Origin of the sequence: Trichormus sp. NMC-1 (assembly GCF_001858025.1) — a bacterium.
GTDB lineage: Bacteria > Cyanobacteriota > Cyanobacteriia > Cyanobacteriales > Nostocaceae > Anabaena.
Map to the genome: position 1 here is coordinate 1,175,423 of NZ_LZQD01000001.1, position 57,671 is coordinate 1,233,093.

The following is a 57,671-nucleotide window of genomic DNA, read 5'->3' on the forward strand; positions in this document are numbered from 1 at the left end:
GCCAAGATTATTCAGGATTTAGATCTGGGTGAAAACGGCGCTCCTAATTGTAGTCGGGTTGCCTATGGACTGGCTTTGTTGCCTCTGCATCACCAGGTTTTAGAAATGCCCAGACAACAGTACACTGATTATTTCCTGTTTACTGAATTGCTGAAGCTTTTACCTGATAGCTCGCACGGTGTTCGCGGTAGCGTGCCGGAGGCATCAACTATACGTTCCCTATCTTTTGGTGAAGTTCTGCAATTATTTGAAAGTCGTGGCATCAATACCCGCACTTGTCAACAGCGACTACTGGCTTTCTTGGAAGGTGAATTACCTCCAGGATTAATACCTACTGTTCTGTCGAAAAGGCTACCTAATTCAGATACTACGGGAATGCCTTTAGATTCTATTTGGTTGACCAAAAGCTCCCAGGAAAATCTAGATTATCAAGCGATCGCAGCTGCACCACTTTTTGAAAAACAAGGAAATCTTACTTATCGACCGAATTATCAACAACTTTTGTCTCTGCGTCGCTATCTCGATGCTATCAAAGCTAGTAGTCTGCAATCACTAGAAGAACCATATACAGTTAATTTTGCCTTCACTGCAAATCCTCCCCATTAATTTTCCCAAAAACATCTTCCAAAAGAAATATATAAAAGGAGTGCTCATGTGATTTAAAGAAACATAACTGCACCGTATTAATAACGCCTACTTTTGAGTACAAACACCTTATACCCAAAAGTAGGCGTATATTTTTAACATTTGGTTTTAGAGTATTTACCGGGTAAATTAGTAATTATACTGAGCAGAAAACTCAGACACAGAAACACTTCTAACCCCATAACACGTTTTATATTCTCTCTTCCCTGCCATAACTTTTATTATATAAAAAACATCAAAACTTTAAAATACCTTGGCTTAATGAAAAGATTGTATAAAGTTCTATAGTTTTGCTTTTTATGGTGTGAACAATTACTTATGATCATTATAAATTTAATTGAAATCTGCTTTCGCCCGCAAAAGATGCAAAAGATCAACATAAATTGTGTCCCTGTCTACTCTTAGAAATAAAACCAAAAGTTATACTGTGGCTAATTTAAGTATCCTCAACCATCTGACTGTTATTGATGTATCATCACAGTCACTTCACCCATCAACTACTAGTACTACAAAAAGATTAATTGATATTCTCGGAGCCATTGTTGGTTTAATAATTACATCCCTAGTCGCACTTCCCATAGCAATTGCTACCTTATGTAGTGATCCAGGTCCAATATTGTATTCCCAAATCCGCTGTGGACTTAACGGACAGACCTTTCAGATCTGGAAGTTCCGTTCTATGGTGGTTAATGCAGATAAACTCAAATCTCTAGTCAAAAATCAAGCCCAAGGCCATATCTTTAAATCTACAGATGATCCTCGTATTACTCCTTTGGGTAAGTTTCTGCGACGCAGTAGCTTAGATGAACTCCCTCAATTTTGGAATGTCTTAATGGGAGATATGAGCATAGTAGGCACTCGTCCACCCACTCCTGATGAAGTCATTCACTATGAACCACATCACTGGGATAGATTGCGAGTTAAACCCGGCATTACTGGAGAGTGGCAGACTCATGGTCGTTCCCAAATTAAGGACTTTGAATCTATTGTCAGTATGGATTTAGATTATCAAAGTAAGTGGTCTATCACTTATGACTTGATGCTAATGTTTAAAACTATCTGGGTAGTTTTAAATAGAAATGGTGCTTATTAGAAACTAATTAGTGAAGTAAGTCAGCACAATCAAATTAAACTGTTGATCTGCAAACGATATTAACCGTTAATTAACCCTTTACGCCGCTACCACTATCAGTAGGTACGATATACCGCTGTAAAAATAAAAATAATAGCAACACTGGAGCAATAGAAATTATTGACCCAGCAGCTACTAATCGCCAATCTAGAGAAAACGTACCCGCTAGTTTAGCCACTCCCAAGGGTAAAGTATATAAACTCTCATCTTGGATGACAATTAAAGGCCACAAAAAGTCACTCCAAGCACCAATAAATACAAAAATAGCTAGGGTTATGAGTGCTGGGCGAATAGCTGGCAACATTATATGCCACCACAATCCTAATTCTGAACTACCATCTAAGCGGGCAGCTTCTTCTATTTCTTTAGGCACACTCATAAAAGCCTGTCGCAATAAAAAAATCCCGAAGGCTGATGCTAAACTGGGAAAAATTATTCCTAAATAACTATTTCTCAACCCTAACTGAACTGTCAAGATATAAAGGGGAATCATGACGATTTGGAAGGGAATCATGATTGTCGAGACTATGGCAATAAAGATTCCGTCTCGCCCCACAAATGATAATCTGGCTAAGGGATAAGCGGCTAAAGCACAAAATAGTAGATTCAATCCCACAGTTAGTACAGCCACTAAGGTACTGTTATATAGGTACTGACCAAAGGGTAAGGATTCCCACACACGAGAGAAGTTGTCTAATGTGGGTTGACTGGGTAATAATTGCGGCGGTGATTGTAGGATGTTTTCTGTGGGCGATTTTAAAGCTGTGCTAATTAGCCATAGCAGAGGGAAAAGGGTAACAATTGCGATCGCTCCTAGTATTCCATAAATTAATAACGTTTGCAGGCGTGATTCTTTTAAGTTCAGCATTTTAATTTTTAATTTTTAATTTTTAATTGTTCAACTCCTCATCAACCCATTTTCCGTCACCACTGCTTGTAAAGGCTGATCCCAACTATCTACGGGGAGTTGAGGTAAATAGGCAAAATCAAAAACTATCCCCATAGTTGGTTTTTTAGCCCAATCAGGAGAACTCAAACATCGGTCATAATATCCCCCACCATAACCCAAGCGATATCCTTGAACATCACAACCCACACAGGGAACAAGAATTAAATCTACTTCTTCAATATCAATTATTCGTGCTTCTGGGTGTGGTTCACGAATACCATAAGCACCTGTATTAATAACGTCTTCAGGTTGCCAAAAATGCCAAACTAGGGATTTACCAACACAACGGGGAAAACTCCAACGTTTTTCTGAGTTAGTAAACAGTAAACTCAAGTCAGGTTCTTGACGAAAGCTAAAAAAAGCGAGAATGGTAGTAGATTGAGTAAATAATAGAGAGTTTTGTAAATTAGAGGAAATGCGATCGCTCTTTTCTCTCCACTCAACAACAGACATGGCTTGTCGCGTTTTGATCAGAGTACGTCGTAGCTTGGCTTTATTTAGTTGAGTATCAATGTTGTTCATGAAACCAAAATCAGGGGGTAGGGGCTATGCCCTACCTGATAACTAACTAAGCGGCGTTTTGTCGGTACCACTCAATTGTATTTTTTAACCCTTCCTCAAAGCCTACCTGAGCCGTGAAACCAAAGGCTTGCTTTGCCCGTTCAGTATCTAAACAGCGTCGGGGTTGACCATTTGGCTGGTCAGTTTCCCAAACAATCTCACCTTCAAATTCCATCAATTTCACAATCAGATTAATCAAATCACGGATGGATATTTCATAACCTGTTCCCAAATTAACCGGTTCAGATTCGTTATAGGATGTCGTACCCATAACAATACCCCTTGCAGCATCTACTGAGTAGAGAAACTCGCGGGTAGGAGAACCATCACCCCAAACTGGAAGTTGCTTTTCTCCCTTAATTTGGGCTTCATGTACCTTACGAATTAACGCCGGAATCACGTGGGAACTCTTGGGGTCAAAGTTATCTTCAGGGCCGTATAGATTCACTGGTAACAGGTAAATACCATTAAAGCCATACTGCTGGCGGTAAGATTGCAATTGCACTAACAGCGCTTTCTTGGCAACTCCATAAGGAGCATTGGTTTCTTCTGGATAGCCATTCCAGATGTCATCTTCTTTGAATGGGACTGGAGTAAATTTGGGATAGGCACAGATAGTGCCTACACAGACAAATTTTTCGATTCCAGCTTGATAGGCAGCGTGAATCAAGTGCGTACCCATGATCAAGTTATCGTAAAATAACTCGCCGGGTTTTTCGCGGTTAAGACCGATACCACCAACATGAGCCGCTAAGTGAATCACAATATCTTGCTGCTCGACTGCACGTTGGCTATTTTCCCAAACCCTGAGATCGCAGTCGCGCGATCGCGGTACAGTAATTTTCTCACGGTCAGCCCCAGCCTGACACAGCTGATCTATCACCTGACGACCTAGAAATCCTGCTCCACCTGTTACCAGAATCCGTTTATTTTTTAGTTCTAAAGCTGTCATAGTTTTATCCTTGGCAGTTTGAATCAAAAGTGGAGAGTGCCTAGTTCCTGACGAATAGTAGCAATATCATGGGGCTGTTGTGAACCATTTCCATTGGGAGATGTGTAACCCAAAGCTTGTAAATCACCTTCTACCATCAAGGATACAAGTTCTGGAAAAGTTACTGAAGTTTTCCAGCCTAACTTTTGCTGCGCTTTCGTGGGGTCACCAATTAACAAATCTACTTCCGAGGGACGCAAATAACGCTCGTCAAACTCTACATAATCTTCCCATTTAAGATTCACATAACCAAATGCCAATTCCAAAAACTCTCGTACTGAGTGAGTTTCTCCAGTAGCAATCACGTAATCATCTGGCTGGTCTTGCTGCAACATCAACCACATTGCTTGTACGTAATCTTTGGCATAACCCCAATCTCGCTTGGCATCTAAATTGCCCATATAAATGCTTTTCTGTTTACCAGCAAAGATGCGGGCGACTGCTCTGGTGATTTTGCGAGTAACAAAGGTTTCACCCCGACGTGGTGATTCATGATTAAACAGAATGCCGTTGCAAGCAAACAAGTTGTAAGATTCACGATAGTTCACTGTTTGCCAGTGAGCATAAACTTTAGCACAAGCATAGGGACTGCGAGGATAAAACGGTGTTGTCTCGCTTTGTGGTACAGCTTGGACTAAACCATACATTTCCGAGGACCCTGCTTGGTAAAAACGCACTTGAATTCCGGTGCGCTGCTGGTAGTCCCGAATGGCTTCTAACAAACGTAGAGTTCCCATTCCTACTGCATCTACTGTATATTCTGGTGAATCAAAGCTGACTCTCACATGAGATTGCGCGCCCAAGTTATAAATTTCTGTAGGTTTGACTTCTTCTAAAATTCGGCGCAAGGTAGTACCGTCTGTCAAGTCACCATAGTGAAGCAGCAACTTTACGTCTTCTTTATGAGGATCTTCGTAAATATGATCAATACGGTCTGTGTTAAAGGTAGAAGTCCGGCGAATAATACCGTGAACTTCATAACCTTTTTCTAGCAAAAACTCACTCAGATAAGAACCATCTTGACCAGTGATACCAGTAATCAACGCTCGCTTTTGTTGCATCATGCCTAATTATTCCTTTTTGTTGTAAATGTTATTGGAGATTGGAAAGTTACAGTTCATCTGAGATAAGTTAGCAGCTAATGGCCAAAATTGTCTAATAATAAACTTAAAAGTTTGAGTTACTATTACAATATAAATGTAGATTATTATACATAATGTACAGTATTTTAACAAGCCAGATAATTCAGATAATTTTTATGTAAATCAGAATCGTTAGTATAATTCTATAATTCTGCAAATCTTTGTCGAAAGTTCATTAATTCTTGGTTTTTGTGAAGTCTGTGTAAATAATGGAACTCTTCTCCACAGCAAGCTGTACTACTTACAGCAAAGGTTAGCAGTTACAGTCAGGGGCTTAAAACTTTTGTCTGACAAGAATTCCACAATTTAAGATTGCCCTAATTACTCTGGCAGATGCTATATCAGTTCACTCGATTAAAGCTACATAAGAATATCCTCGTATCCGCATTTTCCTGTCTATCCAGCACAACAGCTTATCTGTAGAGCAACTCACGCCCCCAGATAAGCTATGAGTCTTTTTTTAGTATGCTCCGTTATTTTTAGGCACGATGACAACATCAATGGTTTTTAAGATGATCCATAAATCTAGCCAAAAGGTCCTAAATTTGGCATAGTGCAGATCTATTTGGACTCTCCGGGGATAAGGAATATCATTACGTCCAGACACTTGCCATAATCCAGTAATTCCCGGACGGATGGTGAGAATCTGATCGATGTGACAGCCATATTTTGGTAATTCTTCCGCGACTAAGGGACGGGGACCAACAACACTCATATCCCCTGTTAAAACGTTCCAAAACTGGGGAAATTCGTCCAAGCTGGTAATTCGCAAGAAGTGACCAATTTTGGTAATGCGGGGGTCTTTTTTGAGCTTAAAAGTATTGGAAAATTCTTGACGCAACTCTGGGGACGTTTCCATCATTTGGACGAGAATTTCGTCTGCATTGCTGACCATAGTGCGAAATTTAATACAATTAAAGCGGCGATAGTTTTTACCAACTCTTTCTTGGACATAAAAAATTGGACCTTCTGAACTGACAGCAATCAGTAAGGTCAAAATTATGTAAAGCGGGAAAAACAAGATCAAGACCGACAGCGAAAATAAAATATCAAACAGTCGTTTGGCAAACTCTCCGTTTAAACCCTGAAAAGACAAACCTCTAGGTTGTACCTTTGGCGGTTTATTTTTTTGACCACGTTTTGTTAAAGTATGCGTCGAAGCATTGGCATCTTTACGTGGGTATCGCTTGCCGGAGAGGAGTGAGCTCTGGGCAGTCATCATACTCCTTAATAATCCACACCACACATAGTCCCGATCTTAAAGCTAAAAGGCATTGATTCTGGGGAAAAATTCCCAAAAGCCTGCAAAAGAAATCCAAAAATCCAGACCATCCCTCTCAAGAAAGTCTTTTTTCTTGACATTGATTCAAAAAAGCTAGATAGCGCTCTGCGAAGACTTGTCTAGAAAAACGAGTAGAGTGTAATCGTATATACTCGTAATTGAAAAAATCCTCATAGACTTCAAACTTTTCTACTGCCTCCACTAAAGCTGCTACTGTTTGTTCTCTGAAGAAAATACCTGTTCCTGTATCTACACAGGTACGAATATCCCGTACAGTTTCTAAAGCACCTCCCGCACCATAAGCAATCACTGGAGTTCCACAAGCTTGCGCCTCCACTAAGGCAATGCCAAAATCTTCACAAGCTGCATACACAAATGCTTTAGCACGAGCCATATATTTTTTTACCATATCATCGGGTTGCCATCCCAGTATTTGGATATGAGGATTTGCTATCTCACGCAGCTTTTTCATTTCAGGACCTGTACCAATTACCACCAATGGTCGTTTTAGCTGATTAAAAGCTTGAACAATCAAGGATACTTGTTTATAACTTACTAATCGGGAAACGATGAGATAAAAGTCCTCTTTGTCAGCTAAAAAAGGACAGTCTTCGATATTTACTGGTGGGTAAATGACTTCTGCTTCTCGCCGATAGCAACGCCAAATGCGCCTAGCTGTATGCTGTGAGTTGGCAATGAAGTAATCAACACGGTTTGCACTCAATACATCCCATTGACGCAAACTATGCAATAGATATCTTGTCATCCACCCAATCCAGCCTTTTCCTAGTTTGCTTTGGTCTAGATAATCAAAAGTCAAGTCCCAAGCATAGCGCATTGGACTATGACAATAACAGATGTGCAATTGATCAGGAGTAGTCAGGATGCCTTTGGCAACGGCATGGGATGAAGACAGAATTACGTCATATGGCCGCAAATCTAATTGTTCGATTGCCAATGGTAACAAAGGCAAATATTTTTGTACACCTTTGTGGGCTAATGGGAAGTGTTGGAGAAACGTTGTCCCAATCTGATGCTTGTATAGATAACTTTCAGGATTACTGGATTCAAAATCTATAAGGGCATATAAATCAGCATCAATGTGATTTAAAATTTCCCGGACGACGAGTTCTGAACCACCTGTGGCTTTAGGTGTCAGCCATTCATGAATGAGAGCATATTTCAAGGACACAGTTAATGTAGGGGGCAAGGGGGCAAAAGTGAAGTTATTGAATTTTGAATTTTGAGTTGATGAGTAAGTTGGGCTGTTCTTGGTTAAGCAGAAGATGCAATTTTAGGAAAAGATGTTCCGAGATGATGCGCCAACCTGATAACCTCAAAGACGAGGGTGATTTTCAAAATAACTGACATAGGAATTGGGGGTTTATGCGAATCCTGATTATTGGTGGTACTCGGTTTATTGGTGTGTATCTGACTCAGCTACTGCTGGAAGTTGGACATGAGGTGGTGTTGTTTAATCGTGGTAATTCTCCGGCACCAACGGGAGTAGGACAGATTATAGGCGATCGCACTGACTCTAGCCAGTTAAAAGCTAAGTTATCATCAGAAAATTTTGATGTTATTTTTGACAATAATGGTCGGGAACTGGTAGATACTCAGCCACTTGCAGAAATTTTTCAAGGACGGGTGCAGCATTTTGTCTATATGAGTTCTGCTGGAGTATATCTTAAATCTGACCAAATGCCCCATATAGAGGGTGATGCTGTCGATCCTAAAAGTCGTCACAAGGGTAAGCAGGAAACGGAAGCTTACTTGCAACAATCAGGAATTCCTTTTACTTCTATTCGTCCCACTTATATTTACGGACCGAAGAACTATAACGAGTTGGAAGGCTGGTTTTTTGATAGAATTGTGCGCGATCGCCCGATTCCTATTCCCGGTAATGGAATGCACATCACTCAGCTAGGCCATGTTAAGGATTTAGCCCAAGCTATGACTCAGGTCATCGGTAACGAAAAAGCCATCCAGCAGATTTATAATATCTCTGGCGATCGCTTTGTGACTTTTGATGGTTTAGCTCGTGCTTGTGCTGTGGCTGCTGGTAAATCACCGGATAATGTGAAAATCGTCCATTATGACCCGAAAAAGTTTGATTTCGGTAAACGCAAAGCTTTTCCCATGCGAGTACAACACTTTTTTGCCTCGGTAAATAAAGCGCAAATAGAATTAAATTGGCAACCTGAATATGATTTAATTTCTGGGTTGCAAGATTCTTTGGAAAATGATTATTTTCTCTCTGGACGAGATAAATCAGAAATAGATTTTTCTGTAGATGAGGAAATTTTAACTAATTCGTAATTCGTAAACAGGCGACAGGGAACAGGTGACAGGTGACAGGTAATTCTTAATTTTCTCCGCGTCCCCGCGTCTCCGCGTCTCCGTGTCCCCGTGTCCCCGCGTCATCTGGTTGATTATTTGAAGGTATCAGATAAATTACGCCTGATGTGACAGTAAAAACAACTGATACCCAGAAGGCAATTAAAGCCGGAGTTTGCCAAACTGGTGATAAAGGTGCAATAAGTAGGGATATGGCAACTATTTGACTAACTGTTTTCAGTTTCCCCCAAATATTCGCACCAGTGATGGTGGTTTGATTGACTCGCCAACCGGCGATCGCTATTTCCCGTGCTAAAATTACAAACACACCCCAAGCTGGGATTTTTCCTAATTCTACTAATACCAATAATGGTGCTAATACCAGCAATTTATCCACTAAAGGATCAAGAAGTTTGCCTAATTCGCTAATTTGGTTAAGTTTTCTGGCTAAATAACCATCTAACCAATCAGTTAAAGCTGCAATTAAAAATATTGTTAAACATATCCACTTTGCTTCATTAGTGGGATTATATAAACCGTAAAATAGAAATGGTATTCCCAAAAGACGAGAGAAAGTAATCCAGTTAGGTAAAGTCATAAATAATTCAAAATTCAAAATAGATCTTCTTCCGTCAGGGATAGAAAATTCCCCACTGAAGGCATCTACACTTTACCATGATCCACCGAATGCCCCGTCCTCAACGCAGTAGGGAGGGGATAAAAGGTTGGTTAAAATGTCTACGGCTATAAACCAGGGATATTTGACCAAAATATCAACGGCGAGCAAGCCCCTGGCTTTAGACATGGGGGTTAGCCGTTGGCGATTTTAATCGCCGCCCCCATTCTTCTACATAGTTGTATTTTATTATTAGTAACAGGACTTACTCAACTGGCATATTACTACGGTGCGTCTGATGCCGAAAATATGTTGATTGTTACCGAATTTTGGAGTCTGACGCACCCTACAAGAGACATTTAGTGTGACACTTGCGTAAGCCCTAAGTAGTTAACAAAACACTATTAGGAAAGTTAACCGTGCTATATCACTTAGATTTTCACGTCGAATACCCAGAGGATATGACTCAGCGAGAACTGTTTGCAATTTGGAGTGAAGAAGCAGATGCTGCACTACAAGCAAAAAGCGCGGGAATAGTTGTAGATTTGTGGAAATGTGTGGGAACTCGTCGGGTAATTGTGATTGTGGATGTTCCAACTCCTGACACCCTTGATCAAATTCTGTTAGATTTACCGATTATGAAAAAAAATGGTCATAAGGTGCAGGTGGAGGTAACTCCTCTAAGAAGGTATGAAGACTTTGCAGCGGATATCAAAGCTAGGTTAGAGGTTGTTTAAAAAGTATTGTTATTCAATACCTTCGCCAATTTGCAAAATATAGGGCTGAAAGCCAATAAAATCGTGACGATATCAATAGGGTTTCAAGATTTTGGCGCAGGTATTGTTATTAACATCCAATATATTGGAGACCTAACCCTCAGTTCTCTTCCATACAAGGAAAAGAAGGAATCATAAGCCCTCCTGCTGGTACGAGACATTCAGGGAGAGGTTGTTGAGGGTTAGGGGGTTAGGTCTCCTATGTCTTTAATTCAATCGAAAACTACTATTTAAATAAAATTATTCCTTTGGATATACATTCATAAAATCACAAGCAAAACTATCGACAGAGATAGCGCAAATTTTATTTTGCTACACCTATAATTAAAACCTTGTGAATACTTTTGAGGAATTTGACTCAATACTAGAAAATAATACACAGCAAGGTAAATAATATGGATATTAATGGGATATTGCCACAAAAAATAGTAGCAAATACAACTAGCAAACAGTTAATTCACCGCGATGTTAAACAGAATCCAGTACAAAAAGAGGGCTTAAATTTCACTGATTTAGCAATATCGTTAAGTCCTCTGAGCTTTGTCTTGGTTTGGGCTATTTTTCTAGTTATTTTGCAAAAAACTCGTTCTCATTTAGATAATAAGATAGTTTTTACTATCAATGGTTTACAGAAAGTTCCTTGTAAAAACTGTAAATTTTTTGCCAATAATCATTATCTTAAGTGTGCTGTGCAGCCCGATCTTGTTCTCACAGAAGAGGCAATAAATTGTTCTGAATACTGCCCCAAAAAAGGCAAATTTCCCATCAATCAATTTTTTAATTAAGTCCTACCAATTCTGACGCGGAGATGGGGGGACGCAGAGACGCGGGGAGGGGAAGACGCGGAGAGTTTGTTTGATCAGCAATTAAGTAGAGTAAAACCCTCTTTCTCCCTGCACCCTGCACCCTGCCCCCTGCCTATTTATTCCCTATTCCCTATTCCCTATTCCCTGTTCCCTGTTCCCTGTTTACGAATTACGTATCCCTAGCGGGACCGTAGGCACTATTACGAATTAGTTACTTTGGTGATTGATTATATTTTGCTATCAACTCTTTCACTTGAGCCATGACCAGTGGGTGTTGATCTGTTTGCAAGTGGGGGAGAATTTCTTGAATTACTCGCTGAGAAACTACACTCAGGTAGGAAATCGCTGCTTCCCTCACAAAACCTGTGGGATGGCGCAAATTTACCAGAATTTCCGTAGTTGTAAGTCGAATATAAGCAGCTTGAGCAAAATGAAAACAGCAAGCCAAACACCAATCAGATAGCAAATTTCCTTGATTAATTAGCTTACACAGGCGCTCATTGACGGAAATATTTTCATATTTCCAAAATCCTCCATCGACAAGATACTTGAGTTTTTCTTGTTCTGGTCGTCGATCTAAAATGTTTAGCAATAAAGACTTGCAAGGCAAATTCACAGTGTGGTCTAATATCTCTAAACCTCGTGCTAAATTCACCAAGGACTGAGATTGAAGATTGAAAGCTGCGGCTTGCATCTTTTCTGCGGGGTAAAGCAGTTTCAACAGCAGTAATAACCGATCTTTAACATCCAACTCTAATTCTAGAAGTGAGCGTTGCAGCAACTGACCAATAGTCAAAATCTTCTCATTCTTTTGATAATATTCAAGAGAATCGAGATTTTGGAAGTCTAGGTAAGCAGCATATATCTCACCTAATAATCGTAATTCTTGCTCAATTAAAGCTTCAACCCGACTTTCATAAAACCGATCCACAACACTGCTATTTTCAGCTTGTTGCTGAATTTTCAGTAAACTGCGGAGGATATAGTCTCTAGTAGTACCCCAGGATATTTCCAAATATAGCCATAAAGTTTCTATGGCTTCTGGTGTGGCGATTTGAGCAATTGTCCGCCAAGCGTACATTCGCACAACTTCTGGTTTGTAAATATTTGTAGCTAGTTTCAACAGCATGGGAACGGCTTCATTTTCCAGACTCACCAAGCACTGCATAGCTGTAGTTCGAGTAGATTTGTAATAAAGTGCTGCCAGCAGTGATGAATAGTACTCCTCTAAATGGGTAGCAGCAATCATTTCTAAGACGGCACAGCGTACCCGCAATGAGTTATCTTGCAATAAATTGGGGATGTGAATCCGCAATGCTTGTAAATGGATTGCTTCTCTAAGCGCTCTGACTCCATTTACCCGTTCTCGTTCTTGTTCATGAGTCAGCATCAGCCGCATAGTTTTAGAAGCTGCTAACTTTTGCATAGGAGTTCCTTGACGCAAGAGTAAAGCTGCGGCGGTGGCGCGGATAAGTGCGTGGTGTTTTGGTTGCAGGTACTCTTCTAATAGACTTAAATCAGGATTGACTCCAGCCAGCCAAACGTAACGCATAGCCAGAGCGAACACTTCAGGATCAACTGTTCCTAGGGGTTGGTCTAACAAGAAACGAATTTCAGGGATATAGAGAGGATTTGCACCTGCGAGCAGCATCACTTCTAAGCTTTGAACTTGTAAATCTGGGGGTAACTTAACTAGCAATGGTGCTAAAACTTCTCCTGCTCCGGGAAGATCAATTTGGGCTAAAAGTTCCAGACAAGAGTGTTTATCGGCTGTAGTGCCTGTTTCTACTAAAGCTTTGACTATTCCCTGCTTGAAGGCACGCAAGCCCACGGTGGCAGCACTTAATCCGCCTCGTTCTGCACTTAAGACTAATACGTCAACATAGCGCGATCGCAATTCCCACACTACTTTTAAACAGGTGGCAGCTACAATCACGGTTTCGCCGATTAATACCCACTTTTGTAGTGGTTCAGGAACATATTTTTTGGAGATAAATATAGTGGCGAAAATTACTACTCCTGTCAAACCTGATGCGATCGCTTCGGCTGTCCCACTGGATAAGGCCTGCATTCGGCTACGAATCCGCTCTGGAATCGGTTGATACAGCGCGGGACCGCTACTAATCACAAAGGTATAACGCAGCAGTTCATCGCAAAATTTGAGACTGATTAAACCCCAGAAAAATCCCGGCTCTTCAATGGCCGGAAATAAGTTGAGAAGGGAAATCACCGCTGGTAATAAAAAACCGACAGTAATTGGTAAGAGTGCAGCTGTGAAAAACACACCGACTTTTTCAATCAGTCGGCTGGAAATAAACCACTGGGTAACTAATTCACACAGTCCCACAATGCCACCAAACACACCCAAGAAGCCGGCAAGTTCTTGTTGACTTAAATTGGAATTCAGTTCCCGCAAATACTGAAAATCTATTAATAGACCAATGACTTGCAACAGGGCAAAAAAGGCGAATAACTGCCAAACATAGCGTTTTAGGGGAGTTTCTAGGCGGCGGTGTCGGGAGGCTTGTTCTTCGGTGATGTGCCGTTGTGGGGTATGGGGAAATGCGGTTGGATATTTATAAGTTAAATAAAATAAGATTCCTGAGCCGAAAAGAACGACTATACAAGCAATGAGAATGACTGTATTCAGGTTGGCGAATTTAAGTAACCAAGGTAAACTAAAGCCACTAATCACGTCGGCTACTAATATGCCACTACTAACTAATGGGTAAGTGCGCTTAATCTCACGAATGTTGAAGAGTTGATTAGCAACAATTGAGGTGTTGAGGTCATTGACTACGTAACAGGCATCTACCCACAACCTCAGCAGAAAAATGATAATTACTGCCACGTAGGGAATATGTATACCCCAATGTAATACTACTAATAACAATAAGGGCATGACCATGCCTGGTGCGATCGCTACAATCACCGCACGCAACGGAAAAACTTTTTGTAACCAAGAGTATAAAACAACTAGTCCAGCACCTGTGACTGCACTGGCAATATAAATCCAAGGTAGTTGTCCCGCACCATATTCATCTAAAAACATGGCTACAGTGCTATCCTCAGCCCACCGCAATCCTACAGATACAATTGTGTAGAAGGCAAACATCATCCAAGTGCGTTCCACTTCTTCTGGTCGAAGATTCACCCACTTAAGCAATCGTGCCACAACGCCTTTATTGGTAGCTAACCTGTGATTTTTTAATTCCATGCAGTTTTAATTTCTGGGGTAATCACAACGCAATGGCTAAGTAATTAGAATAACAGTATCTGAATAGCAAAAGTCCTGAACAACTGAGTATTATCTTTCCCACTCAGGTGTCAGGACTATCATTTTTAGATAAATTTACCAGAATTTAGACAACAATTTAAAACTGATGAGCGCTTGGGGTCGGAAAACAATATCCCTGATTTCCACACAGAGTCTATTATTACCTCATATACCCAGCCCTCACCACTATTTTGGTCAGAGGATTATTTTTTGGGAGAAATCAGCATCATCATATTTCGCCCTTCTTTCTTTGGCGCTTGCTGTACTTCACCGAATGGATCTAAGTCAGTCGCCATTCGCTTAAGCAACTCCTCTGCTAGATCACTGTGTTGGATTTCTCGACCCCGGAACATCACAGTGGCTTTGACTTTATCACCGTCTTTGAGAAAGCGTTCTGCTTGCTTGACGCGCACATTATAGTCATGTTCTTCTATTTTGTAGCGCATCTTCACTTCCTTCACATCAGCCGTGTGCTGCTTCTTCCGGGCTTCCCGCGCCTTTTTCTCCTGCTCAAATTTATATTTGCCGTAGTCCATGATTCGACATACCGGCGGATCAGCTTTGTCACTGAGTAGCACCAGATCTAGTTCTTTGTCTTCTGCTAGTTGTAGCGCTTCCTGTGGAGTTATAATTCCCAGTTGTGCGCCATCAGTGTCAATGACCCGAATTTTCGGGAAGCGAATCCGTTCGTTAATTTGGGGCAGATCGCGAGTTCTTTTTTTCTCAATCACAGGCATTATGATTTTTGGGAGCTTTTTAGTTAAGGATTGGGCTTGGTCTTGGTTTACTTAGTTTTGGTTGTTATGCCCAGACAGGCAAAATACACAAATGACTCACAACTGAAAAATGAGTCTATATTCTCTAGGATAGCGAATCCATACAATAGTTGGATTGTCTGTTATATTTGTCATTCTACTCACTTTGATATAATTTCCCTACAATAGTTAATTTAAATTACATAAACTCGGATAATATTAAGTATCATTACACTTTTGAGCAATACCTTGACATTTTTACCAATTAACACATATTTCTTATTTCTGGGCTAAATATATAAACAGGTTATCAAACTCATCGTAACATATAATATTACATTAGACTCAAACAGTATTATATTTTGCATAACCACCGCTGCTAAGATTGAAATTAGTAGTGTTTCCAAGCTCATGAGTTGGAGGAATCTGTGACTACTACGTTATCTTGGCAGCAGCGGGTTGGTAATCAAAGAGACTGGGTTTGGCGAGGTTGGCAAATCCGCTACACGTATATCCGTCCTTGTGAAAATCATCAAAATGAAACACCTTTAATTTTGCTACATGGGTTTGGTGCTTCTATTGGTCATTGGCGACAAAATTTAGAGGTTTTGGGCGAACATCATACAGTTTACGCGTTAGATATGCTAGGTTTTGGCGCTTCGGAAAAAGCCCCAGCTAACTACAGCGTTGAACTTTGGGTAGAACAGGTTTACGACTTTTGGAAAGCATTTATCCGTCAACCAGTAATATTGGTAGGCAATTCTACTGGTTCACTGATTTCTATGGTTGCTGCTGCTGCTCATCCTGATATGGTGCAGGGTGTAGTCATGATGAGTTTGCCAGATCCGACTTTGGAACAAGAACTCCTTCCCGCTTTTTTGCACCCAGTGGTCAGAGGAATAAAAAGTATTATTGCTTCTGGTGTGATTCTGAAACCTATTTTTAATCTGGTACGACGGCCAGGTGTACTGCGACGCTGGGCTAGTATTGCTTATGCTAACCCAGAAGCTATTACCGACGAACTCATAGAAATTCTAGCTGGACCTCCTCAAGATAGAGGTTCTACCCTTGCTTTTATCGCTCTTTTCAAAGCTTCAATTGGTGTAAATTTTAGTCCTAGTGTCAAGAAAATATTACCAAACTTAACAATTCCTATGCTATTGATTTGGGGAAAAAAAGATCGATTTGTTCCCCCAGTTTTGGCTAGTGAATTTGCTCGATATAACGATAAATTAGAACTGCTGCATTTAGAAGATGTTGGTCACTGTCCCCATGATGAAGCACCGGAACAGGTTAACGAGGTGATTTTGAATTGGATTGAGAAAAATAGGTAACAAGTGAGATGGAAATTTTCGTAATTACGAATTAAGTAGCCATCATGAACCGCCTACACCAGGACACATGAGAAACTTCTTATTCCCCTCCACGAAACAGCGGGGAGGGGTTAGGGGTGGGGTCTTATTTTCAAGTCAGCTTGGCACAATTAAATATAAAACCTCTCTCCAAACCTCTCCCCTACCAGAGGAGAGGCTTTGACTCCCCCTTCCCTGGTAGGGAAGGGGGTTGGGGGGTTAGGTTTATATTATATTTTTTAACGCCCACTTACGAATTACGAATTACGAATTACGAATTATACTAGCCAATCGTAACTTGATCGGTATTTACACCCGTAGCACCATTTACAGAACGAGCTACAGAAATCATCTTGTTGAGAATATCCTGACTAGGAACTTTACCTTTTAGTACCACAGTGCTGCTCGTTTGAGCAACCCAGAGAGTATCAACGTCATCAAGTTGGGTATCTTGGTCAAACGCCAATGCTACTCGTTTGGCTAAACCGCTTTGGTCATATTCTCCATTTAATCCTAGACGTTCTGGAGGAATGCTTTGGGTAGCAGTAGCCGCACTTTGTGGTATTGGTTGAGGAGTCGGATTTACTTGTGCATTTTCCGTTTTTTCCATACCAAAAAGTCTTTTTAACCAACTCATAACAATTTTTCTCTTACTTCAAGATTTATGCATCCCAAGTATAAACTCTTCAAGAAAAAGTAACATCTACCGCTGAAAGGATATTTACTAACTAATATTTTTACTGTTTTTGCTCCATCTGTTTTTTCAGCCAGAGGCAATGGCTGAAAAACTAGTTACTTTGTACTATATTTTGAACTCCAAAATCGGGGTTAATACTCTATTGTTTTCAAAATGAGAATTGCTGCCCTACAATCCTGATTCAGACAAGATGCCACAAGTGTATTAAAATAAAAGATTAGACCGAAAATTCAGTGTGGTAGTAAGTCTAGCGCAGCCATGAGTTCAGGTCTGCGTTAATCTTAAGCTCCCCTAGCCTCTGTTGGCAAAAATGAAACATACTCTTTCTGTTCTTGTAGAAGATGAAGCGGGGGTTCTGTCCCGTATTTCCAGTTTATTTGCTCGTCGTGGCTTTAATATTGAAAGCCTTGCTGTTGGTCCGGCTGAACAGGGAGGTGTTTCTCGAATTACAATGGTTGTACCTGGTGACGATCGCGTGATTGAGCAACTCACCAAGCAATTATACAAGTTAGTTAATGTCCTCAAAGTACAGGATATTACCGAAACTCCTTGTGTAGAACGGGAATTGATGCTTTTGAAAGTGAATGCTACTAGCAGCAATCGTTCAGAAGTAATTGAAATATCTCAGATTTTCCGGGCTAGGGTTGTAGATGTGGCGGAAGATTCTCTGACGTTGGAAGTTGTGGGAGATCCTGGTAAAATGGTGGCGATTGTGCAAGTGCTGCAAAAATTTGGTCTCAGGGAAATCGCCCGTACTGGTAAAATTTCGTTACCTCGTGAATCTGGTGTTAATACTGAATTGCTTAAATCTTTGGAAGCAAAGGTTTAGTTTCAGATAGTATAAGAACCCCACCCCCAACCCCCTCCCCGCTGTTTCGTGGAGGGGGCTATTATGTATACTAAAAACGGCTAGAAACTTTACTTTTTATGGATGAAAAGACTCAGTTATAAGCCTCTCCCGTATTAAAAGTTTCTCCTCTTCCCTCCCTTGTAGGGGAGGGTTAGGGAGGGGTGCGGGGAGAGGTTTGGAGAGGGGTTCCATATTTGGTTAAACTATGAACCGTTCGCAGCATAACTCATAGGATTAGAAAATGCCATAAATGAAAAAATTACTTTAAATAAATCAGCAAATTTAATCCGGGAATTGTGCGGGAGAGAGTCCACAAAACTAGGGTGATGTAAAGTAAACCTAAACTCCATTGATACCAAGCAAGTGTAGCGATAATTCCGGGTAAATGTTCATCTCTTAAACGAATGTCGTTAAATCCTAATCGCACTAAATTATTCAGACTAAAGTCGTAGTAGTTTAGCCAATTCCATCGCTGATTCCATAATAAAGGCATATATCTTTCACGGAATGTAGGATTTCTTGGAATGACTGGTAAACGTCCAATTAATAATCTTAATTGTCGTAAAGTTCCATCTTCTGTGAAGTAGGAAATATTCATTAAATCGTGATAACGTCCTTGTTGATAAAGTCGCCATAATAAGATAACAGGAACGGGGACTATAATAATTAATAGACAACCTAAAGTCAGCCAAGGCTGTGCAGTATTGTGAAATATTCCTAATAAGCTTAAAGATGCTAAAGAGCTAAAGCTTGTCAATATAGAAATTGTTTCGTAAGATGTGGGAATGATGGGGATAGGACGCAGACGACGGTAACGGTCTATTAACCAAAATAATAACCCAAAGTAGGATATAGCTAATCCCCCCACGCCAAATACTAACCAAAGGTTCGTCCCATAACCACTCAATAACAGCAGTACACTCAACAATAACCAGTTCACAGCTTGAATTAACCATCCTCCGAGAGAGATAGGTTCACTTGCAACCAAGCGATCGCTTAATTTATCATAAGTTTCTAAATCAATATCTGCTAAAGTTAGCAATTCCCTACTATTAAGAATCTTTTTTATTAATCGCCGTTCTTTGATGGCTTCTGCTTGGGTAGGAGAAAAACCGAGATTAATTAAACTGAGAACGGAAGCATTATTAATATTTGTGGCTACTAAACGTTGGCTTAATTCTATTAATTTTAGTCGTTGCTTTGTATATTCTAGTTGATTTGCATCAGGAATTTGCTGCTGCTGACGAAAATTTTGTCCCAAATTTCGTAAAACATTTTGATTACCTTGTAATGTTGGTACACAAAACTTTTTGCCAATTTCCCCAGGATTACCCAATATTTTCGCTTGATTAGAATTAAAAGTCAAGCCAGGTACATTTAAAAATGCGGTTGCTGCAAATCTAGTATCACTAAAATCTGCTTGATTAAGAATACTTGCACCTTGCAAATCTACCGATTCATTAAATTCTGTTTCTCGAAAAATTACAGCTTGTTTAAAATTTGCTTCTTGCAATAAAAAAACTTGCGAAAAATTGGATTTTGTAAATTGGACTTGATTTGCAAAAGTTACATCAGAAAAATCCGCTATTCCTTGCCAAGAACTACTATTAAATTTAGCTAATTGCTGAAAATTGGCTTCATTGAAATTAGCATTTTTAGCAAAAATACTACCTTGGAAATTAGTAACTTCTTTAAAATTAACTTTTTTAAAACTAGCTTTATCAAAAAAAATGCTGCCTTGAAAATTACTAACTTGATGAAAAATAGCAGAATTGAAGCTAACCGGACGGCTAAATCTGGTTTCATTCCAGTTAGTCTCTTTGAGAAAATTTGCACCTTGAGTATCTATAGACTGAAGAAAAAAAGTATTATAAAATTGCACTTCTCCATTAAATCGAGTTGCCACAAAAGTCAAAGCCCCACGAAAGACAGTAATCTCACTGGAAGTATTTGACTGACGATCTAAAAGTGACTTGCAATCTTTAGAGTCAGGAAAAGCGATTGCTAAAGATTGCAAACATACCAAACGCAAGCGTTCTAATTGTTCTTGTTCAGTAGGAGTAAAAATTGGCGCTATAGCTTGAACATAAAGAGGAGTCCTTAAACCCAAATCTGTACCAATAAAATCACCCTGAACTAAAGAATAACTCAAATCTAAACCCAAAGGTTTTGCACCAGTTTTTTGTAATTCTTTTCGTAAAATTTGGTAAAATCCGGCGCGAAAAGTAGTATTTTCTGGACGCAAATCAATCACCATTTGCCGCAAATCAACTGTTAAATTACCTTCCCGTAAAATAGGACTTTTAACTCTTTCTTGTAACAATTCCAGAGTTAAAGGTATACGTTCTGGTTGTGCTGCGAAAGCTGGGAGAGGGAGAAAGAGTAAAACGCAGAGTAACACAAAGGAAAGCGCAGAGTAACACAGAGAAACTTTGCGAAACTCTGCGTTTAACCTCTGCGTACCTCTGCGTTTAAAAAACAAATTATGCAATTTTTTAGTTATCGTGAATTAGTAAAACAATTTTACCTGTAATAGAGCCTTTTTCTAGTAACTGGTGAGCATTTGCAGCCGCTTTGAGAGGAAATGTATTGCTAACTTGGATTTTTAACTTATTTTCATCTATCCAATTAGCGCATTGTTGGAGAATTTCGCCATGATGTTGAAGTGCTTCGATATTTCCTAACAGCATTGGTGTTAACATTAATTCTAAGCCAATGCGAAGATTTCTGTTTCTCGCAACTTTCCAAACTGTATTAGCGTTGGGTTCGAGAATGGTGACGATATCGCCATAAGTCCGCACTGCGGGGAAGGTTTTATCAAAAATTTCACCACCAATAGTATCAAAAGCTAAGTCTACACCTTCGCCGTTTGTCCAATCTAAAGTAGCTTGAAGAAAATCAGTTTCTTTGTAAAAAATTACTTTGTCAGCACCAAGTTGAGTTACGAAATTTGCTTTTTCTTGAGAACTAACAGTAGTCGCGACATCTGCACCTTTTAGTTTAGCTAATTGAATGGCAACATGACCAACACCACCAGCACCGGCGTGAATTAAAACTTTGTCTCCTGGTTCGAGTTTTCCCCTTTCGTATAATGCTTCCCAAGCTGTGATTAAGACTAAGGGTGCTGCTGCTGCTTCCGCAAAAGAAATTGATTTTGGTTTAGAGGCAACAAATCTTTCATCAACAGTGGTATATTCTGCGTAATTGCCCTGGTGTGCGCCTAAACCGCCATAGCAAAAATATACTTCATCTCCAGGTTGAAATTTTTGGACACTAGCACCGATAGCTTCGACGATACCTGCACCATCACATCCTAATATAGCTGGCATTTGTTCGGGATAAAAAGTGCCTCGTTTCCGCAATTTGGTATCTAAGGGATTAATACCAGCTGCTACTAAGCGGACTAAAAGTTCTGTATTTCCTGGTGTGGGTTTGGGGACTTCTTGTAGTTGGAGAACTTCGGGGTTCCCCGCTGCTGTCATTAAGACTGCTTGCATGATTATTTTCTCCTAGATACACGGTTATTTGCAACTTTAGCGTAATTTAGGTTTTGTTTCGCACAGCCATGCGTATTTACATCAGGTAAAATAAAATACTGCAAAAAGAAAAAAACCGCGAGGCCATATGGCTTCACGGCTTTCAGTGTGGTGTGAGGAGTTTAACTACATATGATCATAGACTACATATCCTGTGAAAGTGCGCTCGTATCAGTTTTGGTAACAGGATTTTTTTCAGGATGAATTTACTTTATCTAAGTAGATGTTAAATTTTAGCCTTAACTGTATTGGGTTTTCAGTCACATCTTGCGTAATATCAATTCACTTAATTAAAAAGTAAAAACCGTGGAAATATGAACCAATCCACGGCTTATAAATGTGGTGTGAGGAGACTTAACTTTTATAATCATAAGTCATATTCTCATTGGTAACTCAATCACCACAAATTTCGTTACATAATGGTTGTTTGATGACAAAAAAATATTTTTTCTTTTTTGAACGGGCAATAATTTTTTACCAGCGAAAGTTGCGGCTTCTACCAATGGCTTAAAACCATAATTCATCTCAGGTGCGCCGCCAGTCAAATCGACAATTTTGAATTCGGGAAATTTGTAAATTAATGCCATTAATTGTTGACAAATTTCTAGATAAAGTTCTTATTTTCTTATGGGAATAGCTTCCACATGGCAATGATTACAAGGAAGATTACAACGCTTACCAAGATTAATTTATAAAACGTTTATCCTCTTTTTTATTAAAAGCGAACTTAGTTTATTTTGAAAAGGTGTAATTGCTGTTTGCACCATAATTTATACCTGAATTATTGCATTGCTACAGGAATTTTCAGTCCTGGTAATTGCATGAATGTGCTTTGAACACAACACAGTCCTACTTCTGGTATTTGGGCAACTTCGCTGTAAAATTGGGCGGCGGTTTCTAAATAAGTCATTGCTGTTTTTGAGAGTAAACTTTATATATATTAATTGATGTATTAATATATACAGCACTTCCCGATGTTATGAGGTACAAGAACCCCACCCCCCTAAGATCAAGCGATGAGGGGGCTAAGATATACCTCATAAGAGCGGAAACCGCTGTAACTGCATACTGGATGAGTTTTTACTGAAAATCGATTAATTCAATTGTCCAAGATATAACCGACATCACGCACGGTTTGCACGATACGTCTTTCGTTATTGGCTTCGAGTTTCAGACATAAGTAGCGAATGTAAACTTCAATAATATTGGCATCGCCGATAAAGCCATAAGCCCAAACTTCTTCTAAAATGCGATCGCACGTAATTATCTGTCGCGGATGGATGAGTAAATATTCCAGTAAATCAAATTCCTGAGTAGTTAACTCAACTAAACGCTGGCCTCGGTAGACTTCCCCTGTGCGCCGATTTAAAATTAAGTCATCAAATTCTAAGATGTCGGCGGTTCCCTCTTGCTGATTGCATCGCAGCTGCGTGCGAACTCTAGCTAATAATTCCTCTATACTGAATGGTTTTATTACGTAATCATTAGCACCCGCATCTAAACCAGGAATGCGATTCTTACGGAGCGCTACGCTATCGCCCACTTCCTCTTGAGGAGTTAACAAAATTATCGGCACTTTATCGTCCGTAATTCGCAAGCGACGACAAATTTCTAACCCCGATGCACCAGGTAGCATCCAATCTAAAATAACTAAATCTGGATGGAACTTCTGTGCTGCCATCAGTGCCGTAAATCCATCGTAAGCGATGCTGACTTGATAGCCTTCGTAATTCAGTTCTAATTCTATAAACCTAGCCAATTTGACTTCATCTTCAACCAGTAAGATGTGCGTCATGATAGATAATATTAATGATTTTAGCAGGGGATAATATTAGGAACACCAAATAAGAACTATTAATAGATGTGTTAGCTAGACACTTAATAGACCTACGTTAGCTTAGTATAAAGCTGAATAGGTAACAAGAGTAAGTTTGTAATTAGCCATAATCAACCTAAGTATGCCCGTGTAAATATTTACGCACTACAGTCCTAACCTAACCTACCCTACGATTTTTGGGTAATTTATTTTTTGGTGTTCCCTAGGGCTGACGCACAGACACAGAGAGTTTTTTGATCAGCAATTAGCCAGATTTGATATTATTCATTTAGTCTCAGATTGTAGCTGAACACCTAAAGGTGCAAGATTTGAGTAAAAGTATCTAGCAAAATCGGCGATATTACATATAATCAAAAAATCAATAGTTTTAAAATCTCTATCAACAGCAGGAAGGCTGCATATTTTGGAGCCAATACTCAAATATGCTTGCAAAATCTTCGGAATTTCTACATTATATGAATCTTCAACCTGTTCAGGCATTTTTATAGAAAATTCTAAATTAGGATGAACCAAAATATTTGGATGCATCCAGTCATGATTCTGAAAATAATTATAAGCACAAGCAGCTTGTTTATGGCATTGTGTTAACAACGATGCACAGCCAAAAAAATACTGATTTTTACTCCAGAGAAGATAGTTAGCTAGTCCTTCCCAAAGCAATAAAAGTGTATGACTATTTCGATATTCTTTAGCTATACAAGCACGTCCAATTTCTACAGAAGCCTGAAGCACAAAATTAGGAATTCCATGAAGATTAAATATGTCAGCAGCATCAAAACCTAAGCCCTTACCAGCCATTGTATAGGTTTGCATTCGATAAGTGCCAATAGTTTTACCAGTTTTCTTAGCAATAAGAATCAAATGATGGCAAACCTCATCGAATTTATCTCGATCCATTTGGGCAGTATTAGAACTAGATAATCCCAATCCTAGTTCTAGATTAAAAACCTCAAAACGCAACCGAAAAATAGATGCTAATTCTTCTTCAGTCACCGCAAGTCGTAGGATATATTTTTCATTTTGCAAAACTGGAAAATCAGGAATATGTAGCGGATAATTGATGTTCTGGTAATACATTTCCATCTGTTTTCCTACTTATATCTGTGAAATATCCTAATAAAATTGAGCTATTAAGTAGGTTAACAGAAAAATTTAAAGGTATGTGAAGAAAAGTAAAATCGCCCAAAGCTCTCTTCCTGTTCCCTGTTCCCTGTTCCCTGTTCCCTTGCCCCAACGACAATTTTTAACGCCCACCTACTTACACAATAAATATTCTTTTCAAAAAGCCCTCGAATATATTCGAGGGCTAAAATAAATTTGCGGTTTCTAACAAACTGCTGTAAGTAAAATTTTTGGGAAAATACATCGCAATCAATTGCGGTGATTATTGCTGTAGCGAACCCTTGTACCTGCCCAAAGTAACTTTTCTCGCAGCGTTTGATAATATGAATTGTTTTCCCGCAAAACAATAAACTTAGCCCGACAATCAGCCATCCGCACATCAACCCGGTGTCCAGGCCAAATCGAAGTAGATAACACCCCATCCATCCACAATTTAGTACTTAAATCGTAATCTCCCAACGGCCAGATACTGACCACCGAACCCGGTGGTAAAATTAGAGGACGACTAGAAAGACTCATCGGACAAATAGGTGTAATAGTAATTGCCTCCATCCCATCATGCATAATTGGTCCACTAGCAGAAACGGTGTAACCAGTGGAACCAGTGGGGGTAGAGACAATTAACCCATCTCCTACATATTGATCAACCACCTCACCATCTATTTCCATTTCTAGAATAGAGGTAATCATGCGATCAGCAGAAGCAGGTTTGACACAAAACTCATTTAAAGCCAGGTAATGTTCACTCACCGGTTCTAAATTCGTTCGATGACCCTCATACACCGCTGCTTGCAACATCATCCGCCGCTGAATAGCATAGCGATCTTCAAACAGCCGATCCCAAACTTGTTCTGGTTCTTGAAACTCATCCACCGATTCAGTTAAAAACCCCAAATGACCACCCACATTCACACCCAGAATAGGGATGCCAGCTGGGGCTAAATGTCTGGCACTGGTGAGAACCGTACCATCACCACCAAGTACCAAAGCTAGATCAATTGGTTGACTTGCAGACGCTAAGAACACTGGATAAGGGTTATCTTTTGGTCCGCTTGGCCCTACCAACACTTGGCACTGACGATCTTCTAGTTGTTTAGCACAGAGTTCTGCCCAGCGTTTACTCTGGGCATCTCGCGCTTTATAAGCAATGATTACCTGCTTGAGTTGCACGCATTATTACCACTTCAGGAGATTGAACTGCTCCATATCGACGGTATCACGATTGCGATAAATAGCCAGCACAATCGCTAAACCAACCGCCGCTTCAGCAGCTGCCACGGTAATCACAAAAACAGTGAAAACCTGACCCTTAATTAATGTTGAGTCGAGAAAGTTGGAAAATGCCATTAAATTCAGATTAACAGCATTCAGCAACAACTCAATTGACATTAGCACTCGCACCGCGTTGCGGCTGGTAATTAAACCATAAATGCCAATACAAAACAAAGCCGCTGCTAGTAATAAAAAGTACTGAAGTTGCATGATTAGTGATTGGTGATTGGTGATTGGTGATTGGTGATTGGTGATTGGTGATTGGTGATTGGTGATTGGTGATTGGTGATTGGTGATTGGTGATTGGTGATTGGTGATTGGTGATTGGTGATTGGTGATTGGTGATTGGTGATTGGTGATTGGTGATTGGTGATTGGTGATTGGTGATTGGTGATTGGTGATTGGTGATTGGTGATTGGTGATTGGTGATTGGTGATTGGTGATTGGTGATTGGTGATTGGTGATTGGTGATTGGTGATTGGTGATTGGTGATTGGTGATTGGTGATTGGTGATTGGTGATTGGTGATTGGTGATTGGTGATTGGTGATTGGTGATTGGTGATTGGTGATTGGGTAATAATTATTTTCAAATTATCTCCCCATCACCCCATCACCCCATCCCCCCATCACCCAGTCCCTATTCCTCAGTACCAGCACTGCTACTGGTTGATACTAGTTCCCTGGGGCGTTCTGGCAAAGTTAAGATAGATTGTTGTAGTTGAGAAGAGCCTAATTCGTCTGGTAAATATTCCCGACGTGCCAAAATAATTGCCCCTACCATTGCCATTAGCAACAAAATAGAAGCCAATTCAAAAGGCAGCAAAAAGTCGGTGAAGAAATGTTCACCAATCAAAACGATGGAACTTTCTCCAGCCACAGGAGAAGTGGTATAAGCCCAGGGAGTTGCCAATACCATCGTACTCAACAAGGCAAATAGTCCTATACTCACCACACCTGTCAATATTTTCCGCAAGCCCGCACTCGGCAAGGGTGAAAAATCCTGTCGTTTGTTCACCAACATAATGGCAAACAAAATCAACACGTTAATTGCACCAACATAAATCAGAATTTGTGCTGCTGCTACAAAATCACCATTTAGCAACAGATACAGTCCTGACATACTGATGAATACACCCCCCAGCAAAAAGGCAGAATAGACAATGTTAGAAAACAGCACTACACCTAGTGCTGCCCCAATCATCATCACAGCCAGTATGCCAAATGAAACAACCTGTACTCCTTCCGCTAGATTCACTGTTTTTGTCCTTAGTCATTGGTCATTGGTCATTGATCATCGGTCATCGGTCTTATTTTGAAAATAGACAAATGACTAATCACATTTATTTTTCTGTTTCTACAAGGTCTTCTGGACGGGAACCAGCACGCGGCGCATCTGCGGGTACACCGTGGGGTTCGAGAACGCCTTTGGGTAAGTAAACCAGTTCGCGCAATGGTGTCACCATTGGATCGTCTGTTACTTTGTAAGGTAGTCGTCCTAATGCTACGCTGTCAAAGTTTAATTCGTGGCGATCATAAGTAGAAAGTTCATATTCTTCTGTCATGGATAAACAGTTAGTTGGGCAGTATTCCACACAGTTACCGCAGAAGATACAAACTCCAAAGTCGATGCTGTAGTGATTGAGCTTTTTCTTCTTGCTGGCTTTGTCAAATTCCCAATCAACTACAGGTAGGTTGATGGGACAAACACGAACACACACTTCGCAGGCAATACACTTGTCAAATTCGTAGTGAATCCTACCGCGAAACCGTTCACCAGGAATCAATTTTTCGTAGGGATACTGTACGGTAATGGGACGACGCTGCATGTGGTCAAAGGTAACAGATAGCCCCTGACCAATGTAACGAGCAGATTGTACTGCTTCTTTGGCGTAATCACCAACTTGTTTCAGGAACTTTAGCATTTTTTGTGTCTCCACTCTTTTCAATTTTGGATCTTGAATTTTGGATTTTAGATTTCAGATTCAATCCCTTCGGGTAATGCCTCCGGCTCCCGTAAGGGATACAGAAGTCACTCATGGGGGAAACCACGCCACTTGCTTCAAGCCGGGAAACCCGTCCAACGCAGTGGCTCCCCAAGACCGCGCTGCTTCACCAAAATCTAAAATCTAAAATTGCTTTAACCGCCAAAGGCAACGGGAAAAGCTAATTTCAGTGCGGCGGTTAATAGAAGATTAACCAAACCGACTGGTAACAGGAACTTCCAGCCTAAATCTAACAATTGGTCAATTCTTACCCGTGGAACTGTCCAGCGGATGAGGATGGCAAGAAACACGAGCAAATAGGCTTTGAGTACGGTCATAGTGATACCTAAAGAGGCAGTCACTACCTGGAGTACAGGGTCTGTTTCACTGACTCCCAGCACACTACCTATGAGGCTGACGGGAATAGGAAAATGCCAACCGCCTAGATACAAAATTGCGACAAGGAGGGAAGAAAGTATCAAGTTAATGTAAGAACCTAGATAAAATAGACCGAACTTCATCCCGGAATATTCAGTCTGATATCCTGCTACTAGTTCTTCTTCCGCTTCGGGTAAGTCAAAGGGTAGGCGTTCGCATTCAGCCAGGGCTGCTATCCAAAAAATGATGAAACCAAGTGGTTGTCGCCAAATATTCCAGCCGAAAATGCCAAAATTAGATTGCTGATTCACGATGTCAACAGTGCTGAGGCTGTTAGACATCATCGCGATCGCTAGTACACTCAGCGCTAAGGGAATTTCATAACTAATTGACTGTGCTGCTGCCCGCAAACCCCCTAAGAGGGCGTATTTATTATTAGATGCGTAGCCAGCCATCAATAATCCAATGGGCTGAATGCTAGATAAAGCAATCCACAAGAAAACCCCCATTCCCACGTTGGTAATGACGATATTTTCCCCAAAGGGAACAATTAGAAATGACAAAAATACCGGAATTACCACAATCACAGGTCCGAGGGTAAACAGCCAGCGGTCTGCTTGGGCTGGGACTATATCTTCTTTAAAGATTAGCTTCAGACCATCCGCTACAGGCACTAGTAACCCAAAAGGCCCTTGATATTCTGGTCCAATCCGTTGTTGTGCAGCAGCAGAAATTTTTCGCTCTAGCCAGGTGGCAACCAGTACTCCCACTGTTGCACCAATCAGCATCAATATCATTGGTAATGGCATCCAAATCGCTTTGGCTGCCCCTGGTGGTATTCCTAAATCCTTGACGGATTGTATAAAAGTTCCTTGGAGGTCAATTCCTGTATTCATGTTTACTACTCTTTACGTCAACTGAAGTCTGTTCGCGTTAGTGTTGCGAAGCAAAGTCTGAAATCAGATTTTTCAATCTTCATACTCTATTCTTCAGCCTTCATCTTTTATCCTTCGAGATGATGTCTGATTGTAGATTTGTTGCCAATTCCCATGTTTAGTATATCCTTGGATGGTTTGAGGCTCCTGAACCAAGATGACAACTTCTACTTATGATTGGGATTGAGATTGGCTAATACTCGGAACTGGGGACTGGGGACGCGGAGATGGGGAGACGCGGGGACGGGGAGACGGGGAGAAATAATCATCTACTGCACCCTGCTAGAAAGCCCCCCTGCACCCTGCCTATTTATTCCCTGTCACCATATGCCTAATGGCAGGCTACCACCAATGCCCAATGCTACAGACAAAACAAATTGGCCGCTTCCAGATGGGCAACGGTTTTTGATTCTGTCTAAATTGTGTGATCTCAAGTCTGGCTAATTGCCTATCAAAAAAACTCTCCACGTCGCTGTGTCACCGTGAGGTTCCTTAATGATAAGTATTTAACCGCACATGATATGCTCTTCCAGTACTATCGGCTGTGATGACAATGCCAATTTCAGATTCTCGATTACAGATGACAGTTATTAATCTGTCCATCTATTGGCATGAATCCAACATCTAAAATCTAAAATTGGTTACTTAGTTAACGTTGGTCGATGGGAAGGTAAGAAACTTCGTGGCGACCGTTGTAAACTTGGGTAGGACGGAAAATCCGGTTTTCTGCGAGTTGTTCTTTCCAATGGGCTAACCAACCAGCCACACGAGCGATCGCAAAAATTGGTGTAAACAAGTCTGTGGGAATTCCCATTTTTCTATACACTAAGCCGGAATAAAAGTCAACATTAGGATAAATCCCTTTGCCACTTAGTTTTTCGGCAACTACCCGTTCCATTTCTTGGGCAATTTCATAATACTTGTCGTAGCCAAACTTCTCGAACAGCTGCTCCGCCAAGTTTTGTAAAATTGTGGCTCTTGGGTCTTTTACCTTGTATACACGATGCCCAAAACCCATAATCTTCGCTTTGCGTTCTAGAAGACCATCTACATAAGGGCGGACATTCTTCACAGAACCAATTTCTTCCAACATCTGAATTACTTCTTCATTCGCGCCACCATGCAGCGGTCCGCCCAGGGTTCCTACTGCACTAGCAACTACGGCATAGGGGTCAGTTAATGTAGAAGCTGTTACCCTAGCACTAAAGGTCGAAGCATTCATTGTATGCTCGACATGAAGTATCAAGCAGATGTCAAAAATTTTCGCTGCTAAAGGATCTGGTTCCTTCTCATTCAGCATATACAAGAAGTTGCCGGAATAGTCCAGATCATCCCGTGGCTTGACAGGGTCATTACCTTGCCGCATCAACTGGAATGCCGCTACCATCGTGGGGATAGTCGCCATTAAGCGGACTACAGCATCTCGAATATAGACTGGATTATGTAAGTCACGACGTGAATAAAATAAACCTAATGCAGCGGCTGAGGCTTGCAGCGCATCCATTGGGTGTCCGCTTTCGGGAAAGCATTTCATCATGTCCCGAATGCGATATTTTAAGCGTCTGTGGTAGCGAATTTCATGCTCAAACGCTTCCAATTCTTGCTTGTTTGGCAATTCACCCCAAATTAAGAGATAAGCAGTTTCTAGGAACGTGCTTTTTTCTGCTAATTCTTCAATCCGAATACCACGATATTCTAGTATTCCCTTTTGCCCATCTACATAACTGATACTCGATTGGGCTGCGGGAATGCCTTCTAAACCAGGCCTGAATTCGCACACCGTCATGGCAACACCATTTGCTTTGTGAAATATCTGATTGTGCAAGGCACACGCTCCGCGAACACGCTAACTTACCAGAGATTGTTTTCACCATAACAGTTGTCGGAACTACGAACCATTCTATGAGAAAGGTCGAAAAACTGTTATGGCAGGTACTTGGGTGGTATCAAGCAGAACATTTGACTACAACCCAGAGGAGATCCCGTTTCTGGTAGTTTTATCCCAATCATACCTGCTTTTTTGAGGACGAGACTGCCTTTGGCTTCTCCCCAAAGCAGAATTTCTGCCCAATTGCTCAAAGAAGGTTCATGTCCCACTAGCACCAACTGGGTTTTATCATCATAATTCCTGGGTTCTAGCCAGTCTGTTAGCCAATTGTTGATGTTACCTTCTGGGGTGAGATGGTCAGATATTTCTAGCTGAGAACTGAGTCCAGCCTCAATGAGTATTTCTGCTGTTTGGTGAGCGCGGACTAGGGGACTGGTGAGGATTAAATCAAAGTGTAAATCTAGTTTTACTAATTGCTGGGCTACTTTTTTGGTTTTTTGTCGTCCTTCTTTGGTGAGTTGGCGTTCTTCATCTTTTAGCCCCGGTTGATGTTCTTCAGCAATACCATGACGGAATAAATATAAGTTCATAATAAGTTCACAGCTATTTTATCGAAGATGACGCGGAGATGGGGTGATGGGGTGATGGGGTGATGGGGAGATGGGGAGATGGGGTGATGGGGGAGATGGGGTGATGGGGTGATGAGGAGAATAACCTTCTAACTTTTGCCTATTCCCTATTCCCTATTCCCTATTCCCTATTCCCTATTCCCTATTCCCTATTCCCTATTCCCTATTCCCTATTCCCTATTCCCTATTCCCTATTCCCTATTCCCTATTCCCTATTCCCTATTCCCTATTCCCTATTCCCTATTCCCTATTCCCTATTCCCTATTCCCTATTCCCTATTCCCTATTCCCTATCACCAATTACCAAGAATGGCTGTATTAATAGTCCAAGCATCTACTAATAACAGCAGGAGGGTAAAACCAAATAAAATTAGATACATCCAAGGTTGTGCTAGAGGACGGACATCTGTAGTATCAATGCCTGTTTTCGTTTGGACAATATTCACCAAACGGGTAAATCCAGCCACGCGCATGGGTAGTAAATAAGCTTTTCCGTCTTGGCTGAGGAAATAATAAACTATACCTCCTTGACCAGTAGTGCGGGGTTTTAACTGTTTAATATCTAACCAAGGTAAAGACCAACCTTTGCGAAAGAAGCGCGGAACCCAAATGGGGTAAGTCACTTGAATTCCCTGGTCATCTACTATCACTCTTTCAGTTAATACCGCATAAAGTCCTACAAAACCGATCATAATTCCTAACCATAATAATTCTGGTGGTGTAGGTGCATCTGTTGCTTGGGCTAAAAAAGGTAAAGGGACTGTGAGTGCTAGATATAGACTCAATAGGGTGATTCTAATCAAGGGAGACAGACGGAAAACAGAAGTTGAGGTTGTGGTCACGGCTAAATCACAGTTCTAGTCAAAAGCTTTTCTTCTTTTTATTTTAACTTTGACTTCTTTTTCTTGTTACCTGTCACCTGTTTAAGGTAAATATTTTTGTACCACAGTCCAGCCAGTTAAAGATACCCAAATAAATCCGGTAAATAAGACGATATTTAACCCAATGTGTAAAGGTCTAGCCCAAGGTTTTCCAGGACTAATTTGAGTTGCACTAAAAGCCGATCCTAAGACTAATGCTACCACTATTAATCCAGCAATTAAGTGTGATGAGTGTCCCAATGAACCAAAGTGTCCCAAAGTGCCAACAATACCAACCGCTAGAAGTAACAGGACTAAGCTAACCATAGTAATGCCGATTATATAGTGGAGCGATAGCACTTCACCACGATTCCACGGCAGTACAACCCCGAAAGGTGATTCTCGGGTAGTTCTCATCCTAAACATCCAAATACCAGTAATGGCTAAAAATAAATATGCCAGCAGCGACAAACCCATAGACCATGCGGCTATTTTCCACAACCAGAGAAAAGAAGGTAGATGCATAAAAGAGTTCAGTTAAGGAAAGTTATAAAAGGCTGTAAAAGAGCATTTGTAAAAATAATTTTTGCTGTTCATAATCTATCACAGAGAACAACTGTGAAAGTCCTTACTATATTAAGTTGACCAATTTCATCTTCATTTCATCTAAGGTTGGCATCTTTGGAGATGAACAGTATTTGGCTATTAATGATGGTTACTTACTCCCCAGAACTAACCCTAAGCACCAGCTTACTAAAATCACCACTATTTCAAACGGTGACAGAAGCATTAGGTAAAGTTCCCATTGTGCGGTTAAATAGAATTCATCCCAGTTGTCAACATCATCATCTCTATTTAAAATTAGAATCTTGTAATCCCGGTGGAAGTATTAAAGAAAAAAATGCCGCTTATCTGGTAAATGAAGCCGAAAAACAAGGTTTATTACAAGCTGGTGGTACAATTGTTGAATCTAGTTCTGGTAACTTTGGCATTGGGTTAGCAATTGTCGGTGCAATCAAAGGTTACAGGGTGATGATTGTAATTGATGCGAAAACTCCTGTAACAATGCGAAGAATGCTCACTGCTTATGGTGCAGAATTGGTAGAAGTGCCTCTCAGTGCGGCTGATGCTCAAGGTTCAATGCAGGTAGCAAGAATGACAAAAGCTCAGGAATTAGCCATAAATATTCCTGGTTCTTGGTATCCTTGTCAACATAAAAATCCTAGTAATACTGATGCCCATGAACTGTGGACGGCGCGGGAAATAGAAGCTGCTTTTGGTGGTGCGCCGGATGCTATAGTTATTGGCGTGAGTACAGCCGGTCAATTGGGTGGTATTAGTCGCTACTTTAAAAAGTATTATCCCCAAACCAGAATTATTGGTGTAGACGTGGCAGGATCAGCTATTTTTGGTACACCCAGACACCCCTATAAGATGACTGGACTGGGTTTATCTTTCGTTCCCCCCAATTTTGACCCGCAAGTGTTAGACGCGGCTTATAGCGTGGATGATGGTTTGGCGTTTTCTGTTTGTCATGCTTTGGCTAAACAGGAAGGTATGCTTTTAGGTGCTTCCACTGGTGCAATTGTGGCCGCAGCTTTAGCAGATGTCCAAAGATTTACTCAGCCTCAAACTATGTTACTACTTAATCCTGACCGGGGCGATCGCTATTTAGAAACAGTTTACAATGCTGATTGGTTAACTGCACAAAATATTCACATTTTGCCAAGTTCTGATCTCATGACAGCTATTTCTCAGCTTTCTCCTGTATCTTTGGATCTTGTTCAGTCGCAGGTTAGTTGTTAAGAAAATGAAATGTATTTGATCACGCAGAGGCGCAGAGAGTAGGAGGTTTATGAAGATGTTTATATTATTTTGGTTTGAAAAAGGATGAAATTAGAAGAATCTCCATCTACAAAAGTGAGTTTAGGGACTTTATGGCGGGAATTTCTGCCTTTATCTCTCAGTGATGTGACTATGGCCTGTGGTGATCCGATGATGACCACTACATTAGCTCATCTTCCTGATGCTCAAATTAACCTGGCGGCTGTAGGTATTGCTAAATCTTTGGCGATATTTTTTGAAAGTCCGATTATTATGATTCTGCACGCTGCTAACGCTTTGGCTGGTTCTCAAGATTCACGCAAAGCATTATGGCGGTTTACTTTATTGGTAGGTGGAGGACTAACTTTTTTATTAAGTTTGTTAGGAATACCGATCATTTTTAATTTTGTGGGTGTGAGTCTGTTGGGGATTCCCTCGGCAATGTTAGCTACAGTTAGTCAAGTATTATTACTAATGGGCGGTTGGCCGTTTGCGATCGCATGGCGGCGTTATTTTCAAGGACTATTAATTTATCATGGTCAGTCCCGCGCTGTTGCTAAAGCTAGTATTTTTAGGTTATTCACATTAGCAGTAGTTCTCACCGCCGGATTTTTATTGCAAATATCCGGGGGTATACTTGCTGGATTTGCCTTGATTAGTGGGGTGATAGTGGAAGCCATCGCTGTAACAATTTTTGCTCGTCGTAGTGGGGCAACTTTACCACCACAAACAGAACAACCTAATTTACCCCGCAATTTAGCACAGGTGTGGAAATTCTATTTACCCCTAGCTAATTCGATGATGGTGGTGTGGGGTGGAAGGGCGATATTAATTAGCATTCTTGCGCGTGCTGAAGATGCTACAATTGCCATTGCTGCTTGGTCTGCGGCTTGGGGACTGGTTTTAGTAATTGCCAATTCTACCCGTATGGTACAGCAAATGGTGATTAAATATCGTCATCAAGTGAGCGATAAGCAACTATTGACTTTTGCTATCAGTGTGGGTGCTGCTTGTTCTAGCGTTCTATTATTGATGAGTTTAACACCGATAGGCGATCGCATAGTTCAAAGTTTTATCGGCAATGATCTTATCCTTGCTAAAAGCATTAAACCAGTGCTTTTAATCTGTACAATTGTCCCATTATTTGTAGCTTTACAAAATGCAACTCAGGGTTTTTTAGTCAGTGAAAATCGCACAGGACACGTCAATCTATCTACTTGGTTAGGAACAGGAACTTTATTAATAATTGCTACTTTTGCTATTAACAAAGGCATGAATGGGGCAATGGCTGCCGCTATAGCCATGATTACGTCTATGTTAGTTGAAGTTACCTGTTTACTTTGGAAACGAGCGGCAAAATCACAGTAAATGTACTGCCGTGATTAATAGAACTTTCTACTTCTAATTTGCCTTTGTGAGTTTGGACAATAGCCAAAGCGATCGCTAAACCTAAACCCGAACCTCCTGTATTTCGAGAACGATCTGCATTGACTCGATAAAAGCGATCAAAAATATGGGGAATATCAGCAGCAGGAATACCAATACCTGTATCTTTGATAGTAATTGTACCTTGATTATCATTGGTTGTCAGATTAATTTTCACTTCCCCACCAACGGGGGTATATTTAATAGCATTACTAACTAAATTTAGCAACATTCGATAAATTTGACTTTCATTACCTTGAATATAAAAATAAGCTTGATCAGGAACATGACTAAATAATAAAACCTCTGCATTCATAGCCAATGGTAACAATTCTTCTTCCACATCTGCAACTAGATCATTTAAACAAATTCGTTGTATTTTTACTTCCTGTAAACCACTTTCCAACCTAGATAATAATAACAAATCTTGGGTTAAAGTGACCAATCTTTTAATTTGTCTCTCAAGTGCTTTTTGAGTTTCTTGGTTAATTGAATTTGTTTCAACAATTGTTTGTAAAGATGTAATAGGAGTGCGTAACTCATGAGCGGCATCAGCCGTAAATTGTTCTAATTTTTGATATGATTTTTTAATAGGGAGCATAGCTAAACCTGCTAACCACCAACCCCCACCACCAATAATAATCATAGCAGTAGGAATACCCAATAATAACAACAAATGTAGACTATTCATATAATCATTTAATCGTTGTATGGATCTGCCAACTTGTAAATATCCCCACAATTGATTATTATTGATTTTTAAAGGCATTAAATGTAAATGATATAGTTCACCATTGCGATTTCTGATATCATAAGAATGATGAAGTTTAATATTATCAGTAAACTCATTAGGATGATGATTAATAGCAGCAATAGCTTCACCTTTGGAATTTAATAACCTAACATAATGACTTTGTAATAATAAACTCATCACTGCTGATTCAGATTTTATTTTTACACAAGATTGTTTTTCAAAACAAATTTCTGGAAAAGATTTTCTAATATTAAGAGGTAAAATTCCTGGAGTTTTTAACTGAGTTTTCAGTTTATCTTCAAATACCTTTCCCAAAACTTCTAATTCTCGATCAAGAGTGCGAGTAAAAGCTTTTACCATGACAATATGAGCGATATAACCACATATTAATAAAGTTGTACCCATAACCCCAGCATAGGTAATAGCTAATTTAAAACGAGAATTATTAAATAGTGAATTATTATTCATAAAAATTGAGATTTTATAACTGTAAAAATCTAATAAAAATGTAGGTTGGGTTAAGCGATAGCGCAACTCGACAAAGTTTTATAATTTTGGGTTATTCTCAACCCAACCTACAACTGTTACATAGTTAATTTAAACAGAAAAACGATAACCAAAACCCCGAATAGTTTCAATCGCTGTAGGAAAACCGCATTCTAATAATTTGCGTCGTAATAATCTTATTTGTGCAGCAACCACATTACTCACAGTATCACTTTCAAAATCCCACAATCTGGCGCGAATTTGTTCATGAGTTAGTATTTGTTGAGGATGCTGCATAAAATATTCTAGCAGTTGAAATTCTTTGGCTGTGAGGATAATAGGTGAAGAATTTTTACTATTTAAATTCACCAGTGAAAAATTACCGTAATCTAACATTAAACCATCTACTTGTAATTGTGGTGGTTGGAAATTTGGGGATCTTCTTTGTAATGCTCTTACTCGTGCTAATAATTCTTCCATGCCAAAAGGTTTAACAAGATAATCATCTGCACCCGCATCTAAACCCGTAACCCGATCATTCATGCTATCTCTAGCTGTTAATAGCATAATTGGTAATTTATTTTTTTGCGCTCTTAATCTTTTACATATTTCTAATCCTGATAACTTGGGTAACATCCAATCTAAAATCGCAATTTCATATCTTTGTGGTATTGTATTCAGATAATCCCAAGCCGTCTCTCCATCTTCTGCCCAATCTACTATATAATCACGCTGGGTAAGAGCATTATGAATGCTAACACCTAAATCATGTTCATCTTCAACTAATAATAAACGCATAATTAAAAATTGTTTTTTTGATCTAGTCAGTAGTTGAAAATTCTCAATATATCAAATTTCATCGTTTAAAAATTAGCATTTGATTACCAACAACTGGACTACGTGCTACTAGCTTATCTTGAAAATCAATAATTTCTAAATGGCTGAAATTTAGTTCTTGAGAACGTTGTAATATATCCGCAGCTAGTTTATCTTGTTGAGATTTTTCTAGCTCATACCAAACATCACTAATTTTGATAGTTAAATCACTGGTACGGAAATTGGCTTGAATAGATTTTATCAGTTTAGAAGAAATGCTTTCACTTTCGCTACTTTTTAAGGGAATACTGATGTCTGAAAACTGATTTTCAATAGCCGCAATTAAATCTTGCTCTGGTGTTAATTCTATAACTGGTGTTGGTGTAGGTTGGGGAATTGGTTCTGCTTCTGCTTCTTCCGTGGGTTCAGGTTCAGGTTCTGGAATTATTGTGGGTGCGGGAATTGGTTCTGGGGAAGCAGTTACAGTTGGTATGGGTGCGGGAACTTCCTCAACTGAGGGAAGAGTTGCTACTTCAACAGGTTTAGAAGTGAATAAAAATGCAGTTGTTCCCACTATTCCCACAGCCATTACCGCAAAAATTCCTGTCAAAACTGCATCTGACACATTATTTGATATATTTGATGGTAAAAATAAACGAAATGTCCTTAAAAATCCATCCCACCTATACAGTATCCTTTGTAAAAAATTGGGCTTCTTCTCAGCAGTAAGAGTCTGTTCAGTCTCCAGATTTTCCACAGTGGTTTCTAAAACCCCAATCGTTCCTCTCAAAATTTGGATAATTGTCGTCTTCCAAATTGGCTGATTTATCTGGTATTCTTGTTGGGAAGGCTGAGTTGTTTCCTCATTCCTTTGTTTCCGTCTGTTGTCTTGTGACATGAAACTTTTCCTCAAATTAGTGAATCAAAAACACAAAAAACAAATTTTGACTATAATCGTTTATTGTGCCATTTATTGGATTTCTTGATTTATGAAACTCAACCGTCGTCAATTTTTATTTTTAAGTGGAATAAGTAGCATTGCTTCAGGACTTATTACTTGGAAGTTAGGAAATCAAAATTCTGAAAATATTCTTGCGGAATCAGCAATCGCTGCAACCCCAAATAAAAAAGATTTACTATTACGTTTTGTATCTGTAGCTGATACCGGAACTGGTGCTAGAGGACAGTATTCTGTAGCTAAAGCCATGAATTTTTATCACCAGAAAAATCCATATAATGTAGTAGTTTTAGCTGGTGATAACATTTATAACAACGGCGAAATTGAGAAAATAAACGCAGTTTTTGAGCGTCCTTATCAACCTTTGCTGAAAAAAGGTGTGAAGTTTCATGCTTGTTTAGGTAATCATGATATTCGCACTGATAATGGTGTTCCCCAAGTTAAATATGCTGGCTTTAATATGAAGGGACGTTATTATACGTTTAGTCAAGATAAAGTTCAGTTTTTTGCTTTAGATACTAATGGTAATGCTGATTGGAAAAATCAGTTAGTTTGGTTAGAGAAAGAATTAAGTTTGAGTAAAGCTGATTGGAAAGTTGTTTTTGGTCATCATCCAATTTATTCATCTGGTCATTATGGGAGTAATTCCAATTTCATTAAAACTTTTACTCCTCTGTTTGAGAAATACAATGTTCAACTTTATATCAATGGTCATGAACACAATTATGAACGCACTCGTTCTATTAATGGAACTACCTATTTAACTTGTGGTGCTGGTGCGGGTAATCGTCCTGTGGGTCGTTCTGAGTGGACTGAATATTCAACTAGTAATTTGAGTTTTGCGGCTTATGATGTGTATGCAGATAGAATTGAGGTGAGTGCTATTGGTGTTGATAATCGTGTTTTTGATCGGGGTGTGATCAAGTTGAGAAGTGTTTAGATATAGAGTTTTTTTCTCACGCAGAGGCGCAGAGAGGAGGAGTTTGGAAGGAGGAATAATTGAGATGTGTTTAGGAAATTAATGGGGTTGAAGTTATGAGAGTTAAGCAGCTTAAAATGCAATCTTTTCGCGGTATTGGTGATTTGACGTTGGATTTTGATGAAAAAGAGCCAACGGTACTTGTTGGTATTAATGGGGTAGGTAAATCGAGTATTCTGGATTGTCTTGCTATTCTTTTATCTCGTTTTACCAGTGCTATTCAACATTCTACATCTTCTGGAAGGTTATTTAAAGAAGAAGAAGTTCAAAATGGAAAAAATGAAACTCATAATCAGATAATTATTTCTTTCGAGTCAGAAGAAGTTACTTGGTCTTTAACAAAGGTAAAAAAAGGACGGATTAAAGATACAAGTAGTAATCTATCAGCACTAATCAAGATTAGTGAAAATATAAAAAATAAATTATCATCATCTGATGAATATAATCTACCTACTGTAGTTTATTATTCTACTAATCGTGCAGTACTGGATATTCCTTTAAAGATTCGCACAAAGCATTCATTTGAACCTATAGATACATATGAAAATGCACTTATGGGAGAAGGAAGTGACTTTAGAATCTTCTTTGAATGGTTTAGAAAACAAGAAGATTTAGAGAATGAATTACGGCTAGAAAATAATACTGCTTATCGAGATCGACAATTAGAAGCAGTAAGACAAGCTATATCTTCATTAATAGCAAGTTTTTCTAATTTGCGTGTACGTCGTTCGCCAACTCTCAGAATGACTTTACAAAAGCATGGTGAAGAACTGATAGTTAATCAACTATCAGATGGTGAAAAATGCCTACTTGCAATGGTAGGAGATTTAGCTAGACGTTTAGCAATTGCTAACCCAGGTTTAAAAAAAGATCCACTTCAAGGTTCTGGTGTTGTTTTAATTGATGAAATTGAATTACATCTACATCCCAAATGGCAAAGAGAAATTATTCCTGCTTTAATTAAAACATTTCCAAATTGTCAATTTATTTTTACTACTCATTCACCCCAGGTAATTAGTGAAGTAAAACCTGAGAGAATTTATATTTTAGAAAAAACAGTTTCAGGTGTTATTATTAAACGTCCAGAAAGTTCCTTTGGAAGAGATAGCAATCGAATTTTAGAAGACTTAATGGATGTTCCAGAACGTCCACAGGAAATTAAAGAAGAGCTATTAGAACTTTTTCGGTTAATTGATGCTGGAAATCTAGAAGGTGCTAGACAATTACGTCAACAATTAGCTGAAAAAATTGGTGAAAGTGAACCAGATTTTGTAAAAGCAGATGTACTTATCCGTAGAAAGGAAATTCTTAAGCGATGAAATATATTGAAAAGGGTGAGGAACCAGAAATATTCACCAATTGGAAGGCTCAAGAAAATGATGATTGGAAACCTTACTGGAATACTAAAGATACTAATTTTCAAGCACCGGAAAAACCTGTAGTTCATGATGCTCTACTAATAGAACAAGGTTATATATGTTGTTATTGTGGAATGCGTATTTTTAGAACAAGGGGCTTGCGATTTAATAGTGTACCAATCAGATTTTGGATTTTTCTTTTTGATTCAAATTGTCTAGCTGGTATTTTATTTTTAAGCAAGTCCCCAACTAGCCATATAGAACACCTCCGTCCTCGTAGTAGGTATCCAGATTTGGCACTAGAATATACAAACTTCATGGCTTCATGTCAAGGAGAAGATGAGGAGGAACCTAGTATTCCCGTGCATTGTGGACACAAAAAAAAGGAGTGGTATGATGAAAATCTAATGGTTTCACCATTAGAACCAAATTGTGCAGATTTTTTTAAATATCCTGCATCTGGCGAAATTCTTCCAACAGATGATTTAGATAAAAAAAATGTTGCTGAAACAACAATACAACATCTTGCACTTGATATTAACAAGCTACGAAATTTGCGTAAGGCTGCAATAGATGCAGCATTATTCAATTTAGAATATTTAAGCGAGGAAGAAATACAGCAATTAACTTTGGGTTATGAATTACCTGATTCCAACGGACAATATACGCCATTTTGTTCTGCGATTATCTATGTCCTTAAGAGTTATTTTTAATCTAGTATAGTGTGCTGGTCATGTTATATAAAATCTCATGATTCTTGAAGCTGTGATGCTAAATATTAAACCGGGAATGGAGTCTGATTTTGAATTTACTTTTAAAAAAGCTGCTGCTATTATTTCATCAATGCATGGATATTTATCCCATGAACTTCATAAATGTATAGAATTAAAAGGCAAATATTTATTACTTGTTAAATGGGAAACTTTAGAAGCTCATACTGTGGGATTTAGAGATTCTGCTGAGTATCAAGATTGGAAGAAACTTCTCCATCATTTTTATGACCCGTTTCCCACTGTTGAACATTTTGAGGAAATTTAGAGCCAATATAATGATCAGGTTTATGATATCGTCCTAGCTTCAAAAAGCATCTATCTGTTAAAGTTGAATATTTTTAACTCCAAAAATTTCTCAAAAAGCACATAGACAACAAATCTATCAGTAATTATTCTATAATTCAAATAAAGAAGCGTGAACAATCTTCCTCTATTTCCGTCTTTGTTTAAAATAAACCTACAAGCAAAATTCAGGGTTTGCAATTAAGATAATGAATGTATTACTTATATATCCTCTGTTTCCAAAAAGTTTTTGGTCTTTTGAAAAAACACTGGCTTTGTTAGATCGAAAGGCGATGTTACCACCTTTAGGTTTGGTGACAGTAGCTGCAATTTTACCCCAAGAATGGAATTTTAAGCTAGTTGACCGGAATATTCGCCAAATCACAGAAGCAGAATGGGCTTGGGCTGATTTGGTGATTTTATCAGCAATGATTGTCCAAAAAGAGGATTTACTCGCACAAATTCAGGAAGCGAAACGACGCGGTAAGCGTGTGGCTGTGGGTGGCCCTTATCCGACAGCGTTACCCAATGAAGTCACAGATGTGGGCGCAGATTATTTGATCTTGGATGAGGGAGAAATTACCTTACCATTATTTGTAGATGCAATTTCCCGTGGTGAGTCTTCAGGAATGTTTCGTTCTGGTGGTGAAAAGCCAGATGTCAGCACTACTCCTATTCCTCGCTTTGATTTGCTGGAATTTGATGCTTATGCGGAAATGTCGGTGCAGTTTTCCCGTGGCTGTCCTTTCCAGTGTGAATTCTGCGATATTATCGTTCTTTACGGGCGCAAACCTCGCACCAAAACACCGTCTCAACTCCTCGCAGAACTTGATTATCTCTACGAATTGGGTTGGCGACGCAGTATTTTTATGGTAGATGATAACTTCATCGGTAATAAGCGCAACGTCAAATTATTCCTGAAAGAACTAGAACCTTGGATGGTTGCACATCATTATCCTTTCTCCTTTGCGACTGAGGCTTCTGTTGATTTAGCCCAAGATCAAGAATTGATGGATGCAATGGTAAGGTGTAATTTCGGTTCTGTTTTCTTGGGTATTGAAACCCCCGACGAAGAAAGCCTCGCTTTTACTCAAAAATTCCAAAATACACGAGATTCCCTCAGCGAAGCAGTATATAAGATTACACGCTCTGGGTTGCGAGTTATGGCAGGTTTTATCATTGGATTTGATGGCGAAAAAACAGGCGCTGGGGCGAGAATTGTGAAATTTGTGGAACAAACATCAATTCCCACCGCTTTATTTAGTATGCTCCAAGCCCTTCCTGATACTGCATTGTGGCATAGATTAGCAAAGGAAAACCGACTCCGCAGTAAATCTGCCAATATCAATCAAACCACGTTGATGAATTTTGTTCCTACAAGGCCTTTACCAGAAATCGCCAGCGAATATGTAGAAGCGTTTTGGGAACTTTACGAACCATCACGGTTTTTAGATCGTGCTTACCGACACTACCGCATTTTAGGCGAAGCAACCTATCCGAAAAAGGGGAAAGGTGCGAAAAAACCATTGAATTGGAAAGTACTACGGGCGTTTTTGACTATTTGCTGGCGACAAGGTTTATTACGTAATACCCGTTGGCAATTTTGGCGCAATCTGTGGAGTATGTACAAGCATAATCCTGGTGGTATCAGTAGTTATTTAGCTGTTTGCGCTCAAATTGAGCATTTCTTGGAATATCGTCAGATTGTGCGTGATGAAATTGAGGCTCAAGTGGCTGAGTTTCTGAAAGCAGAAGCACAGGTAAAGCTGGAAGAGGAAAAAGCAGAAGTTTTAGTTTAGGGACTTCCAAATAAAAAATCACCTAAATATTCCGTAGAACATAAGTATCTTATGTTTGGGGGTAGGCTGTTCGGCCTTCCCTCAGTCTGCATAATTGAAAATTAACAGGATAAGGTAACTGGGAATATGCGTAAAAAAGGGCTGCTAATTTAAACAGTTCGCCTAATTTGAAATGCAGTTCCAAAAATTCCTGTACAGAGGATTGACATTTAGTTCTCTTTATGAGAACATTGGGTTACACAAATAAGGACGTTGCAAATATGTTTGAAGTAAAAAAATTGAAATTACTAATAAATTATGAAAGTAATTGGCATCGAAAACCTATCTGAATTTAGTAAGATTCATCCAGATTCTGAAATTAGTCTTAATGTATGGCTTCAGACTGCTCAACAGGTAGAATGGAAACACATTATAGATGTAAGAGAAGTCTATCCACACGCAGATTTCGTAGAAGGCTACACAGTCTTTAATATAGGAGGAAATAAGTTTCGGTTAATTACTAAAATTACCTATAAAGTCAAGACTATTAAGATTGAAGATGTATTAACTCATAGTGAATATAATCAAGAAAAGTGGAAAAAATGACGAGTAATTAGAGGATTTCGCTTCTCAATAGTCCAATTACACTACTGAGAAGCTCATAAACATCTAGGACATGGCTTTGCCTTGTTCCTAGTGAAAACATTCTACCCTAAAGGGGGTTGTATATGACAACTACACTAAACAAGGAAGAATATATTAAGCTACTGGCTGAAACTGTACCACGTATAATTGACACAGAAATAGAGCATAAGCGTCTACTAAATGAAGTAGATAAGCTTATGGATTTAGGGGAAAATTTGACAGATGAACAAGCTGAAGTTTTACAGTTGCTAGTAACACTAATTGAACAGTATGAAGATAAACACTATCAACTAAAAGCCGCAACTCCTCTAGATATATTACATGAGCTAATGTCAGCAAGACAACTCAAACAAAAGGATATTGTCGAGATTTTTGGCTCAAAAGGTATTACTTCAGAAGTAATAAACGGTAAGAGAAGTATTAGCAAAAATCAAGCCAAAGCATTGGGAGAGTTTTTTCATGTATCACCTGCTTTGTTTTTGTAAGCAAATGGGGAAATAACTTAGTTAAGGCTTTAACCCCAAAAAATATACAAAAATCTCTACTCCACTCTTTGTAATTGTGCTACTCTGGGGTCAATAATTTTTTGTCCCAAACTAGCGAATTTAATCGCCACAGATATCTTATTTCCTGCTCCAAAAACGTGGGTTATTTCCCCAATTCCAAAGGATTTATGTAATACTCTCTCTCCTACTTGCCAATTTCCTGTAGTGTTTTGGTTGCTAGTTTTTGCAGATGTAGTTTTAGTAAAAGAGCGGCTAACTCTGTTTTGAGTAGTTAATAATTCTTCCGGTAATTCGTCGAGAAATTGCGATCGCATTGCGGGTTCTCTGGAACCATACAAACGTCGTTCTCTCGCGTGGGATAAAAACAACCGTTCTTGAGCGCGAGTGATACCCACGTAACACAGACGGCGTTCTTCTTCCAATAATGAAGGATCTTGTAGAGAACGATAACCAGGAAATAATCCCTGTTCTAAACCTACTAAAAATACTACCGGAAATTCTAATCCTTTGGAAGCGTGTAATGTCATTAAGGAAACTACTGTTTTTCCTTCCTTTAAATTATCTAAATCAGAACTCAGGGCTGCACTTTGTAAAAAGGCTTGTAAGGAAATATCTTCACCTTCATTTTCTTCTTGAAATTGCAGTGCAGCATTGTAAAGTTCCTGAACGTTTTTTACTCTATCACTAGCTTCATCTGTACCTTGATTTAGCAAGTCTTGGACATAACCAGAATCTTCTAATACTCCTTGAACAATCTCAGTAACGGGAACTTTAGAAATTTGTTCTTGCCATTTTTGAATCAACTTACCAAAGCTATTCACAGATTTTGCAGAACGTCCAGCTAAGGTATTTACTGATGTTTCATCACTTAATATCTCCCACAAAGTTGTACCTAATTGTTGGGAAGCATTCATCAAAGCATCAATAGTAGCTTTACCAATGCCGCGACGAGGGGTATTAATAACTCTTAATAAACTCACTGTATCCGCTGGATTATTAATTGCTCTTAAATAAGCGACAACATCTTTGATTTCTTTGCGGTCATAAAATTTCATTCCTCCTACAACTGTGTAAGGAATTTGATATTTAACTAATAATTCTTCAAAAGGTCTAGATTGAGCATTGGTACGATAAAGTATGGCAAAACTACCCCAATTCAATTCTGGATTTTGATGTTCTAAATTCCGAATTTGATTAATAACAAATGCAGCTTCTGCCATTTCTTCATCGGCTTTATGGCAATATATTTGTTCACCTGTATCTCTTGTAGCTTTAAGAATTTTATCAATCCGTTGGGTATTGTTTTCAATCAGTTCGTTAGCAGCTTGGAGAATATTTTCACAAGAGCGATAGTTTTCTTCTAACTTCACCATTGAGCGGGTATCGTCATCTGCTAAACCATCGCCAAAGTTTTCTTGAAACTCTAACAAGATGGTGAAATCTGCCATTCTAAAGCTGTAAATTGACTGGTCAGCATCACCCACAACAAACACAGAGCGATTTTGCCAATTCCATTCATTTTTACGTTCTTCACCGTTTGTTACTAAAAGCTGAATCAAATCGTATTGAGTGCGGTTTGTATCTTGATATTCATCCACAAGGACATGGCAGAATTTACGATGCCAATAACCTAATACTTGTTCATTTTGCTGAAATAATCTCGTAGGAACAAGGATTAAATCATCAAAATCAAGGGCGTTATTTTGGGATAATTTATCTTGATAGCGATTGTAAACGTCAGCGATTACCCGTCCGCGATAATTGGGTTGTTCCCGCTCAAATTCTTGGGGTGAAAAGCCTTGGTTTTTAGCGTTACTAATGGCGTAACGTACAGATTTAGGTTCAAACTTTTTACTATCGAGATTTAAATCTTTAGTCACTATTTCTTTGATGAGACTTTGCACATCGGATTCATCAAAGATAGAAAAGTTTTTATTCCAACGTCTGCCTTTTTCATCTTGGTATTTTTCGATATCAAACCGGAGAATGCGAGAAAATAAACTATGAAAAGTACCACACCACATATCTTTGATGTAAGTGCGGTAAACTTGTGATTTTAACTTGGTTTGTTCATATTCTGGTAATAAATCCAACTTTTTACCCTGTTGGCTAATTGCTAATTGTTCCGCAAATAGCCTTTGAATTCTATCCTTCATTTCCCGTGCGGCTTTGTTGGTGAAAGTCACGGCCAGGATATTTTCAGGATTGACGCGGTGTTTGAGAATCAAATTCGCAATCCGATAAGTCAGCGCCCGGGTTTTACCGGAACCAGCACCAGCTACCACTAATAATGGTCCGCAGTAGTGTTCGACGGCTTGACGTTGACTGGGGTTGAGATGGCTAAGGAAGTCAATTATTGTGGTCATGAATGTGTGAAAGACATTACATCTACCAATTGTAGCGATCGCTGGGAGTATATGAAACTTACTCATTGAGGACTTACGCTTTTATTATCAAAAAAACGTAGACCGATGAGCGTGTCACAGGTTACTGCAAAGGACGCAAACGGAAGTTGCATACAGCGATTTTGAGTAATTGAAATAAATAATCACCCAGATAAGCAAGTCAGATAGTTTGCAGGACAGATGTTGTTAGAGTTAGAAAGAAAAAAATACTAAAAAAACACGTGTATGCTATTTAGTATTCAATATTTTTTAAGATATAGTGATGAATTTCAGAGTTATAAATTACTGGTTTATAATAGGTATTTAAATAGCTGGTAATTTGAGGATCGGATCTCAAATCTCGATGAAAATAGTTCATCAAGATAACTTGTTCTGGTTTATAAATTTTCATAACTTCAAGTAGTGTTTGTTTATAATTATCTGATTTGCCAAATCTTTTTTTAGTGATTACAGCAACTTCTGGGGGTATCAGCAAATTTGTATGAATAGCAACCAAAGAATTATCAGTGTAAATCCAGTTGCTTCTATCTTTATATCTGAGAACTGATGAGATTAATTGATTCCACTGTGGTTCAGCTGTTTTCCAGGTTTTCCAGTGATTAAGATTAGTAGAATAATAGTTAAATTTTCTGTATGTTGTAAATATTGATAGAAAAACTATAGTTGCAGATATAATAATTTGTAAAATCTTGATTTGATAAATTTTCGCTAATGGAAATGAATTGTTCTCTTTCCATCCTAAAAATATTGATATAGTTGACCAATTAAGTCTTACTCTTAGACTTTTCCATCCCCACCAAAAAGAGTAACATGAAAGCCAGACTATAGGAATGGAAAACATTGGATAATAATGAGACCAAATTGGACGATGATTCCAAAATAATATAAAATCAGACAACAACCAGATTATAGGAATAAAGATTTTTCTAAAATCACTTACCTCAAAAAATAGAGCTAAAAACAAGCTAACAAAAGCCAAGATAAATATAATTCTGTCAAGCCCATAGGCAAATTTAAACATTGTTGGAATATCTAAGTTTTCATAAATTTTTTCTTGAAAGTGAGGCATGAACAATTGTTTAAACGGAAATGGACGCGCAGACCAAACTACTAAACCTATAGATGTTAATAATCCTAATAACCAAATGACGACATTAAAAAAATTTTTTTTGATTTTCTGAATTTTAAATAAGTTGATAAATTCGTCTTTTTCAACGAATATAGTGACTATAGCCACGGGAATTAATATCAATACCCAAAACTTTATTTGAATTGCTAATCCTAACAAAAATCCTGAAATTATTAAATTTATTTTTTGACCAGAATTTTTATTTATAAATCTAATCAATAAATAAAGACTCAAAACTCCTAGGGAAAGAGAGGGAATTCCCTGCATTACAGAACTAGAAAGCTTAATAAAATCTTTGGAAAATAATAAAATAAAGACAGCTAATATTGAAGTTAATTGTCCAAAATATATAAAAATAATTCTTTTGAATGTAAAGAGTAATATCAGAGAAAATAGCAAGGTTAATTCCCTTGCTCTAGCTATAGATTTACCGAATACATCAGTCCATATACTGAGTAAGTAAGTATAAAAAGGAGGTTGATCACTCCAAATTGATTGGTAAAGAGGATAGCCTTTTTGAAATAAGAATGTTTTGATTAATTCAAGCCCTTCATCAGTATTAAAACCTATTACTTCTTTATACGGCATATAGAAGTATAAAAACATAGCTACGATGGAAATTGTGGCAATATCTAAAAAAAGGTTAATACGCAAGCGTTTCTGCAATATCATTTGGAACACCGTAAAAAATATGTTGCAAATAAGCGAATACAAGTATTATACTACTATAAGAATAATTACTACCATAATTATTCTAAGATCAGTGTAACAAAAACTATAATATTATTGTCTTCTTAATAACTGTGTCAGTGTGAGGTTATTGAATGCTGGCTGGATTGCTTTTTACATCCTTGGTGCTGATTTTTCTGGTTTTTCACAATTCTGAACGAGATTGGCGCAGTTCTGTGTTATCAGCGGGAGTTGTCTGGGGAGTATTAGTCACATTTTTTACTGAATTCTTGAGTTTGTTCCAAATAATCACATTTGGCTGGATATTAGCCCTCTGGTTGCTAACTAATATGACCTTGGGGTGGATTTATTATCGACTAATTAAAACAGGAAAGAGAAGACTCTATCTCCCCCAAATTCCCAAAATAACTCCTGTCACTCTGGTTTTATTAGTTGGAGTAACTTTTATTATTGCCACTGTCAGTTTAATTGCTATTGTTGCCCCGCCCAATAACTGGGACTCTATGACTTATCACATGGCGCGGGTAGTTCATTGGATACAAAATCGCCACCTTGCTCACTATCCTACCTATTACTCAGCCCAGTTAGTTCATCCACCTTTTGCAGAGTTAGCAATTTTACATTTAAAAATTCTCAGTGGTGGGGATAGATTCGCCAATTTAATACAAGCTTTCAGCATGATTGCTAGTATAATTGGTGTATCATTAATTGCGAACCAGATGGGAGCAGATCGACGTGGGCAAATTTTGGCTAGTGTTTTCTGCGCTACATTACCGATGGGTATTCTTCAAGCTTCTAGCACTCAAAATGATTATGCAGTTTGTTTTTGGGTAGTTTGTTTAGCCCATTATATTTTATTAACTTTACCCTATAGAAATCCGCCCATAAACTTAACTCTAGGTATCGGTGCTAGTTGTGGACTGGCTGTTTTTACCAAAAGTTCTGGTTATATCTATGCTTTTCCTTTTATGGTTTGGTTTTTTCTCTGGTATGTCAATCAGATGCGCTGGAAAATGTGGAAACCAATCTCTATTATTAGTGTAATTTTCTTGAGCTTGAACGTTAGTCATTATTTACGTAATTTTAGTTTATATGGAAGCCCTATCTCAGCAGCAGAATATTCTATAGACTATAAACCAGAAATATACAGCATACCTACTTGGATTTCCAATATTATCAGAAATCTGTCTCTTCATGCTGATATAGTTAGACATTTAGGACTGCAAGGTATTATTGAGCCAACTATCGGCAAAGTTGCCAAATTAATTACTATAATTCATGGTTTTTTAGGTGTAGATATAAATGACCCTCGGATAACACACCCTCCCAACTCATATACTGGTGTTCCTGGTCTTTCTTTTGATGAAAATGTAGCTGGAAACCCCTTACATTTATTACTTATTTTCTTAGCTATAGGTATTTTTATTTGCTATAAAAAACTTAGAAATAATAGAGAGGTAATGATTTATATTTTATGTTTAATTTTTAGCTTCTTACTTATTTGTTGGATGCTCAAATTCCAACTATATCAAAGTCGGCATCATTTAACTATTTTTGTCTTGTTTTCAGCTTTTGTTGGTCTGGTTTTTTGTCAAATATGGAATCGCCATATTATTACAATAATAGCGGTGATTCTTTTAGTAACATCTATGCAATTCTTATTTCTTAATAAAATTCGACCCATTGCCGCAGAAAAAAACATTTTTAACATTACTAGAAATGAAATATATTTTAACCAACGGACTCATTTGATCAAACCTTATTTTGATGCTACCAATTTCATAAAAACTACAAGCTGTACTGATATAGGATTATCTTTAGGATCTGAGAAAGTACCTGATGGTAGTTATTGGGAATATCCTTTTTGGATTTTATTAAATGAAAATCAAAATCGAGTATATAAATTTAAGCATATTTTAAATCCCGATAATTTTTATGCCCTAAGACCAGAAATGTATCCTTATAAAGATTTTAAACCTTGTGCCATTATTGCGGTGAGAAGAGACAAAGAGCATCCATTAACAACGCTGAATTTTGAAAATACAAAATATGTAGAAAAATGGTCATTAAAACCAATTACTATTCTCATGCCTCAGTAGGTTTGTTGAAGACTAGGAATCTTTATTTATGCTAAATTGGAAAACTGGTTTTGCCTTACTGATGGTTGTATGTTTGATAGCTACTGGAATAGTAGGATATTTTTTGGGGGGAATTGATCCAAATCTAATTCAGTTTTGGTTAAAAACGGCAGGAATATGGGCCCCTGTTATTTATATATTTATCTATGTGGTGGCAACAATTTTAATTTTGCCTTCAACAGCATTAAATCTCACTGGGGGAGCAATTTTTGGGCCTTGGATGGGGACATTTTGGACAAGTATTGGGGCGATTATTGCCGCGATTGCCGCCTTTTTCTTTGCAAGAACAATAGGACGTGAAATGGTTTCTCAGCGACTAGCAGGACGTTGGCAGGCTATAGATGCCGAAGTCCAGCAAGGAGGAATATTTTATATGTTTGCTATTCGTCTGATGCCAATTATGCCCTATGGATTAGTAAATTTTGCAGCGGGTTTGACATCAATCAGTTTCAAAGATTACCTGATTGGTACAACTTTGGGAACAGTACCAGGAATCTTGCCCTTTGTCATGTTGGGTAGTTCCGGGTTAAAGGCTATCCGTACTGGCGATGTTTTGCCATTAGTTAGTGCTTTGGCATTGATTGGAATGCTCGTTGGCGGTTCTACTTGGTATCGTCGTCGTCGCTCTTTTCCATCTCGTAAAAAACGTTAGTTAATATATAATGTATAGCTCAAGTATGCTACCTAAATATTCTTTTCTCGTCCCGATCTACAACGAAGAAGAAAACATTTACGAAATGTATCGTCGCATTTCCCTGGTGATGGATCAGATGGATAGTTCAGTAGAATTATGTTTGATTAATGATGGTAGCCGCGATCGCTCTCTACAAATGATGCGCGAATTACACCAAAAAGATCCGCGTGTAGTTTACTTGAGTCTGGCACGGAATTTTGGCCATCAAATTGCTGTAACAGCAGGTTTAAATTTTGTTCGTGGACAGGTAGTTGTCATCTTAGATGCCGATTTACAAGATCCACCAGAGTTGATTCCGGAAATGGTAGAACTATGGCAGCAGGGATATCAAATTATCTACGCTCAACGGACAAAACGCCGACAAGAAGGTTGGTTTAAACGCTTTACGGCTTATACTTTTTATCGTCTTTTGAAAAGTCTTGCAGATGTGGATATTCCTACCGATACCGGAGATTTTTGCCTATTAGATCGCAAAGTTGTCGATATACTCAATGCTATGCCAGAAAGAAACCGCTACATTCGGGGATTACGATCATGGGTAGGTTTCAATCAAACAGCTATCCGTTTTGAAAGAGATCCCCGTTTTGCAGGTGATGTTAAATATACATTTCGCAAATCCTTAGCACTGGCAATTAACGGGTTAGTTTCTTTCTCCAAAGTACCGCTGCGGCTCTCGACTTATTTAGGATTGTTCGCTGCTCTGGTTTCACTATTTATGTGTCTTCTGGTTTTGTACTGGCGAATTTTTATCCCCCATTCCCCTTTGACTGGAGTCACTATTATCCTGATAGCGATCTTCTTCTTAGGTGCAGTGCAACTAATTAGTATTGGGATCTTAGGTGAGTATATCGGGCGTATTTATGAAGAAGTTAAACAAAGACCTCTTTATACGCTCTCAGAAGTAGCAGGTTTTAATGATCAACATCAGGAGACTCAACAACAGGTGAGTGTCGCAGAATAAGAATTACCTTATTCTTCAAATTTGTTTTCCAGAACGCCAACGCCTAATTAAAACAAGTATTCGAGAAAAGAAAAGTTTCAAAAAAGCGCTTCGACTGTGCCAATCACTGTATTTACCTAATAAATACCACAGACCTGATGGAGAAAGCCATAAACCTTGAACACTTTCTAAGTGTCTGGCTACCTCAACTCCATCAAAATAATCTGCTAGAGGCTTGATCAATTCCAAACTAGAAGGTAATGTATTCGGACAGGCAGATCGGTCGCTATGGGCATTTGCCCAACTAGGTTCTGTACCTGTATTGTATGTTTTAGCTTCGGGATGTCCGAATCCGATATTATGTACCAAAGATACCATTGGTGTTATATGTATATATCCCTGATGTAAAGCCGCTAAAGTTAGGGTAATCACCCAATCTTGTTTGTTTTCTGTTTCTATATAAAATTGATTAGTAATTGTATATTTTGTTTGTTTGGTTGCAGGAATCTGATAGAAATGACCGAAAGGGTTATAACCTTGGGGATGATTAGCAAGATTTAAATTTTGCCAACGATCTGCCCATGTTGCTAAACCCAAAGCAAATACTCGTCTTGATACCATAAAATCTGCTGTGATCATTTCCCGTATTTCACTGGGAAAATTGGCGTAGGCTGTGATTGAAAATACTTGAGGACAGTGACGATAAGCTTCTAATAGCCGACACATCCTATCGTAAAAATAAGGATTGGGAATAGTATCGTCTTCTAAGTAAATAATAGCAGGATAATAGGATAAAGCCTCTGTGATTGCATAGATAGCGTGTGCATCACAACCTAAATTATGTTGCTGGTTAATAATTTTAACAGGAATAGTCTGAGAAAATTCGGTTAATAATGTCATGCACTCTGCAATGAGAGGCTGATCTTTTTCATTGCGTGGTCCATCAATAAAAGCCAAAATCTGCGATGGACGCAAAGTTTGTTGAGCTATAGCTGGAAGAAATTGTTCGAGAAGATCGGGACGGGTAAAGGCGAGGAGAACAATGGGTGGTAATTGCTGAGGCAGTGATATTTCTTCTAATAAAACTGGCAGTTTTTGGTCTTGGTTGATGCTAGAAATTACATTCTTATTTTTATTATTAATTTCATCTATATTCATCATTTTCAGGGTGTTATTTTAATTAATGTTTATTTTGGTAATAATTATGTCTAAAAAATACCTCAGCAGACAAGAAAAACCTTTCCAGAAAAGCTGGTTTTAAAATCGGAGAATAGTGCTTACTATATGTAACAAATATATCACCAAACCAGTTCTTTGTCTAGATATGGCAAACCCAAGAAAAAATGGGTGTTGCGAAACTTAAGTATAAAATTTTATTGCTATAGTTAATTATTAAAGCTCTTCCCTTTGCTGCGATCGCATCTTGAAACCCTGAAACCACTTTGATGTCATAGCCTCCACTACTTTTTCCCCAAACCCTTGTTGTTGCTCTGCTTATTCTTGAACTGTCAAGGGTAGACGAATAGTAAAAGTAGAACCAACACCAAGCTGACTCTTGACAATAATTTCACCCCCCATCATCTGGCAAAAATGACGGCTAATTGCTAATCCTAAGCCAGTACCACCATATTTTTTCGTAGTTGAGGTATCCCCTTGTATGAAGGGTTGAAACAACTGCTGCTCTTGACTGGGTGACAGTCCAATACCTGTATCAGTGACAGTAAAACTAATCACATTTAAAGAAGTTTCTGTCAGCAGGTTTGTTTTTTCATTCTTAACCGTCAGTGTGACTTTACCGTTAGTTGTAAACTTGGCAGCATTACTGAGTAAGTTTAATAATACCTGTCGCATCCTTGTCTGATCAGCGTACATCATCCCTAGTGGTTCATCGCAATCGATGACTAAAGTGTTACCATTTTTTTCGATAGCTGGTTTAACTGTGTGAACAACGTTGTGAATCAAAGTTATGATTTCAAATGTCTCTGGGTAAAGAGTCATTTTCCCCGCTTCAATTTTTGACAAGTCGAGGATATCGTTAATTAATTCTAGTAAATGTCTCCCAGCCGAATTAATAGTTTCTAAATCAGCGATAAAGTCTGGAGATACACCAAGATCATCAGCGTCATCTTGTAACAATTGACTTAAACCAATAACTGCATTGAGCGGTGTACGTAACTCATGGCTGACATTTGCCAGAAATTGGCTTTTGGCTTTACTTGCAGCTTCCGCTAATTCTTTTGCTTGTTCTAGTTGTTTGGTTCGCTCAGATACTCTCTCAATTAAGCGATTTAGAGATTTAGCAAGTAAGCCAATTTCATCATCAGTGGTGATAGGAGCGCGTAAATCAAAATTAGATTTTCTAGCCACCTGTTCAGCTACTTGAGTTACAGTAATTACAGGTTCTGCGATCGCTCGACTAGTACGCCATGCCACAACAGCAGCTATAGCCACTGATACCAGCATACTGACGATAACAATTAATCTCTCCACAAATCTCGCTTGCTCTACATCTCTCTGTCGCTCCTGCGCTTGCATTTGAGCAGTGCCGAGAATATTAGTCAATTTTTCTGACAAACTCTCTAGCTGCATGGCTGTTTCACCACGCATAATTTTCAGTAACTGCTCTCGCGCTGAGGTAACTTGTTGTGGCTTTCCCTCTTGAGCGTCAAGTTGCTGCAAAACAACATCAATTTGATTAATATAGGATTTTAAATTAATTGAGTAATCCTGCAATAAATTCTCTAAAGTTGCACTGGTTGCGGCTAATGTCTGAGGCTTACTGTTTATATAGCCGGCAATGTTTTGCTCTAATTTCTGAGCTTGAGAAACAGAATAGAGAAATGCAGCTTTTTTCTTACGTAGTTTTTGTGTATCTTCCAACACAGCTACTAAGCTAGAGCTATGCAATTGCGCCCCAACTACCGCATTTTTATAATTATTTAGTAATTGTCCTTGCTCATTGGCTTGATTAAATTGTCTGACTTCTCTTCCCCGATAATAATTGGCCAGTACCAATCCCGTCAGGGAGCCAAAAAAGCCAATACCAATAGCCACAAAGTATCCATAACCAATTTTTTGATGGATGCGCCAAGAACTGGCTTTGAGTTTCCCACGGGAGGGAAATTCTATAGTCGGTAATTCATCTGTTTTTGGCTCTTCAGTTGACACTTTTTTGCTTTGTAAACTTTTGTCCACAAGGGTGGGCTTTTGATCTGGCATCCTTGCAATCTCTTTACTCACATCTTCTTGCACTATTATCAATAAAGTAGAGTGAGCATTACTCACCTTACGAAATTATCAGGTTTTTGGGTGGGAATTTTAGCAATAAGATGATGGTGCAAGATCAGAGTTAATCAATCCAAAAATCTCACCAATCAAGTCTAGCCTTTATCATCATTGCTAATCTCAAGAAGATTAACTTTATTTTCTTTGATAACAGGACTAAATCATTTGTCTATCTTATATAGTATAGGCTTATACTGGAAATTTACTTAGGGGGAATTGATCGAGGGGTTGCCGAATCGCTTAATTGTCATACTCTACTCATACAACTCATACACAGAAAGACTTTCAACTTTGTTAAGAGTTTCCTACTATGGTGTTGAACAAATTTTTTTAGCTAAAATGCATTAAATATCATAAAAGTGACTTTATGTCTAGTCTCTATGAACAGACAATCAAATTGTTACATATTAGTATCAATATGAAAAAGTTAATTGACGAATGCGGCTGAAGATAGCTTTAATATCAGATAAAATCAGCGTTTAGACTGGTATGAGTGAGAGGTAGACTGATTTTTGCATGATTTATGCTTCGATGAGCAAATTACATGACATGGGATCATCACAACCTGAGAATTCCAGTTAATTTACAAAACCAAACTCAGAAATCTGATGTTAATACATCCTGTTACCTTTTGACTTCTATCCTCATACTGGCTTTCTACCCTGTAGTTGATGCAGTGGAGGTAATGGGGCAATTATGGTTATGGGATACTAAAATCCCTTTGTAAGCTCAACCCAATCATGCTGATGCTAGGATCAATTACCTACTCAACAACCTTATGGTTGGAATTGTGCGGATAAAAAACTCAACTGTCAAAATTATGGAAGTGAAAATGCAAGAACCGGAATACACAGAAACCAAGCCAAAAGAAACAACAATCCCAGATATCAACAGCCAAACAGGAAGTATTACCAAACTACAGCCCCCTGTACAGTCTCAAGAGCAATGGCTGAAATATGGACAACAAGTTTCTGGCTTTTTAGGCACATTACCTGACTATATAGGCAATTTCTTTAATCAATACAAGCAGCCTGTAGTTACGCTGGGATTATTGATCACGACAATTGTGGCAGTTAAGGTACTATTGGCTGTTCTAGATTCTCTCAATGATATTCCTTTGGTAGCACCTACCTTTGAGTTGATTGGTATTGGTTATTCTGCCTGGTTTGTATATCGCTATTTACTCAAAGCTTCAACTCGGCAAGAGTTAACTAGTGAAATTACTACTCTCAAATCACAAGTTGTTGGCCAAGAAACTTC

At 38.8% G+C, this 57,671-nt stretch carries 53 protein-coding genes and 3 pseudogenes (2 of these 56 running past the window's edge); 23 read left to right on the forward strand and 33 right to left on the reverse strand.

The features are described from left to right. Window positions 1-606 (forward strand): annotated as a pseudogene (locus A9Y75_RS05310) (hypothetical protein); its annotated part reaches 66 nt to the left of the window's first position; the annotation flags it as partial. Between the two features lie 424 nt (window positions 607-1,030). After that, window positions 1,031-1,738 carry a sugar transferase gene (locus tag A9Y75_RS05315; RefSeq protein WP_071188485.1) on the forward strand — a complete coding sequence of 236 codons (708 nt, stop codon included), beginning with the start codon at window positions 1,031-1,033 and terminating at the stop codon, window positions 1,736-1,738. A 70-nt stretch (window positions 1,739-1,808) separates the two neighbouring features. On the opposite strand, the gene A9Y75_RS05320 is transcribed toward A9Y75_RS05315, so the two are convergent. The 6 genes from A9Y75_RS05320 to A9Y75_RS05345 form a co-directional block, all read right to left on the reverse strand. Beyond that, on the reverse strand, window positions 1,809-2,645 hold the full coding sequence (locus A9Y75_RS05320) for a carbohydrate ABC transporter permease (protein ID WP_071188486.1): 837 nt from the start codon (window positions 2,643-2,645) through the stop codon (window positions 1,809-1,811). A gap of 30 nt (window positions 2,646-2,675) precedes the next feature. Further along, complete coding sequence (locus tag A9Y75_RS05325; protein WP_071188487.1) at window positions 2,676-3,248, reverse strand: 5-formyltetrahydrofolate cyclo-ligase; 573 nt, start codon at window positions 3,246-3,248, stop codon at window positions 2,676-2,678. Window positions 3,249-3,294: 46 nt separating this feature from the next. Continuing rightward, window positions 3,295-4,239, reverse strand: a complete 945-nt coding sequence (locus A9Y75_RS05330; RefSeq protein WP_071188831.1) for a GDP-L-fucose synthase — start codon at window positions 4,237-4,239, stop codon at window positions 3,295-3,297. 23 nt (window positions 4,240-4,262) lie between these two features. Further along, window positions 4,263-5,342: a GDP-mannose 4,6-dehydratase gene (gene gmd, locus A9Y75_RS05335; protein WP_071188488.1), complete on the reverse strand. Its 1,080-nt coding sequence runs from the start codon at window positions 5,340-5,342 to the stop codon at window positions 4,263-4,265. A gap of 538 nt (window positions 5,343-5,880) precedes the next feature. Then, window positions 5,881-6,639 carry a sugar transferase gene (locus A9Y75_RS05340; RefSeq protein WP_071188489.1) on the reverse strand — a complete coding sequence of 253 codons (759 nt, stop codon included), beginning with the start codon at window positions 6,637-6,639 and terminating at the stop codon, window positions 5,881-5,883. 118 nt (window positions 6,640-6,757) lie between these two features. Further along, on the reverse strand, window positions 6,758-7,894 hold the full coding sequence (locus A9Y75_RS05345; protein WP_071188832.1) for a glycosyltransferase: 1,137 nt from the start codon (window positions 7,892-7,894) through the stop codon (window positions 6,758-6,760). A gap of 194 nt (window positions 7,895-8,088) precedes the next feature. Here A9Y75_RS05345 and A9Y75_RS05350 point away from each other — a divergent pair, with 194 nt between their 5' ends. After that, window positions 8,089-9,021 carry an NAD-dependent epimerase/dehydratase family protein gene (locus tag A9Y75_RS05350; RefSeq protein ID WP_071188490.1) on the forward strand — a complete coding sequence of 311 codons (933 nt, stop codon included), beginning with the start codon at window positions 8,089-8,091 and terminating at the stop codon, window positions 9,019-9,021. Window positions 9,022-9,067: 46 nt separating this feature from the next. Here A9Y75_RS05350 and pgsA read toward each other — a convergent pair whose 3' ends face one another. Next, window positions 9,068-9,637 carry a CDP-diacylglycerol--glycerol-3-phosphate 3-phosphatidyltransferase gene (pgsA, locus tag A9Y75_RS05355; RefSeq protein ID WP_071188491.1) on the reverse strand — a complete coding sequence of 190 codons (570 nt, stop codon included), beginning with the start codon at window positions 9,635-9,637 and terminating at the stop codon, window positions 9,068-9,070. 219 nt (window positions 9,638-9,856) lie between these two features. Between pgsA and A9Y75_RS28265 the strand changes: the two genes are divergently transcribed. From A9Y75_RS28265 to A9Y75_RS05365, 3 genes are all read left to right on the forward strand, one after another. Further along, on the forward strand, window positions 9,857-10,018 hold the full coding sequence (locus tag A9Y75_RS28265; RefSeq protein ID WP_177176112.1) for a hypothetical protein: 162 nt from the start codon (window positions 9,857-9,859) through the stop codon (window positions 10,016-10,018). Between the two features lie 56 nt (window positions 10,019-10,074). Then, a complete protein-coding gene (locus tag A9Y75_RS05360) occupies window positions 10,075-10,392 on the forward strand; it encodes a muconolactone Delta-isomerase family protein (RefSeq protein ID WP_083389493.1) in 318 nt (105 codons plus the stop codon). Between the two features lie 434 nt (window positions 10,393-10,826). Then, the gene (locus A9Y75_RS05365; RefSeq protein WP_071188493.1) at window positions 10,827-11,216 is read left to right on the forward strand and encodes a hypothetical protein; all 390 of its coding nucleotides are present in this window, start codon (window positions 10,827-10,829) and stop codon (window positions 11,214-11,216) included. A 232-nt stretch (window positions 11,217-11,448) separates the two neighbouring features. On the opposite strand, the gene A9Y75_RS05370 is transcribed toward A9Y75_RS05365, so the two are convergent. After that, window positions 11,449-14,454, reverse strand: coding sequence for an MFS transporter (locus tag A9Y75_RS05370; RefSeq protein WP_071188494.1), 3,006 nt, complete (start codon window positions 14,452-14,454; stop codon window positions 11,449-11,451). Window positions 14,455-14,717: 263 nt separating this feature from the next. Next, window positions 14,718-15,251 carry a translation initiation factor IF-3 gene (gene infC / locus A9Y75_RS05375; RefSeq protein ID WP_071188495.1) on the reverse strand — a complete coding sequence of 178 codons (534 nt, stop codon included), beginning with the start codon at window positions 15,249-15,251 and terminating at the stop codon, window positions 14,718-14,720. 446 nt (window positions 15,252-15,697) lie between these two features. Between infC and A9Y75_RS05380 the strand changes: the two genes are divergently transcribed. Next, window positions 15,698-16,603, forward strand: a complete 906-nt coding sequence (locus tag A9Y75_RS05380) for an alpha/beta fold hydrolase (protein WP_071188496.1) — start codon at window positions 15,698-15,700, stop codon at window positions 16,601-16,603. Window positions 16,604-16,904: 301 nt separating this feature from the next. On the opposite strand, the gene A9Y75_RS05385 is transcribed toward A9Y75_RS05380, so the two are convergent. Further along, entirely contained in the window at window positions 16,905-17,258 is a 354-nt protein-coding gene (locus A9Y75_RS05385) for a phospholipid-binding protein (RefSeq protein WP_071188497.1), read from the reverse strand. A gap of 370 nt (window positions 17,259-17,628) precedes the next feature. Between A9Y75_RS05385 and ilvN the strand changes: the two genes are divergently transcribed. Then, window positions 17,629-18,147 (forward strand): acetolactate synthase small subunit, encoded by a 519-nt coding sequence (gene ilvN / locus A9Y75_RS05390; RefSeq protein ID WP_071188498.1) that lies wholly within the window; start codon window positions 17,629-17,631, stop codon window positions 18,145-18,147. A gap of 280 nt (window positions 18,148-18,427) precedes the next feature. Here ilvN and A9Y75_RS05395 read toward each other — a convergent pair whose 3' ends face one another. From A9Y75_RS05395 to nuoH, 12 genes and pseudogenes are all read right to left on the reverse strand, one after another. Further along, window positions 18,428-20,659 (reverse strand): pentapeptide repeat-containing protein, encoded by a 2,232-nt coding sequence (locus A9Y75_RS05395; protein WP_071188499.1) that lies wholly within the window; start codon window positions 20,657-20,659, stop codon window positions 18,428-18,430. A gap of 4 nt (window positions 20,660-20,663) precedes the next feature. Further along, window positions 20,664-21,665 carry a zinc-dependent alcohol dehydrogenase family protein gene (locus A9Y75_RS05400; protein ID WP_071188500.1) on the reverse strand — a complete coding sequence of 334 codons (1,002 nt, stop codon included), beginning with the start codon at window positions 21,663-21,665 and terminating at the stop codon, window positions 20,664-20,666. 503 nt (window positions 21,666-22,168) lie between these two features. Beyond that, window positions 22,169-22,393, reverse strand: a pseudogene (locus A9Y75_RS26195) (DUF3641 domain-containing protein); the annotation flags it as partial. 95 nt (window positions 22,394-22,488) lie between these two features. After that, a pseudogene (locus A9Y75_RS27305) lies at window positions 22,489-22,614 on the reverse strand (SAM-dependent methyltransferase); the annotation flags it as partial. Window positions 22,615-22,803: 189 nt separating this feature from the next. Further along, on the reverse strand, window positions 22,804-23,499 hold the full coding sequence (locus A9Y75_RS05410) for a response regulator transcription factor (RefSeq protein ID WP_071188502.1): 696 nt from the start codon (window positions 23,497-23,499) through the stop codon (window positions 22,804-22,806). A 306-nt stretch (window positions 23,500-23,805) separates the two neighbouring features. Next, window positions 23,806-24,624, reverse strand: coding sequence for a GNAT family N-acyltransferase (locus tag A9Y75_RS05415; RefSeq protein WP_071188503.1), 819 nt, complete (start codon window positions 24,622-24,624; stop codon window positions 23,806-23,808). Window positions 24,625-24,912: 288 nt separating this feature from the next. Continuing rightward, window positions 24,913-25,833: an NAD(+) kinase gene (locus A9Y75_RS05420; protein ID WP_071188504.1), complete on the reverse strand. Its 921-nt coding sequence runs from the start codon at window positions 25,831-25,833 to the stop codon at window positions 24,913-24,915. Window positions 25,834-25,839: 6 nt separating this feature from the next. Further along, a complete protein-coding gene (gene nuoK / locus A9Y75_RS05425) occupies window positions 25,840-26,145 on the reverse strand; it encodes an NADH-quinone oxidoreductase subunit NuoK (RefSeq protein ID WP_006199065.1) in 306 nt (101 codons plus the stop codon). Between the two features lie 2 nt (window positions 26,146-26,147). Then, window positions 26,148-26,525: a hypothetical protein gene (locus A9Y75_RS28270; protein ID WP_071188505.1), complete on the reverse strand. Its 378-nt coding sequence runs from the start codon at window positions 26,523-26,525 to the stop codon at window positions 26,148-26,150. Window positions 26,526-26,572: 47 nt separating this feature from the next. Then, window positions 26,573-27,190 (reverse strand): NADH-quinone oxidoreductase subunit J, encoded by a 618-nt coding sequence (locus A9Y75_RS05435; protein WP_071188506.1) that lies wholly within the window; start codon window positions 27,188-27,190, stop codon window positions 26,573-26,575. Window positions 27,191-27,275: 85 nt separating this feature from the next. Beyond that, window positions 27,276-27,857, reverse strand: coding sequence for an NAD(P)H-quinone oxidoreductase subunit I (gene ndhI, locus A9Y75_RS05440; RefSeq protein WP_071188507.1), 582 nt, complete (start codon window positions 27,855-27,857; stop codon window positions 27,276-27,278). Between the two features lie 215 nt (window positions 27,858-28,072). Then, a complete protein-coding gene (nuoH, locus tag A9Y75_RS05445) occupies window positions 28,073-29,191 on the reverse strand; it encodes an NADH-quinone oxidoreductase subunit NuoH (RefSeq protein ID WP_071188508.1) in 1,119 nt (372 codons plus the stop codon). 228 nt (window positions 29,192-29,419) lie between these two features. Between nuoH and A9Y75_RS27310 the strand changes: the two genes are divergently transcribed. Beyond that, entirely contained in the window at window positions 29,420-29,674 is a 255-nt protein-coding gene (locus A9Y75_RS27310; protein ID WP_143046364.1) for a hypothetical protein, read from the forward strand. A 205-nt stretch (window positions 29,675-29,879) separates the two neighbouring features. On the opposite strand, the gene A9Y75_RS05450 is transcribed toward A9Y75_RS27310, so the two are convergent. Together A9Y75_RS05450 and sixA are read right to left on the reverse strand one after the other, a co-directional pair. Continuing rightward, entirely contained in the window at window positions 29,880-31,016 is a 1,137-nt protein-coding gene (locus A9Y75_RS05450; protein WP_071188509.1) for a citrate synthase, read from the reverse strand. 137 nt (window positions 31,017-31,153) lie between these two features. Continuing rightward, window positions 31,154-31,648 (reverse strand): phosphohistidine phosphatase SixA, encoded by a 495-nt coding sequence (gene sixA / locus A9Y75_RS05455; protein WP_071188510.1) that lies wholly within the window; start codon window positions 31,646-31,648, stop codon window positions 31,154-31,156. A gap of 135 nt (window positions 31,649-31,783) precedes the next feature. Between sixA and A9Y75_RS26205 the strand changes: the two genes are divergently transcribed. Next, on the forward strand, window positions 31,784-32,008 hold the full coding sequence (locus tag A9Y75_RS26205; protein ID WP_083389494.1) for a hypothetical protein: 225 nt from the start codon (window positions 31,784-31,786) through the stop codon (window positions 32,006-32,008). On the opposite strand, the gene A9Y75_RS05460 is transcribed toward A9Y75_RS26205, so the two are convergent. After that, on the reverse strand, window positions 31,980-32,528 hold the full coding sequence (locus tag A9Y75_RS05460; RefSeq protein ID WP_071188511.1) for a hypothetical protein: 549 nt from the start codon (window positions 32,526-32,528) through the stop codon (window positions 31,980-31,982). The two genes, A9Y75_RS26205 and A9Y75_RS05460, sit on opposite strands and share 29 nt — an antisense overlap. Before the next feature lie 81 nt (window positions 32,529-32,609). Further along, window positions 32,610-33,071 (reverse strand): DUF4079 domain-containing protein, encoded by a 462-nt coding sequence (locus A9Y75_RS05465; RefSeq protein WP_071188512.1) that lies wholly within the window; start codon window positions 33,069-33,071, stop codon window positions 32,610-32,612. 186 nt (window positions 33,072-33,257) lie between these two features. Between A9Y75_RS05465 and A9Y75_RS05470 the strand changes: the two genes are divergently transcribed. Both A9Y75_RS05470 and A9Y75_RS05475 read left to right on the forward strand, forming a co-directional pair. After that, window positions 33,258-34,352 carry a cysteine synthase family protein gene (locus A9Y75_RS05470; protein WP_071188513.1) on the forward strand — a complete coding sequence of 365 codons (1,095 nt, stop codon included), beginning with the start codon at window positions 33,258-33,260 and terminating at the stop codon, window positions 34,350-34,352. Between the two features lie 84 nt (window positions 34,353-34,436). Beyond that, window positions 34,437-35,738 carry a hypothetical protein gene (locus A9Y75_RS05475; protein ID WP_071188514.1) on the forward strand — a complete coding sequence of 434 codons (1,302 nt, stop codon included), beginning with the start codon at window positions 34,437-34,439 and terminating at the stop codon, window positions 35,736-35,738. Here the strand turns inward: A9Y75_RS05475 and rppB are convergent. From rppB to A9Y75_RS05490, 3 genes are all read right to left on the reverse strand, one after another. After that, the gene (gene rppB / locus A9Y75_RS05480) at window positions 35,698-37,017 is read right to left on the reverse strand and encodes a two-component system sensor histidine kinase RppB (RefSeq protein ID WP_071188833.1); all 1,320 of its coding nucleotides are present in this window, start codon (window positions 37,015-37,017) and stop codon (window positions 35,698-35,700) included. The genes A9Y75_RS05475 and rppB overlap by 41 nt on opposite strands. Window positions 37,018-37,146: 129 nt before the next feature. Continuing rightward, complete coding sequence (gene rppA, locus A9Y75_RS05485) at window positions 37,147-37,833, reverse strand: two-component system response regulator RppA (protein ID WP_071188515.1); 687 nt, start codon at window positions 37,831-37,833, stop codon at window positions 37,147-37,149. A 58-nt stretch (window positions 37,834-37,891) separates the two neighbouring features. Then, window positions 37,892-38,749: a hypothetical protein gene (locus tag A9Y75_RS05490; RefSeq protein ID WP_071188516.1), complete on the reverse strand. Its 858-nt coding sequence runs from the start codon at window positions 38,747-38,749 to the stop codon at window positions 37,892-37,894. A gap of 91 nt (window positions 38,750-38,840) precedes the next feature. Between A9Y75_RS05490 and A9Y75_RS05495 the strand changes: the two genes are divergently transcribed. The 7 genes from A9Y75_RS05495 to A9Y75_RS05525 all read left to right on the forward strand — a co-directional run bounded on the left by A9Y75_RS05495 (window position 38,841) and on the right by A9Y75_RS05525 (window position 45,109). Next, window positions 38,841-39,749, forward strand: a complete 909-nt coding sequence (locus A9Y75_RS05495) for a metallophosphoesterase (protein ID WP_071188517.1) — start codon at window positions 38,841-38,843, stop codon at window positions 39,747-39,749. Window positions 39,750-39,844: 95 nt separating this feature from the next. After that, window positions 39,845-41,107 (forward strand): AAA family ATPase, encoded by a 1,263-nt coding sequence (locus A9Y75_RS05500; RefSeq protein WP_071188518.1) that lies wholly within the window; start codon window positions 39,845-39,847, stop codon window positions 41,105-41,107. Next, entirely contained in the window at window positions 41,104-41,859 is a 756-nt protein-coding gene (locus tag A9Y75_RS05505; RefSeq protein ID WP_071188519.1) for a retron system putative HNH endonuclease, read from the forward strand. The genes A9Y75_RS05500 and A9Y75_RS05505 overlap by 4 nt, the downstream gene beginning before the upstream one ends. Window positions 41,860-41,896: 37 nt before the next feature. Then, window positions 41,897-42,184 (forward strand): antibiotic biosynthesis monooxygenase, encoded by a 288-nt coding sequence (locus A9Y75_RS05510; RefSeq protein WP_071188520.1) that lies wholly within the window; start codon window positions 41,897-41,899, stop codon window positions 42,182-42,184. A gap of 226 nt (window positions 42,185-42,410) precedes the next feature. Then, window positions 42,411-44,000, forward strand: a complete 1,590-nt coding sequence (locus A9Y75_RS05515) for a B12-binding domain-containing radical SAM protein (protein ID WP_071188521.1) — start codon at window positions 42,411-42,413, stop codon at window positions 43,998-44,000. A 297-nt stretch (window positions 44,001-44,297) separates the two neighbouring features. After that, the gene (locus tag A9Y75_RS05520) at window positions 44,298-44,585 is read left to right on the forward strand and encodes a type II toxin-antitoxin system HigB family toxin (RefSeq protein WP_071188522.1); all 288 of its coding nucleotides are present in this window, start codon (window positions 44,298-44,300) and stop codon (window positions 44,583-44,585) included. A 122-nt stretch (window positions 44,586-44,707) separates the two neighbouring features. Then, window positions 44,708-45,109 (forward strand): transcriptional regulator, encoded by a 402-nt coding sequence (locus A9Y75_RS05525; RefSeq protein WP_071188523.1) that lies wholly within the window; start codon window positions 44,708-44,710, stop codon window positions 45,107-45,109. Window positions 45,110-45,165: 56 nt separating this feature from the next. Here the strand turns inward: A9Y75_RS05525 and pcrA are convergent, their stop codons facing one another. Together pcrA and A9Y75_RS05535 are read right to left on the reverse strand one after the other, a co-directional pair. Beyond that, complete coding sequence (gene pcrA, locus A9Y75_RS05530; protein WP_071188524.1) at window positions 45,166-47,496, reverse strand: DNA helicase PcrA; 2,331 nt, start codon at window positions 47,494-47,496, stop codon at window positions 45,166-45,168. A gap of 271 nt (window positions 47,497-47,767) precedes the next feature. Further along, window positions 47,768-49,330: a glycosyltransferase family 39 protein gene (locus tag A9Y75_RS05535; RefSeq protein WP_236721331.1), complete on the reverse strand. Its 1,563-nt coding sequence runs from the start codon at window positions 49,328-49,330 to the stop codon at window positions 47,768-47,770. 158 nt (window positions 49,331-49,488) lie between these two features. Between A9Y75_RS05535 and A9Y75_RS05540 the strand changes: the two genes are divergently transcribed. From A9Y75_RS05540 to A9Y75_RS05550, 3 genes are read left to right on the forward strand one after another with little or no spacing between them, the layout of a single operon-like run. Beyond that, complete coding sequence (locus A9Y75_RS05540; RefSeq protein ID WP_071188526.1) at window positions 49,489-51,453, forward strand: 4-amino-4-deoxy-L-arabinose transferase; 1,965 nt, start codon at window positions 49,489-49,491, stop codon at window positions 51,451-51,453. Between the two features lie 28 nt (window positions 51,454-51,481). Continuing rightward, on the forward strand, window positions 51,482-52,144 hold the full coding sequence (locus A9Y75_RS05545; RefSeq protein WP_071188527.1) for a TVP38/TMEM64 family protein: 663 nt from the start codon (window positions 51,482-51,484) through the stop codon (window positions 52,142-52,144). A gap of 25 nt (window positions 52,145-52,169) precedes the next feature. Further along, the gene (locus A9Y75_RS05550) at window positions 52,170-53,147 is read left to right on the forward strand and encodes a glycosyltransferase family 2 protein (RefSeq protein WP_071188528.1); all 978 of its coding nucleotides are present in this window, start codon (window positions 52,170-52,172) and stop codon (window positions 53,145-53,147) included. A gap of 15 nt (window positions 53,148-53,162) precedes the next feature. Here the strand turns inward: A9Y75_RS05550 and A9Y75_RS05555 are convergent, their stop codons facing one another. Both A9Y75_RS05555 and A9Y75_RS05560 read right to left on the reverse strand, forming a co-directional pair. Next, window positions 53,163-54,284, reverse strand: a complete 1,122-nt coding sequence (locus A9Y75_RS05555; protein ID WP_236721332.1) for a sugar transferase — start codon at window positions 54,282-54,284, stop codon at window positions 53,163-53,165. Between the two features lie 336 nt (window positions 54,285-54,620). Next, window positions 54,621-56,345 (reverse strand): ATP-binding protein, encoded by a 1,725-nt coding sequence (locus tag A9Y75_RS05560; RefSeq protein ID WP_071188835.1) that lies wholly within the window; start codon window positions 56,343-56,345, stop codon window positions 54,621-54,623. Window positions 56,346-57,243: 898 nt separating this feature from the next. On the opposite strand from A9Y75_RS05560, the gene A9Y75_RS05570 reads away from it, so the two are divergent. After that, on the forward strand, window positions 57,244-57,671 hold the 5' portion of the coding sequence (locus A9Y75_RS05570) for a CAAD domain-containing protein (RefSeq protein WP_071188836.1). The gene runs 10 nt beyond the window's last position; only the first 428 of its 438 coding nucleotides appear in the window; it begins with the start codon at window positions 57,244-57,246; its stop codon lies beyond the right edge, outside the window.

Bases quoted from the DNA above. Each gene is read 5' to 3' on its own strand.
- A9Y75_RS05540 (WP_071188526.1), top strand. From the start codon at position 49,489: ATGCTGGCTGGATTGCTTTTTACATCCTTGGTGCTGATTTTTCTGGTT.
- gmd (WP_071188488.1), bottom strand. From the start codon at position 5,342: ATGATGCAACAAAAGCGAGCGTTGATTACTGGTATCACTGGTCAAGAT.
- A9Y75_RS05415 (WP_071188503.1), bottom strand. From the start codon at position 24,624: ATGGAAATGTATTACCAGAACATCAATTATCCGCTACATATTCCTGAT.
- A9Y75_RS05475 (WP_071188514.1), top strand. From the start codon at position 34,437: ATGAAATTAGAAGAATCTCCATCTACAAAAGTGAGTTTAGGGACTTTA.
- A9Y75_RS05520 (WP_071188522.1), top strand. From the start codon at position 44,298: ATGAAAGTAATTGGCATCGAAAACCTATCTGAATTTAGTAAGATTCAT.
- nuoK (WP_006199065.1), bottom strand. From the start codon at position 26,145: ATGCAACTTCAGTACTTTTTATTACTAGCAGCGGCTTTGTTTTGTATT.
- A9Y75_RS05465 (WP_071188512.1), bottom strand. From the start codon at position 33,071: ATGCATCTACCTTCTTTTCTCTGGTTGTGGAAAATAGCCGCATGGTCT.
- A9Y75_RS05515 (WP_071188521.1), top strand. From the start codon at position 42,411: ATGAATGTATTACTTATATATCCTCTGTTTCCAAAAAGTTTTTGGTCT.
- pcrA (WP_071188524.1), bottom strand. From the start codon at position 47,496: ATGACCACAATAATTGACTTCCTTAGCCATCTCAACCCCAGTCAACGT.
- A9Y75_RS05550 (WP_071188528.1), top strand. From the start codon at position 52,170: ATGCTACCTAAATATTCTTTTCTCGTCCCGATCTACAACGAAGAAGAA.
- A9Y75_RS05545 (WP_071188527.1), top strand. From the start codon at position 51,482: ATGCTAAATTGGAAAACTGGTTTTGCCTTACTGATGGTTGTATGTTTG.
- ndhI (WP_071188507.1), bottom strand. From the start codon at position 27,857: ATGCTAAAGTTCCTGAAACAAGTTGGTGATTACGCCAAAGAAGCAGTA.
- rppA (WP_071188515.1), bottom strand. From the start codon at position 37,833: ATGCGTTTATTATTAGTTGAAGATGAACATGATTTAGGTGTTAGCATT.
- A9Y75_RS05495 (WP_071188517.1), top strand. From the start codon at position 38,841: ATGAAACTCAACCGTCGTCAATTTTTATTTTTAAGTGGAATAAGTAGC.
- sixA (WP_071188510.1), bottom strand. From the start codon at position 31,648: ATGAACTTATATTTATTCCGTCATGGTATTGCTGAAGAACATCAACCG.
- A9Y75_RS05505 (WP_071188519.1), top strand. From the start codon at position 41,104: ATGAAATATATTGAAAAGGGTGAGGAACCAGAAATATTCACCAATTGG.
- pgsA (WP_071188491.1), bottom strand. From the start codon at position 9,637: ATGACTTTACCTAACTGGATTACTTTCTCTCGTCTTTTGGGAATACCA.
- A9Y75_RS05370 (WP_071188494.1), bottom strand. From the start codon at position 14,454: ATGGAATTAAAAAATCACAGGTTAGCTACCAATAAAGGCGTTGTGGCA.
- rppB (WP_071188833.1), bottom strand. From the start codon at position 37,017: ATGAATAATAATTCACTATTTAATAATTCTCGTTTTAAATTAGCTATT.
- A9Y75_RS05340 (WP_071188489.1), bottom strand. From the start codon at position 6,639: ATGACTGCCCAGAGCTCACTCCTCTCCGGCAAGCGATACCCACGTAAA.
- A9Y75_RS05325 (WP_071188487.1), bottom strand. From the start codon at position 3,248: ATGAACAACATTGATACTCAACTAAATAAAGCCAAGCTACGACGTACT.
- A9Y75_RS05525 (WP_071188523.1), top strand. From the start codon at position 44,708: ATGACAACTACACTAAACAAGGAAGAATATATTAAGCTACTGGCTGAA.
- nuoH (WP_071188508.1), bottom strand. From the start codon at position 29,191: ATGAATACAGGAATTGACCTCCAAGGAACTTTTATACAATCCGTCAAG.
- A9Y75_RS05330 (WP_071188831.1), bottom strand. From the start codon at position 4,239: ATGACAGCTTTAGAACTAAAAAATAAACGGATTCTGGTAACAGGTGGA.
- A9Y75_RS05450 (WP_071188509.1), bottom strand. From the start codon at position 31,016: ATGACGGTGTGCGAATTCAGGCCTGGTTTAGAAGGCATTCCCGCAGCC.
- A9Y75_RS05320 (WP_071188486.1), bottom strand. From the start codon at position 2,645: ATGCTGAACTTAAAAGAATCACGCCTGCAAACGTTATTAATTTATGGA.
- infC (WP_071188495.1), bottom strand. From the start codon at position 15,251: ATGCCTGTGATTGAGAAAAAAAGAACTCGCGATCTGCCCCAAATTAAC.
- A9Y75_RS05350 (WP_071188490.1), top strand. From the start codon at position 8,089: ATGCGAATCCTGATTATTGGTGGTACTCGGTTTATTGGTGTGTATCTG.
- A9Y75_RS05500 (WP_071188518.1), top strand. From the start codon at position 39,845: ATGAGAGTTAAGCAGCTTAAAATGCAATCTTTTCGCGGTATTGGTGAT.
- A9Y75_RS05385 (WP_071188497.1), bottom strand. From the start codon at position 17,258: ATGAGTTGGTTAAAAAGACTTTTTGGTATGGAAAAAACGGAAAATGCA.
- A9Y75_RS05400 (WP_071188500.1), bottom strand. From the start codon at position 21,665: ATGCAAGCAGTCTTAATGACAGCAGCGGGGAACCCCGAAGTTCTCCAA.
- A9Y75_RS05555 (WP_236721332.1), bottom strand. From the start codon at position 54,284: ATGAATATAGATGAAATTAATAATAAAAATAAGAATGTAATTTCTAGC.
- A9Y75_RS05490 (WP_071188516.1), bottom strand. From the start codon at position 38,749: ATGTCACAAGACAACAGACGGAAACAAAGGAATGAGGAAACAACTCAG.
- ilvN (WP_071188498.1), top strand. From the start codon at position 17,629: ATGAAACATACTCTTTCTGTTCTTGTAGAAGATGAAGCGGGGGTTCTG.
- A9Y75_RS05365 (WP_071188493.1), top strand. From the start codon at position 10,827: ATGGATATTAATGGGATATTGCCACAAAAAATAGTAGCAAATACAACT.
- A9Y75_RS05470 (WP_071188513.1), top strand. From the start codon at position 33,258: ATGGTTACTTACTCCCCAGAACTAACCCTAAGCACCAGCTTACTAAAA.
- A9Y75_RS05410 (WP_071188502.1), bottom strand. From the start codon at position 23,499: ATGACGCACATCTTACTGGTTGAAGATGAAGTCAAATTGGCTAGGTTT.
- A9Y75_RS05560 (WP_071188835.1), bottom strand. From the start codon at position 56,345: ATGCCAGATCAAAAGCCCACCCTTGTGGACAAAAGTTTACAAAGCAAA.
- A9Y75_RS05510 (WP_071188520.1), top strand. From the start codon at position 41,897: ATGATTCTTGAAGCTGTGATGCTAAATATTAAACCGGGAATGGAGTCT.